This window comes from Allolucifera butyrica (assembly GCF_900476375.1).
GTDB classification, from domain to species: Bacteria; Bacillota; Negativicutes; order Sporomusales; family UPPP01; genus Lucifera; species Lucifera butyrica.
On the sequence record NZ_UPPP01000083.1, the window covers coordinates 173,015 to 230,685 of the forward strand.

Genomic DNA, 57,671 nt, shown 5'->3' on the forward strand with positions numbered 1-57,671 from the left:
GTACCGATAATCCCCATGGTCGGGGCGAATCCGCCGGCTGCTTCAAATATGCCGGCTCCCCGGTGATGCCGCTCCTGCATAAAGGTCAGCTCGGTCTCCATAATACTGCGCACTAACTCTGCATCCGTGCCGTCAATGACCAGCTGCATCCCTTTTTGCAGGAATTTATCTTGAATGCCGGACACGTCTTCTTCCAAGGCCAATAACCCTTCCCGCCGGGCTTTTTCAGCAAAAAGAACTAAAGAATTGATTAAACGCGCGGCATCATATTTCTCATTCGTAAAAGCGATGCGCAATAAGGTAACTACATTTTTCAATTCATCCACGGTAAACCCCATCGCTGTGGCCCCGATTGTACCGCCAAAAACAAGGACAAAGGCCGGTATGCTGATTAAGCTGGTTACACTGCCGCCTTCAATAACTACCGAGACAAGCAACGCCCCGATACCAAACACCAAACCTAAAAACGTGCTCAAATCCATGTCAACACCTCAACTAGCGCAGATTGCGCATTAGTGCCCTACGATAATCCATCACTCTGCGGACGACTTCGTCCATTGACTCTTCCACAATGATCTTTTTGCCGCTGGTCAGACTAATCACCGTATCCGGCGTTTCCTCAATCGTTTCAATCAGATCGGCATTGAGAACAAAATCGTGGTCTCCCGACTTTAAGCGGGTCAGTTTTATCATGTCAACACCTCCTGTTTTTAATGGTGCCGGGGGGAATCCCCCCCCCCCGCACACCTTATGGATTACCTCTTAAGATTGGTCAAATCCTGGAGCATCTCGTCGGATGTCGTAATAATTTTCGAATTAGCCTGGAAGCCTCGCTCCATAATGATCATTTTACTGAATTCATCGGCCAGATTCACGTTAGACATTTCCAGATTACCCGACAGCAGCGCCCCCGTGCCCCCGGAACCGGGCTGGGTGATCTGAGCCTTACCGGAGTTATTCGACGAAGTATACAGACTGTCGCCATTCTTGGTCAGACCCTCGGGATTATTGAACGCAGCCAGGGCAATTTGGCCCAGAGTCTGCTTTTGTCCGTTCGAGAAGGCGCCGGTGATAATGCCGTCGCTGCCGATGGTCTCCGACTTCAGCGTACCCGCCGAATAACCGTCATTCGCGGCAGTGATGCTGCTGCTGGTAGAAGTCGAACTGCTGGTGCTTGTCCCGTATTGGGTCAAAGCGCTAAAATCAAGTGTAAGATTCAGCGGATTCGTTGAACCATTGGTTGTAGTATAAGTCACCGCACTGCCGGATTGGGTATTGAATGAACCGTCACTGTTAAAGGTTATAGTAATCGGTGAACCTGATGCCAGGTCAGAAGAAGAAAAGCTCCAGGTATTGCTAGCCGTTTTTGTGAAAGTGCCGGCAATAGTATGGGCGGCTCCCAGACTGTCGTAGGCCGTCAGATCCGCCGAAACCGTCGCCCCCGTTGCACTGTCCGGCGACAAATTGCCTGTGTAGGTACCGGTGGTCGACGCTTTGGCCGCCATCATGGAATTCATCGGGATTTGCAGCGACTGGACCGCGGCATTCGTATTCACCGTGCCGTTGGTAGCCGGCCAGCCCATCACTTTATAGCCGTTACTGGCAACCAGGTTGCCATTCGCGTCGAAGGTAAAACTGCCGTTACGCGTATAATATTGATCGGAACCATCGGACAGGATATAAAAGCCCGAACCCTGAATAAGAGAATCGGTGCCAGAACCGGTGGATTCGGCGCTGCCCGTGGAAAAATCCGAGTTAACACTGGCAATCCCCATGCCCAAACCGATCTGGACCGGATTGGTGCCGCCGATGCTGCCGTTGCCGCTGGTCGCACTCTCTAAAGTTTGGCTTAATACGTCCTGAAAGGTGGTTGTAGCCGTTTTGTAACCGACTGTATTGACGTTGGCTATGTTATTGCCGATAACGTCCATGCCTGTCTGCATATTGGTTAATCCGGACACACCGGAAAAAAGCGATCTCATCATAATTAAACACCTCCAAATTTATTGAGTTGTATCTGTGGCTGCATCCATCGTTCCGCAGCCCAAGGCTTCCTTAAACCAAGGTCCAGCCTTTAAACAACGACCGCACTGTCAATATTGGTAAACACATTGTCCCGGATACTGGTTCCGTCCATTGCCGTGATAACGGTTTTATTCTTCACGCTGACGATCAGCGCCAGATTGTCCATTAGGACCAAAGATTCCTTAGCCCCTTTTTGCGCCGCTTTTTCAACCGCCCCGCTTAATTTCATCAGTTCCTCCCGGCTGAGTTGAATGTTACGGCTTTCCAAACGCTGCCTGGCATGCTGCGAGAACGTAAGTCCGGAAAGTTTTTCGTCTAAAACCGCATCAAAGGACGCGCTGCCGGAAACTGGCCGACTCTGATTTTTCGGTTGCGGAAACGTCGGCGCATTCCCGGCCGGAATAAATACAGGCTGTTGCGAATAATAGATACGCTGGTCGCTCATGTCGCCGCCAACCTCCCACCAAAAATTTTTCGCCGCAAAATCAGGCCATTATTAATAGCAACCTACCCGTTGGTAGAAGATGAACCGGCTGTGGATGAATTTGTTACCAGTGTGACGGCACTCACATCAAGCGTGGAAGAAGTTCCCGCCGAATTAGTAACAACCAGTTGGGGCGTTCCGTTGCTGATGCTCACCGATGCAACGGTTCCGGCTTGCAGGGTACCGTTGCTGTCGGTCCACGCCACTGTTTTGCCAATCATTGACACCGCCTGACTTACAGTGTCCGTAGAGTTCAAATTCTGCATCTGCTCCAGCGCGGAAAACTGGGCCAATTGCGAAACAAACTGAGTATTATCCATAGGCTGCAAGGGATCCTGATACTTCATCTGGGTTACAAGCAATTCAAGAAATTGATCTTTTCCCAGTTCCGAACCGCTGTTAGTTGACGAAGTACTACTCGTTGAAGATGTATTGGTTGCTCCCGAATTCGCGTTTATGGTCGTCGACATACCGACTCCTCCTTTTCATTAAATACGATAATCTACGCCGGACAGACTATACCCGTTCTGTTTATTATCCGGTACCGGCTCCACACTAATCTGTTCATATTCCTGACTGTTTTTCCTGTTTGGCGTTTTTAAAAACGGCTGCCTGGCGTTTTGCTGCTGACTGTCGGGGGAAAATTGTCCCATTCCGGCATAAACCCCAACATGCTCCACCTTGATGCCTGAATTGGCCATTTCCTGTTTTAACTGCTGCAGCGAGGCTTCGATCACGCCGCGTACTTCCGGATTATTGGAATGGAACGTAGCACTCACGCCGCCGCCATTTTCCACCGCTACTTTTAACGTTAATTCTCCCAAGTGTTCCGGCTTTAGCTGGATCACCATTTCCGAACTCTCCGCCCGGTTGGTCAGGTTGGCTTTGTCAATAATCTGGGCCATAATATTGTTCGGATCCTGTACAGCAGGCTGCTGGGGCACCGTCGCATTGGCTTCGGCAGTCATTGGCGTGCCATGGGTGGTAAATTGATTAAAAATACCGGCAAAACCATTAGCAGCGTTATCTCCCTGCGCAGCATTCGCCGTTTTTGGCAGGTCCGCACCGTGTTGTTCCAGCGATAGAGAAGTTTCTCCCTTTTGCGTGTCGGCAGCGGTGGCAGAAATTTTGCCGGTATCAGGCGCCGTCATCACTGCCGTGGCCTGCGCCTCCGTTTTGGCCTGAGCCGGCCGGGTATCGGCAGCAGAGAGAGCAACCTGAGACTGGGCAGTGCTCTTTTGCTGTTTTTCGGAATCGGTAGTTGCCTGCATAACCGTAGTGACCGGATTGGCGGCAACGTTTCCTTTGCCTTGGGTTATTCCCGTGGACGCAACAAACGGATTTAATCCTATTGCTTCTTTTGGGTTCCCCGTATCGGCTGCAGCCGCCTGAGCCTGCTGGGTTAATGCTGCGTGATTGGCTGCTGTTACCGCAGAGGCCGGTTGTTCTTTAGAATCCATACCATTGAGCAAGATGTTCCCAGTCTGGCCGGACACCGCGGCGGCAGTCTGACCGGATGCGCCGGCTGTAGCCATTCCCGTCAAAGCACCTGTTCCTTGCAACGCAGCCGCCGTTACCGGCGTTGCTCCCGCGATTGCGCCAGCGCCAGACTTGCCGGTGGAATCTTTCGAAGTGGCCGTAATAGACACTGGCATAATTGGCAGGACCAAGGCCGTCAGAGATGGCATCATTCCCGCTGCTTGCTGCTGGGAAGCTGCCGGTTTGTTTTCTTTGTCAGTCTTTGTTGACGACGTTTCTCCGGCCGAATCTTGCCCGGATAACTCTGCTTGCCCCTGTTGGGCGTCACTTTTATCGTCCCGGGCTGCCTTCGGCTGATTCGTTGCCGCCGGCGCCGAACCGGCAGCCGGATTCGCTTCTGCCCCGGTAGTATCATTATCGCTTGCATTCAGCCAGTCCGCAAATTTCTTACCCGGCCGGTCGCTTTGAACCGTCTCACTCTTGTCCGTAGAAACAGACCCCATCGTTGCCCCTCCAAAGGGTAACACCATCGAAGTACTCATTTTCTCACCTCCTTTCTAAATGTATATATATACTTTAGAGGTTAATCGGTTTGCCTCTAAGCATATCCTGGGTAAGCCGCGCCGCCCGTTGACTGTCAAACAGCGCCATGATTTTAGCGACCTGATCGTCTTCCATTTTGCTCAAAATAGCAATCACCGTATCATCGTCCAGCTTATTCAAGATTGCGACGGCTTCTTCCGGCCTCATTTCGCCATAGAGACGGGCCATTTTGGAAATCCGTTTGGCTTCTTCCTGCTGTTTACTGTTAGGATTTAAAACAGGATTGCTGCCGTTGGCAGGAGTCTGCATAGTCCCTCCCGGCAATTGCTGCGCCAGAGGATTCTGATTTGCCGGACTTGCCGGACTTGCCGGATTCACCGGACTGGCTGGATTTACCGGATTTGCCGGATTCACTGTGTTCGGCGGGTTTGCCGGATTCACTTCGCCACCGATGGGAAGTCCCGTTACCGGAGCAGACTTAGTCTGCGGCTGCGTAAAAAAGCGGCCGATTAGTGGGTAACCCGCTAATTTGCTCCCGTCAATAAAATTAAAATAAATTGCCGTAGCAAGTCCTCCGCCTAACAGTGCAGCCAGTAAAAAAAGAATCAGTATCGCCTTAAAAATCCGGCCGGAAGATTTACGCCCGCTTTTCGGCTTTAACTTGGGTAAACTTTGGGGAGAATTATTGGCCATAATTTAATCTCCATTTTATTGATATAGCGATAAAACTTTCGCAACATACGCCCTGGTTTCCGGATAAGGAGGAACCCCGTTATAATCTTTTACGGCTTGCGGCCCCGCATTGTAGGCCGCCACCGCATGGGCTACATTGCCGTTGAAGTTGGTAAGCATCTGCTTGAGATAGCGCACACCGCCGTCGATATTTTCCCGGGAATCATAAATGTCATTTACTCCCAACGACTGCGCCGTAGCGGGCATTAGCTGCATAATACCGACCGCTCCCGCTGTAGACTGTGCCGCCGGTGACAGCCCGGACTCGGTTTGCGCCACCGCAAGCGCCAATTGGGGATCCACGCCGTATTTATTCGCCGCCGCATACAGCATTCGCGTAACCGTATCTTTGTCCTGGCCGCTACCGGCAGCACCCGTACCAGGGTCAGCAATTTTTTGCTGCGCATTGGCCATCACGGCCGAAAACGCTCCCGAACTGGCCGCCGGTCTGGTAAAACGCTGTTCAATCCGGGAAATACGGTTTAAAACCTCGGTCATACCATTCATGCCATTCATGCCATTCATACCATACACCTACACAATATTTTTATGATTAAAAATTTGAATTCCCACTTCATCCAGAATCGTTTGCTCTTCCTGCAGCGTTGCAAGCCGATACTGGGTCAGTCTTTTTTCTTTCAGTTTCTCAACCAGCTTGCATTTTTGCATGGATGCTTCCAGCCGTTTCAAGCAGGAAAAGCGCTCTTGCTCCGCCGTAGTCACTTTCTGATGTTGCAGGATAATGGTCCCATTGACGGCGGCAATATAGTCGGAAAACAAATTCAGCATGGCCACGTTCAATCCTGTTTGCTGTTTTGCCTTCAGGGAAGCAAGGGAGGAATCCATCGTCTCCTGCAGTTGAGCCAGAGTCTCCTTCTCAGCCAGCAGCTTCGCTGTGGCGTCGGACAATTTCATTTGCGCTTGCTCTTTTTCTATTTTTCGTATCTTAAGGAGTGTTTCCAGACGAAAAGAAAATCGTTGCAAGCTTTTTCACCTCACGGGAAAAATTTATAGTTCCAGCATTGCCAGACGGCGTAACGTCTCTTCCGGCGCTGCTGCTTCATATACATCCTGCTGCAAAAACTCTTTAATCAGGCCTATTTTTTTGATCGCCTGGTCAATTGCGGCATTACTGCCGTGAACATATGCGCCTATATTAAGCAAATCTTCCGCCTCGCGGTAAACCGCCAGCAGAGAGCGAAATTTTTGTGCTATTTGCCAATGACTCTTGTCGGCTATATCCAGCATAACCCGGCTGACACTTGCCAGAACATCAATCGCCGGATAATGGTTTTGGGAAGCCAATTGCCGGGATAATACAATATGACCGTCTAAAATACTTCTTACAGCATCGGCGATTGGTTCATTCATATCATCGCCGTCTACCAAAACGGTATATATACCGGTGATCGAACCTTGCTCCCCCGTTCCGGAACGTTCCAGCAACTTGGGTAAAGCGGCAAACACGGAGGGAGTATAGCCGCGGGTTGCCGGCGGTTCCCCAATCGTCAGCCCCACTTCCCGCTGGGCCATTGCGAACCGGGTAACCGAATCCATCATGAGAACTACATCTTGTCCTTGATCCCGGAAATATTCAGCGATCGCCGTAGCGGTCATCGCCCCCTTGATACGGCAGAGAGCCGGTTGGTCCGAAGTAGCGACAATTACCACCGACCGTTTCAGTCCCTCTTCCCCTAAATCTTTTTCAATAAATTCCCGGACTTCCCTGCCCCGTTCGCCAATCAGGGCAATCACGCTGATATCGGCTTCCGTATTCCGGGCAATCATTCCCAGCAGTGTGCTTTTGCCAACTCCGCTGCCGGCCATAATCCCAATCCGCTGCCCCCGCCCCAGAGTTAACAGTCCGTCAATGGCTTTTACACCGACCGATAGTTTGTCTTGTATCCGGCGGCGGGTTAAAGGCGGCGGCGGCAAGGAATGAATCGGATATTCCCGGAAATTTTCCAAAGGGCCTTTCTCATCAATCGGATTTCCCAGACCGTCCAAAATCCGGCCCAGCAGATGAGCGCCCACTCCCACCTTCAAAGGTTTCCGGGCGGCAACTACATCACAGCCGGGTCCGATTCCGTGAATCTCGCCAATCGGCATAAGCAATACCCGGCCTTGGCGGAAACCCACAACTTCTGCAGCAATTGGCTGTTCTTTCGCCCGGGGACAGATGTAGCATAATTCTCCCAGGCTAACACTGGGGCCCTGGGATTCAATTATCAAACCAATAATTTGGGCGATTTTACCAGTCAGATTTATGGTTTCGACCCGGGCGATTGCCTCAAAATATTTAGTAAAATCTAAATTAATCACGGCAACACTTCCTGCAGCGCTTTTTTAACCATTTCAAACTGACTGTCCAATTTCGCATCAACCGTTCCATAGGCAGTATCAATCACACAGCCGCCGGCAACAATGGTCTGATCCGGCATGATTTTCAGCGCCTTTTCCCGGCCGAGCAACATTTCCAAATCCTTTCTGGATTGAACTACCTGTTCAAATTCGTCAGGATTGACTCTAATTTCGATATTTTCCTGATCTTTGACCTTTTCCAGCGCCGCCTTAACAACCGGCAGCACGCTCATTGGGTTTTCTTTGATTTCCTGAATCAAAACCTTGCCGGCCACCGCTAATGCGATTTCTACGATGGTGCGTTCCGCCGCCAGCACGGTTTCCTGCGCTTCTTGCTCCGCAGTCCGGATAATCCTTTCGGCCTTTGCGTTCGCGTCGGCGACGGCCTGTTGCATTTCCCGTCCGGCTTCCTGCCGGCCCTGAGAAACGCCCTCCTGATAGCCGGCGGCATGACCGGTATCGTAAGCCTCGCGTTTCATTTTCTCCGCCTGCTCATCAGCCTGCGCCAAACATTGCTCTGCTTGCTGTCGTGCATCCCGGAGCAGTGTGTCCGCCTTTTGCCCGGCAATTTCCAGCAATTCGCCCGGCATTACTGCCGGTTCAGATTGCGGCGCTTCCACCAGAGCTTCGCTTTCTGCCTGTCGATGAACAAGAACAACCGGTTCACCGCCAACGGACACTAACTTAAAAATTTTAGACAATAATCTCGTCCCCTTTACCACGCGAAATGACAATTTCACCTGATTCTTCAAGGCGGCGGATTCCATTAACAATTTTTTGTTGTGCTTCTTCAACATCCCGGATCCGTACAGGACCCATATATTCAATTTCCTCACGCAACATATCGGAAGCACGTTTGGACATATTCTTGTAAATCTTTTCGGCCACTTCCGTTGAAGACGCCTTTAAGGCCAGCGCCAAATCCTTGGAATCCACTTCGCGCAATACCAATTGCAGGGAACGGTCGTCGAGCATAACGATATCTTCGAAAACAAACATCCGTTTTTTAATTTCTTCCGCCAATTCCGGATTTTGCACTTCCAGATTTTCAATAATTGTCCGCTCCGTTGTGCGGTCCACTTTATTCAAAACGCCGACAATGGAGTCGACCCCGCCGGCAGCGGTAAAGTCCTGGGTGACCAAGGACGACAGTTTACGTTCCAAAATCCGCTCCACATCTTTAATCACGTCCGGTGACGTACGGTCCATCGTCGCAATCCGCCTTGCCACATCCACCTGCCTGTCCGGCGGTAATGCCGATAAGATGGATGCCCCCTGCTCAGGCTGCAAATAAGCCATAATTAAAGCCAGTGTCTGGGGGTGTTCGTTTTGAATAAAATTCAGCAACTGGGCGGGATCGGTTTTGCGGGCAAAATCAAACGGCCGGATTTGAAGACTGGATGTGAGACGGTTGATAATTGAAATCGCCTTTTCCGCTCCCAGGGCCTTCTCCAATACCTCCCGGGCATAGTCAAGTCCGCCGGAAGATATATATTCCTTGGCCAGGCACATTTGATGAAACTCATTCAATACCCTGTCTTTATGTTCCTGCGGCACCTTCCGCTGATTGGCAATTTCCAGGGTAAGCTTTTCAATTTCATCTTCCCGCAGATGTTTGAATACCTGGGCGGAAACATCCGGTCCAAGCGCAATCAGCAATATGGCTGCTTTTTGTTTGCCTGTTAACTCATTTGACTGGTACATAAACCCCACTCCTGTTTCTATTCATCGGCTATCCAGGCTTTAATCAACTGTGCTACATCATCTGGTTGCGACTTAGCCAGTTTTTCAATGGATTCCCTCTGCAGCAGGCGTTGTTTTTCTTGTTCCGATAATTCTTTTTCCTTGGCATGTTCTACCGCCGGTATTTCCACGATCTCCGCAGCGGCGGCAAGTTCATCATCAGCCTGGCGCATGCGGCGCCGGTTAAACAGCCACAAGCCATACATGACCGCGATAACACCCAGGGCAAGCAAGCCATATTTCAGCCACATCGCCTGTCTTTGCCGTTGTTCATAGGCCAATTCCTCCTGGCGCTGCTTATCGGCCTGTTGGTTATTAAAGGAGATACTTTCTACTGAAATCGTGTCACCCCGGGCCGGATTCAGGCCAATGGCGGAAGAAACCGTTCTCAGAATGCTGTTCTGCTGTGCTTGGGTAAGACCGGAATCAACCAGAACAGCAACCGTCAGCCGTTTTATAGAGCCGGGAGTTGCAACCACTTTTTCCTTGGTTTCATTAATTTCATAATTCCGTGTGACTTCTTTCTTTTCATAATTGGATTGATTATTATTGTTTTGGGTAACATAGCCGGGAATATTGGAAGTTGTACCCGGCACCCCGCCGGGAGCGGCCGACGACCCTTTATAGGTCTCATCCGTTTGTTGCGAACTGCGAACAATCCCGCTCGTGTCAACGACCGGCGCAAACGTCTGACTGTTAACCGTGCGCTGGTCAAAATTCAATTCAACATTAACGCGGGAAGCCGCTTTCCCCGCTCCCAGCACTTCATCCAGCAACGATTGAACATTTTTTTGTAAATCTTCCTGAACCTTTTTAGTCATTTCGAGCTGTGTCATGGTTCCGGCCCCGGCCATCAAAGGATCATCGTTCTGTTCATTCAGTATATGGGCGTAATTATCAACTACCGTGATATTTTCCGGTTTTAGCCCCTGAATACTATGGGCGACCAGGTTGACAATTCCTTTTACCTGCCCCCGCGACAATTGCACACCCGGACGCAGCTTAAGCATAATCGAAGCGGTGGCGGGCTTTTCGTTATTCTTGTACAGGCTGTCTTGGGGTAAGACAATATGTACCCGGGCTTTTTCCACTTCCGCCATTTGTTCGATCGTACGAGTCAATTCCCCTTGTAACGCCTGCAAAAGATCGACCTTATTCTGAAAATCGGAGGCGCCGAATTTATTCTGGTCAAAAATCTCAAACCCCTTGTCGCCGCGGGGTAATCCCTGGGCCGCCAAGTCCAGCCGGACCCGGTATACATCGTTTGACGACACCAAAATTGTACCATTAGGGCCTACTTGATTCGTCACTTTCATCTCTTTTAGTTTTTGTACAATCTGACCCGCGTCTTGTGCTTCCAAATTAGTATACAAAGGTACCATATCCGGACGTCCGCCCCACCAAAAGCTCCAGGATAAAATAACGATAAAGACCAATATGGCCGAGCCAAGAATAATGTACCTTTCCCGTGTGCCTAACTTGTGCCACAAGCGCAGAGACTGTTCTTTCCAGTCTGCCATCGTCTCCACCCTTCCCAATTGACGAAAAATGCCAAATTACACTTGCATTCTCATAACTTCCTGATAGGCGTCTACAATTTTATTGCGAACCTGCATTGTCAATTGCAAGGCAATTGTAGCTTTCTCCGCCGCGATTGTAACCTCGGAGACGTCCTGGATTTTGCCGGCGGCCAAATCAACCGAAGCTTTGTCCGCATCCTTCTGCAACTGATTCACATTACCAAGCGCTTCCGCAAAAAGTTGGGAAAAATCCTTTCCTTCTTTTGCAGACGGTTGGGTCGCCAATGTCCCGACAGTTGTTACAGGCGTCAATTTAAGTTGTTCAACGCGCATTTACATCCCCACTTTATTTTCCAATTTCCAGCGCTTTCATCGCCATGCTTTTTGCCGCATTAATCGTCGTTACATTTGCTTCATAGGAGCGTGTCGCCGTCATCATATCCACCATTTCCGAAACGATATTGATGTTTGGCATTTGTACATAGCCGTCTTTATCGGCATCGGGATGATGCGGATCATACACCTTGTGGGTGGGCGAAGGGTCTTCGACAATACCGGCCACCCGTACTCCCTCGCCGCCAGCAGCATCATCAGTCATTTGATTGGATAGAATCTGTCCAAAAGATGCCTGATTTTGCCGGGGTTCAAAAATAACCATCCGGCGCCGATAAGGACCTCCTGCCGCAGTTCGTGTCGTATTCACATTGGCAATGTTATTGGAAATAACGTCCATTCTCAGACGTTCCGCCGATAAACCGGATGCAGCCGTATTAATCGAATCAAACATCCCCATCTTTTACTTGTTCCCTCCATTAATTGCCGATTTCAAATTGGAAAAATACCACCCCAACTGCTGGGCCACGGCATTATAGTAAATATTATTTTTTGCCAGGTTGGCCATTTCGACATCAATATCCACATTATTACCATCTGTTCGCATCGATGTATCGTTCTGTTCAGCGACGGAGATGACCGATCCATTGTCTGTAGATAACGGCAAATGGCGTTTATTGGTTTTAACCAGCGGTAACTTTTTATCGTCAAGTGCTTCCTGCAGCCGGGACTCAAAGGTCACCTCGCTCCGTTTAAACCCCGGCGTGTTAACATTAGCAATATTATTGCTTATTACTTTTTGCCGAAGTGAAGAAGCTTCCAATGCCTGTTGTAAAATGTTGACTTGCGCTGATGACAGCAATGAATCTAGCACCGCATTTCTTCCCTCCCGTTTCGTGGATTAGACGCTTCTAGCATACATCTTTGTGCATAATTCTACATAATTAGCGAAATTCCTTTAGTTATTTCTTCTTTAACGCGATTTTAACAAGAAAAAACCACTAAAAAAACAACCATTCTTACGAATGGTTGTTTTTACTTATTTTTTAAGCTTTTTCATCTCTTCCAGCAAATGTTCGTTCAATACTTTTATGTAAGTTCCTTTCATTCCCAGCGACTTTGATTCAATGACACCGGCGCTTTCGAATTTGCGCAGCGCATTGACAATGACCGAACGGGTAATCCCCACACGGTCGGCAATCTTACTGGCAACAAGTAAGCCTTCATTTCCTTCCAATTCGCTTAAAATGTGAATGACCGCTTCCAGTTCCGAGTAAGACAACGTTCCCAGTGCAACCTGCACGGTGGCTTTCTTACGGGCCTCTTCCTCGATTTTGTCACTGCGGTCGCGCAATATTTCCATCCCGACTACCGTAGCGCCATATTCGGCCAGAATAAGGTCCTCATCGGTAAATTCGTCATGAAACTTAGCAACAATCAAGGTACCGATTCTTTCCCCGCCACCGTGAATCGGTATGACGGTGGTAAATTTATCATTAAACAGACAATTGGTTCCTTCACTGAAAGTGCACATACCACTCTCAAGCCTCAAGTTCGGCGAGGTTTCATTAATTCGAAGCAGCCAGTCAACATAACGTTCCGGAAAATAGCCTTGATGCAAAACTTTGTCACGCATCAGGTCACATTCAAAATCATCCAGCAAGGCATAGCCCAGCACAATTCCGGTTTTGCTGACAATATACACATTCGAACTAATCACATTGCTTAATACATTGGATATCTCGGTGTATTCCACTTTCTCCGACTTCTGCAGCAGCCGATTAATTTTTCGAGTACGTTCTAACATAGATAACACAATAACTTCTCCTACCTTTCACTAGGCTAGATTATAAAATAAAATGACTTAAATCCTGATTTTTTACAATGGGATTCAGTTTTTCTCTGACATAATTCGACGTAATGGTCACTTTTTCCTTTTCCATATCCGGTGCTTCAAAAGCTAAATCTTCTAAAAGTTTTTCTAAAATCGTATGCAATCTGCGAGCGCCGATATTTTCAGTCTGAATATTCACCTGATAGGCAGTTTCTGCCAATTCATCAATAGCATCCTCGGCGAATTCAATTTTTATACCTTCCGTTGCCAGCAAACTGATATATTGCTTAATCAAAGCATTCGCCGGTTCCGTCAATATTTGCCGAAAATCTTCTTTCGATAAATTCGTCAATTCCACCCGGATCGGAAAACGCCCCTGCAATTCGGGAATCAAATCAGACGGCTTCGCCGTATGAAACGCCCCGGCCGCAATAAATAAAATATGGTCGGTCTTAACAGACCCATATTTGGTCACTACCGTCGAACCTTCCACAATCGGCAGAATGTCCCGCTGTACGCCTTCCCGTGAAACATCCGGACCGGAGGCAGGACCGCGCCCCGCAATTTTATCTATCTCATCCAGAAAAATAATACCATAGTTTTCCGCTAAATCAATTGCCGCTGTAATCGCTTCGTCCATATCAATCAATTTCTGCGCTTCTTCCTGAATAAAGATTTTGCGGGCATTCGCAACGGTTACTTTGCGCTTTTTTTGTTTTTTCGGCAACAAATTACCCAGCATATCCTGGATGTTCATTCCCATTTCTTCGATACCGGAGCCGGCAAACATTCCCATAATAGGCTGGTTATTATCTTCTACGGTAATTTCCATGATTTCTTCTTCCAGTTCGCCGTCTGCCAGACGCTTACGCCACCAATCCCGTCCGGCTGTGGACTGCGGTGAAGGGGTTGCCGGAACTTCCGGTTCCCTGCTTTCTCCCGCCCCTCCCCCGGAAAATAAGATTTCGAAAGGATTCTTCACTTTTTCTTGTTTGGGTGACGGATAAAAATATTCTATAATTCTATCATCAGCAAGCTCTTTGGCCTTATCAGATACTTGCAACATTTTTTCCTGCTTTACCATGCGAATGGCTGTTTCCAGCAAATCCCGGACCATGGATTCCACATCGCGGCCCACATAGCCGACTTCGGTAAATTTCGTTGCCTCCACCTTGATAAAAGGAGCATTAACCAGTTTTGCCAGGCGGCGGGCAATTTCCGTTTTGCCGACTCCCGTCGGCCCGATCATCAATATATTTTTAGGAATGATCTCCTCTTTTAAATCAGCAGGCAACTGCTTGCTGCGCCAGCGGTTGCGCAGCGCAACGGCTACAGATTTTTTGGCCTGATGCTGCCCGACAATATATTTATTTAATTCCTTAACGATCTGGCTCGGTGTTAATTCAGTCAACATCATCCCTCCTTTTGTAGTTCCTCTATGGTTATATGGTCATTGGTATAGATGCAAATCGACGAAGCAATCAAAAGAGCTTCCCTCGCTATCTCTGACGCCGAAAGGGTTGTATGATTTACCAAAGCCCGCGCTGCCGCCAACGCGTAGGAACCGCCGGAGCCTATGGCAGTCACATTGTCGTCCGGCTCAATCACTTCCCCGTTGCCGGAAATAATCAGCATATGTTCGCTATCGGCTACGATCAATAATGCTTCCAGCCGCCTCAAAACACGGTCCATACGCCACTCTTTCGCCAGTTCAACAGCAGAGCGCATCAGGTTGCCGTTAAATTCCTCCAGTTTGGTCTCAAATTTGGTAAATAAGGTAAATGCATCGGCTACGGAACCGGCAAATCCGGCTAAAACCTTACCATGGTACAGTCGCCGTACTTTTTTCGCATTGTGTTTCATAACCGTATTGCCGCCAAAGGTTACTTGACCGTCGCCGGCAATGGCTATTTTATCTTCTTGCCGCACAGCAATGATTGTTGTCGCATGAAACATTTTTCTACCTCCTAGGCACGCGGATGATTGTTCTTGTACACTGATTTCAATCTTTCTTTCGTTACGTGAGTATACAGCTGCGTAGTCGAAAGATTTACATGTCCCAACATTTCCTGCACAGACCTTAAATCGGCTCCATTGTTAAGCAAGTGAGTCGCAAAGGTATGCCGGATTGTATGCGGACTAACATGTTTGGTTAAAGCAAGCAAATTTACATATTTTTCCAAAACACGACGGATACTCCTGTCTGTCAGCGGAGCACCAAACTTGTTGACTAATAATGAATTATGGGGACTTCCCTTATATTTCCGGCAAAGGAACGGCCGGGCCCCTCCCAAATACTGTTCGATTATCTGAAGTGCCTTACGCCCGACAGGAACGATTCGCTCTTTAGAACCCTTCCCCATAACTAAAAGATAGCGGCTTAAGAGGTCAACATCGCCGACAGATAGTCCGGCCAACTCGCTAACCCGGATGCCGGTCGCATATAAGAGTTCTAAAATGACTGCATCCCGGCGGCCTAGCGGGCTTACATCCGGCAGAGAAAGCAACCCTTCCATTTCCTTGGGGTCAAGAAACACAGGCAGTCTCTTTTCCAGTTTCGGAGTACGAACATTCGTAAACGGATTCGCGGCAATCGCCTCTTCACGGCACAAATGACGGAAAAACGACCGTAATGCTGCAATACGGCGCGCAATGGTCCGTCTCGCATAGGCTTTTTCCTGCAAATGAGCCAAATACGCCCGGATTAGGATCGGCGTTACACCTGTAAAAAGAGCCTCCCCAACACCTTTTTCTTGGGCAAAAGCAACAAAATACTCAATATCTGCCCGGTAACTCATTAAAGTGTGCTGGGAGGCATTCTTCTCGATCTGTAAGTATAGCAAAAATTGCTGTATTTGTTGCCTTAGATGATCCATAGTATACCACGCTTTTTGCTGAAATTCACCAAGAAATTACGAATTTATACTAGCATAGAGGGAAAAATTATGCAAGGCCATTGTCGCATTTTTCTATAAATTCCCGCAAAATACTCATTGCCCTTGCGGCGATCAGGCTATTCTTCTGTCTTTTATCTCTTATTTTCCGTCCCAGCGGCGGCAATAATCCAAAATTAATATTCATCGGTTGAAAATGTTCGGGATTAGCCTGAGCAACATATTGGCATAACGAACCATGGGCCGTCTCCCGCGGAAAAACTACCGGCCTGCGGCCTGCTGCCAGCCGGGCCGCATTCATTCCGGCAACGAGTCCGCTCGCTGCCGATTCAACATATCCCTCCACACCCGTAATCTGTCCGGCAAAGAAAATTCCCGGATACTCTATCATTTGCAGTGAAGCCTGCAATACTTTCGGCGATTTAATAAAGGTATTCCGGTGCATAACCCCCAGACGGGCGAATTCCGCCTTTTCAAGTCCCGGAATTAACCGGAAGACCCGTTGCTGTTCGGTCCACTTCAGGTGTGTTTGAAAACCTACAATATTATAAAGAGTAGCGGCAAAATTATCCTGGCGTAACTGGACAATCGCATAAGGAATTTCCCCTGTTATGGGATGGCACAGGCCGACGGGCTTTAATGGCCCAAAACGCAATGTATCTATACCCCGGGCAGCCATTTCTTCTACGGGCATACAGCCTTCGAAAAAAACCGCCTTTTCAAATTCTTTTATAGGCGTTGTCCCGGCATGGGTTAGCTCATACCAAAACAATTCATATTGTTCTTTCGTCATCGGACAATTTAGATAATCCTCATCTCCTTTATCATAACGGGAAGCCCTGAATATTTTACTCATATCCAAAGACTCCGCCGTTACGATCGGCGCAGCGGCATCGTAAAAGTAAAAGGATTCCTGCCCGGTCATTTCACCGATTGTTTCCGCCAGCCGGCCGGCGGTTAGGGGACCGCTGGCAATAATAAGCGGGCGATTTTCCGGCAGTTTAGTTACTTCTTGTTGTTTGACCTGAATCCGGGGATGATTCGTCAAAACCTCGGTAATATAGCTGCTAAAAGCGGTCCGGTCCACGGCTAAGGCGCCGCCGGCCGGCACCCTTGTCGAATCGGCGGCCTTCATAATCAGCGAATCCAACCCCCGCATTTCTTCTTTCAAAAGCCCGACGGCATTTTCGACGGCCGCTGCCCGTAAAGAATTGCTGCAAACCAGTTCCGCAAATAAACCGGAATGGTGAGCCGGCGACATAATACCGGGACGCATTTCAAATAATTCAACATCAATACCCGCCTGGGCAACTTGCCACGCCGCTTCGCTGCCGGCTAACCCGGCGCCGATAATAGTTACTGGTGCCACGTCATTTCCTCCGGGAAGCAGTGTTTTTTTTCGCTTTCTGCTTGATTTTTTTCTCCGTCTTTGATTTCACGGGATTCGTTTCATTCTTTTCCTGGGTTGGGCAATTCGGATTGCCGCATTTCAAGGCAAACCGGCCATTTTTATAATTATGCCGCACCATAAACATGCCACACGTTTCGCAGGTATCTTTAGTCGGGGTATCCCACGTTACAAACTGGCATTCAGGATAATTCTTACAGCCGAAAAATACCTTTCCTCTTTTTGTGCGGCGTTCCACAATCGTTCCTTGACAAAGCGGACACAGGACCCCGGCTTCTTTCAAAATGGGTTTTGTGTTTCTGCACTCGGGAAATCCGGGACACGCCAGAAATTTACCATAGCGCCCCTGTTTTACCACCATCAGCCGGCCGCAATGTTCACAGGGAATATCAGACACTTCTACGGGCAATTCAACATGGCCGATTGCCTCATCGGCATGAGTCAGAGTAGCTGAAAACGGTTGATAAAAATCCTGCAATACCTCCTGCCAGGAAGCCTGCCCCTCAGCGATTTCATCCAGCTGATTTTCCATGCTGGCGGTAAATTCCACGTCGACGATATTAGGAAAATACTGTTTTAACAAATCAACCACAACAAATCCCAGCTCAGTAGGCTGAAACCGCTTCTCCACCCGCACCACATAACCCCGGCCAATGATTGTCTCAATAATCGGCGCATAAGTACTCGGACGGCCAATGCCTTTCTCCTCCAGTATTTTTACCAGCAATGCTTCGGAATATCTGGGAGGGGGCTCGGTAAAATGCTGCTTGGGAAGTACTTTAAACAGTTTCAGCGCCTGACCGGGACTCAGTTCGGGCAAGGCCACGTCCTTTTCCTCTTTTTCCTCTTTGCTCTCCGTATAAACGGCCGTAAACCCTGCAAATTTTAATATGGACCCCGTCGCCCGCAAACCAAACCGGCCGGACTGAATAGTAATTGTCAGGGTATCATAAACAGCCGCCGTCATCTGACTGGCAATAAAACGCTCCCAAATCAAATTATATAACCGGTACTGGTCCCGGGAAAGAAACTTTTCCATTTTCTGCGGCACCAGTTCCAGACTGGTTGGCCGAACGGCTTCGTGGGCATCTTGCGATTTTTTATTACTGTATACGGGAGCTTTCTCCGGTGTATAGGCGTCACCGTAGGTTTCCCGTATATAATTGCTGGCGTCATTTTGCGCCGATTCGGCAATTCGGGTAGAATCGGTACGCATATAGGTAATCAACCCGACGGCGCCGGCACTGCCAATATCCAGGCCTTCATATAATTGCTGGGCAATCATCATGGTCTTACGGGAGGTAAACCCCAGTTTGCGGGCCGCGTCCTGCTGCAAGCTGCTGGTAGTAAAAGGCGGTGCCGGATTACGCCGGCGCTCCCGTTTTTTTATATCGTCAACCACGAACTCGCCTTGCTCTAATTCCCGCTTAATCCCCTCAGCCTCGGCCTCATTGTTGATTGGCGTTTTTTTCCCTTCAATAGAAATCAATTCGGCCTCGAATAAAGGCGCCTTCACTTTTTCCCTTAGTTTGGCCGTAACGGTCCAGTATTCTTGCGGTACAAAGGCCAAAACTTCTTTTTCCCGGTCGCAAATCAGCCGGATGGCAACCGATTGAACCCGGCCCGCGCTGAGACCCTTGCGAATTTTCCGCCACAATAGCGGACTCAGCTGATAGCCGACAATCCGGTCCAGTATCCGCCTGGCCTGTTGCGCGTCCACCCGGGAGAGATTGATCGGCCGGGGGTGCTTTACGGCATTTTGAATGGCGGTTTTTGTTATTTCATTAAATTCAATCCGGCAAGCGTCGGCAGAAGAAATATTCAAAATGTGCGCCAGATGCCACGCAATGGCTTCTCCTTCCCGGTCCGGGTCGGAAGCAAGATAAACGGTATCTGCCGCTTTGGCGGCCTCTTTCAGCCCCTTGATCAGGTCTCCTTTGCCCCGTATGTTGATATATTTAGGGGTAAATCCATTCTCGACATCGACCCCAAATTGGCTTTTCGGCAAATCCCGTAAATGACCCATTGAGGCTCTTACAATATAATTTTTCCCCAAAAATTTTTCAATCGTCTTTGCCTTGGCTGGTGATTCCACAACCACTAATGCTTTGCTCACCTGATTCCCTCCCCGGGGCCGGGTCTAAAGCCAGCCCCTGCAATCCAAAAGCTTACGTCTGATTCTAATTGGTCTTTGCCGTACGGATAAATTGCCGCCCCTCACATTCGGCAACTAAACCGCGTAATTGCAGCTGCAATAAAATATATGTGATTACCGGCGCAGATAAATACGATTTGGCAACAATTTCATCTAATTCCACCGGTTTTTCATAGGATAATAGTGAATACACCATAGTTTCTTCCTCATTCAATTTCATTTCAACTTCCGGCAGTGGCTGTTGCTGCCAATTATATTCTTCTAAAATATCTGCCGCGCAGTCAATTAATTTCGCGCCTTGCTTAATTAAGCGGTGTGTGCCCCGGCTCGTCGACGAAAAGACACTGCCCGGAACCGCGAATACGTCCCGGCCTTCTTCCAGAGCAAAATCAGCGGTAATCAGACTGCCGCTTTTGGCTGCCGCTTCCACGACCACAACCCCTTTTGCCAGACCGCTGATAATCCGGTTGCGGGCGGGAAAACGCCCGGGATGGGCCGGCGTATCCGGTAAATATTCGGAAATTACCGCACCGTTTGCGGCGATTTCCGCCAATAGCCGCCGATTTTCCGGCGGATAAACAACATTTACACCGCAGCCTAGAACGGCCAGCGTAGAGCCGGTCCGCATAGCACCCTTATGGGCTGCGCTGTCGATACCGCGGGCGGCCCCGCTAATAATACAAATGCCGGCGGCCGCCAAATCTGCGGCCAGCATATTGGTTACATTTTTGCCATAAGCGGACGCCTTTCTGGCCCCCACCATAGCGATCTTTTTTTCAGTCCTGGGCAGTGTACCTTTATAAAACAGCAGCAACGGTGGATTAAAAGTATCCCGCAAGAGAGACGGATAATCCGGATCCTGCAGAGTGCAAATCTGAATGCCGTTTTTTTGCCACTCTTCGGCTAAGCAGGGTATATCTATCTTTTCCCGGGTCAGAAGTAAATTATTACAAAGCTCCTCTTCCAAACAACCGCAGAAAAACAAATCGCGCCGGTCGGCTTGCCAAATTTGCCGGGCGCTACCGAAAAAAGCCGACAATGCTTTTAAACGGGCGTTGCCAATTCCGGGGACCATTTGCAATGCCGCCAAATAAATCCTATCCATCTTTTCCTCCACTGTCAACTGTTAATTGCGAACTAATTATATATTGTGCGGATAATGTGACCGGCAATCTCGTCGGCGGCCGCCGGACGAGCCAGTTCTTTCACCCGGTTTCGCATTAACTCCAGCTGTTGGCTTTGCTCCTGCAGCAAGGTTAAAACGATATTGCCAAGTTCGTCACAATGATTGGCCCGCACGGCGACTTTCTTATCTAAAAGAAATTGCGCGTTGCCTTCTTCCTGCCCCGGAATGGGCCGGAAGATAATCATCGGCAATCCTATACACAATGCCTCCGCGGAAGTCATTCCGCCGGGTTTCGATATAATGACATCGGCAACAGCCATTAGTTTATGGATCGAATCAACATAACTGAAAACATGCAGAGTGGAACGCAATGAGGTTTTTAAATTGCACAGTTTGCTATACATATGCCGGTTATTGCCGGTTACGACAATGATTTGCAACGGTACGGCAAGACCATCGCAAGTTTTAACCAATTCTTCCATAGGAAAAATCCCTGCCCCGCCGCCCATAATCAATATTGTCTTTTTGGCTTTCTCTAAATTCAAGTCTTGGAGTATAGTAGAGCGGTCCAATCTTACGCTAAATTCTTCGCTTACGGGAATTCCGGTAATCAGACTGCGCTCCGCCGGGATCCCCCGCTCGCTGAAATAAGTCCGCAGTGTTTCGTCGGCTAAAAAGTACCGCTCAACTTCGGGATAAATCCATAGGCGGTGAACAACAAAATCGGTAACCACGGCAAAAACAGGAATGGTTATCCGGCCTCTGCCGCTGAGACCGGCCGCGAGCCCGGCGGGAGCCGCATGAGTACACACAATGGCCGCCGGCTTAAAATTATGAAGATACTGTTCCAACCCGCTTGCCCAATAACGGCTCAGCCAGTTTCGTCCTGCCAGGGCCAGCTCGTTCCGGTTGCCCCACCGGTACATTTGGCCGTAAAGACCGGGAGTCATCTGCAGGATTTTTAAATATATTTTTATAATGCCTTGTCCCAGCAGGGGATTGAGGAAATCAAAAATATCGGCATATTGTACTTCCAGATTGCCTTGACGCTTCAGGGCCGCCCCGACCGCCCGGGCTGCCCGGATGTGGCCGGAGCCGACCGCTGCGCTGAGGATTAATACTCTATCCGGTTTCGTCAACAAGGCTGACTCCTTTCCAATTCACTTTTCCGTAAGGCTTAACCCGGCTTTGGTCGTTAGTCATCCTTAGCAGTTCCCCCGGCCTGCAGCCAAAAAGGACTACTTCATTGCCGGCAATTTCGTTCAGCGGCACTAACACGAAATTTCTCTCGTGCAATCTTGGATGAGGCACGGTAAGTTCTGCCGAACATAGTTGCAAGTGGTGATATAACAAAAGATCGATATCAATGATTCTAGGTCCCCAGCGTATGTCACGCCGGCGGCCTAATTTTTTTTCCACCTCAAGACAACAGGTGAGCAAACTGTCCGGCGGCAAATCGGTTTTTACACTGATCACCGCATTCAGAAAACCAGGCTGTTCAACCAAGCCCCAGGGTTCCGTTTCGTATAAGGAAGAAACATTCTCAATGGCTATTGCCGGCTGCCGGGATAATAATTGAATGGCTCTGGCAATATTTATCTCCCTCTTCCCCAGGTTAGAGCCCAGTCCCAAAAATATCATGATTTTCTTTCCCGGGTGATTTCAACCTGCACAATATTAAAATGACCCGGTATGGGCATAACCTGTTTTCTCACCCGGACGGCAACCTCCTGCACCAGGGAAAACGACAGCACTGTATCGGCAATATGCTGCACCAAAGCCTCTAATAATTTAAATTTAGTATTTTCCAGGACGTTTTTAACCTTATTATAGACAGAAACATAATCCAGCGTATCCTCCAGAGTATCTGTTTCCCCTGCCGTACTAAGATCCAGAGTCATCTCCAAATCGACATAAAAACGTTGCCCTAATTCTCTTTCATACTCATATACCCCATGAAAACCATAAAACTCCATATTATTTAATACGATTTTATCTTTCACCAAACGACTCTCCCTTCATGGCATCGCACATTTTGGCCATTCGCACAATCGGCTTTACATCATGCACCCGGACAATGGAGGTCCCCTGCGCAATCCCCCAGGCTACCGTAGCCCCGGTTCCTTCCACCCGGTCTTCTACGGGGAGTCCTAGCACTTCCCCGATAAACCGTTTGCGCGATGTTCCTAATAGCAGGGGACAGCCCAGGCTTCTCAACTCTCCCAACCGGGACATAACTTCCAGGTTTTGTTCCGGTGTTTTGCCAAAACCAATGCCGGGATCAATAATAAAATGATCAAAAGGAACGCCCGCATCCAGGCCAATCTGAATACTCTGCTGCAAGAACCGGCATATAGAATACATAATGTCTTTTTCATAAAATGTATTTTGCTGATTGTGCATAACAATAACCGGTACTTTATAGTTCGCAATAACACCGGCCATGCCGGGGTCGGACTGCAGCCCCCATACATCATTAATCAAATGGGCTCCCATTTTTATGGCTGCTTCGGCGACACTGGCCTTATAGGTATCAACCGAAACCGGAACGGTAGCTATTTTTAAAACTTTTTCCAGCAAGGGCAGCAGACGGTCTAATTCTTCCCTGGCCGATACAACCTGTGCTCCTCCATAGGGACGCGTTGACTCGGCGCCGATATCAATGATATCGGCGCCCGCCTGAATCATCTCTTCCGCGTGCCGGGCGGCAGCCTCCAATGTATTATAGCAGCCGCCGTCAGAAAATGAATCCGGTGTAACATTTAGAATCCCCATAACCAGGGTTTTACGGGAAGTCAACGTTAACGACCTGCCATCCGGCCAGCGATATTGGCGTTTAACACCGCCACTTGCAAGGGCTTTTTCCAAAGCCCCGGCAATATCCGGCAATCCCCAGGGCTGTAACTTTAGTTGGCTAAGGGCTGCCTTATATTGTTTGAGCGTTGCCATAATAAGAACGTCCGTATACGCAGCACTTAAATCAGCCGTACCTCTGGCAACAGCAACTTCTCCCCCTTTCGCCAAAAAAGTCTGTTTCAGCAAATTAGCCGCCTTAGTGGATATATTCTCCAGTTTAAACACTTTAAAAACCGCTTTATCGGCCATAATTCGAATTCCGGCAGGATCGCAATTCAATTTTGTCAATTCGCGCTGTGCCTGTTCTAAGCTCGTTATGGACATTATTTGAGGGTTTAGATTCATACGTTTTCTCCTATTGTGGTTAAATACATTTTTATTGTACCATACTTAACAGGCAGATTGGAAATAAGTCCCGAAAAATAAAAATTTTTCACGCCGGAAAATCCTGCGTGAAAAATTTGAATACCTATTATTTTATTAGGCCAACGACTTCCGGGCTTCTCTTTTCATCATCAGCAAGCGTTGCAAGACGATGAACAAACATAATAAAAAGGCAACAGCAATCTTGGTCCACCATGAGCTTAACGTTCCCTGGAACATAATCAGGGTCTGAATCACTCCCTGAATCAGCACACCAAAAAGAGTTCCCGTAACAAAGCCGATACCGCCGGTGAGCGGCGTACCGCCAATGACGGCTGAGGCAATGGCATCCATTTCCATGCCAACGGCATGCAATCCGTATCCGGAGAGCATGTAAAAACTAAAAACAATTCCCGCCAGTGCCGAACAAAATCCGTTAAACGTGTACACGAGCACTTTGGTGCGCCCCACAGGCAACCCCATTAACAGGGCCGATTGCTCATTACCGCCGATAGCGTAGGCGGTACGGCCGAATTTAGTATAGTTGGCCAAATATAAAGTAAACAAAAAAAGAACCAGTGCGATGACCACACTAACGGTTATGGTAGTATCAAAAGGCAAATGGATTCGCTGCGTGGCAATCGCCTGATAAACCGGGTCGGTAATCATAATGGTATCAATACTTATCACATAACAAAGCCCCCGGGCAAGAAACATGCCGGCCAGCGTAACAATAAAAGGCTCAATTTTGAAATAATGAATCAAACAACCCTGCCCGAAGCCGAAGAGGGAGCCAACACATAACATTGCCGGCATCACAAGATACGGGCTGATGTGTTTGGTTTCCAGCATATAGGCGGAGAGCATGGCAATTAACGCAATGACCGAACCAATTGAAATGTCGATGCCGCCGATAATCAGCACAAAGGTCATGCCAATCGCCGTAATGATCAGGAAAGAATTGTCAATAAAAAGGTTAAAAAAAACCTGGGCGGAAAAGAAGCCGTCAAATAAGACGGACCCGGCGGCAAATAATGTTAAAAACAAGAAGATGGTAATTAAGAGATTAATATATTTATAATTTAGCTGCAGCTTTTTCATGCCGAATTCCTCCTTGTATCCATCTTCCAAGCATTAATTTACGGAAGTGATCCGACTGCAACAAGCAGATGACAATTACAACCAAAGCTTTTACAACCAGAGTAATTTCCGGTGGAACACCAATCAGGTAAATGGTTGTAGTAATACTTTGAATCACCAAGGCGCCGATCAAGCTTCCCATCAGTGAAAACTTGCCGCCGCTTAAGGAATTGCCGCCCAAAGCAACCGCCAAAATCGCATCCAGCTCAATAAACAGACCGGCATTATTTCCATCCGCCGACTTTACATTGGAACAAATGATCAGTCCGGCTATTCCCGCGCATAACCCGCAAAATGCGTATACCCCAAATATATATTTTCGCACATCGAGTCCCGAAAATCTGCTGGCAACGCTGTTAATGCCGACCGATTCAATAAACATTCCTAGAGCCGTTTTACGAATCAGCCAGTAAGTCAGGATAAAAACCGCGGCTACAATATAAATAGTAAACGGCAAGGCAAAGAGATACCCATTGCCGATATAAAAGAATGGTTTATAATAAACGGTTATAATCTGGCCTTGCGTAATTAATTGAGCAATCCCTCTCCCCGCAGTCAACAGAATTAAAGTTGCAACCACAGGCTGAATACCAATTCTGGCTACTAAAAAACCGTTCCACATTCCCAACCCGGTTGTCACGGCCAGAGCCGCCAATATGGCCAGCGGCATAGGCACCAGGGTCACGAACTTCTGCACCCCGTCAACATACACCAGCTTGCCGCCGATCAGGGACGCAGCAACTGCTCCCGAAATGGCAATCAGGGATCCTACGGAGATATCAATCCCTTTTGTGGCAATAACCAGGGTCATGCCAATAGCCAGCAGCATCAAAGGAGCGGCCCGGTTCAATACGTCAATAACAGAACCGTAGAGATGCCCCTCCTTCATTGCGAGAGAAAAGAAATCTTTGGTAAATAATAAGTTGAACAGTAGAACCAGGGCCAGGGCAAAGAGAGGCCAAAACAACTGGGATTTGAAAAACCTATGCCAATTTACCATATTATTGCACCTCAGCGATTGTCTGCATGACAAACTTTTCTTCAATTTCCTTCCCGGTCAATTCCGCGATTTTCTTTCGGTCCCGTAAAACGGCCATTCGTTGGCAACAACGAATCGATTCATCCAGTTCGGAAGATATGAACACCACGGACATCCCGTCATTGGCTAAGGACAAAATCAATTTTTGAATTTCCACCTTGGTTCCCACATCAATTCCCCGCGTAGGTTCATCCAGAATCAAAAGCTCCGGCTCCGTCAGCAGCCACCGGGCTAAGATCACTTTTTGCTGGTTACCGCCGCTTAATGTTCTCACGACCTGATCCGGTCCAAATGTCTTAATGTTAAGCAATTCAATATATTTGGCAGCGATTTCTTCCTGCTTTTTCCGGGGAATGTATTTCATCCATCCTAATTTTACCTGTAAAGCGAGAATCATATTTTCCCGCACCGTTAACGTTTCAATAATTCCTTCGGTCTTTCTATTTTCCGGACAAAAACCGATCCCGCAGCGAATTGCAGCGGCGGGGGAATTCACTTTAACTTTCTGTCCCTTAACGAATATTTCTCCGGTATCGGCCTGATCGATACCAAAAATCATTCTGGCCATTTCCGTTCTTCCTGACCCTAACAAACCAACAAGCCCCAGGACTTCCCCCTTATTAATATTCATATCGAAAGGTTGGATGGAGCCTTGCCGGCCGAGGCCTTTTACCGTTAAATAGGCATTGCCGTCATTTTTTTGCATCGCTTTACCGGCCATATTTGTTCCCTCTGCCGATCCATCAAACTCTTTACCGATCATTTTCGCAATTAATTGCACTTTGGGCAATAATGCCGTTTCATAAACTCCGACTAATTCCCCGTTACGCAAGACGGTAATCCGGTCGGATATGGCGTAAACTTGTTCTATAAAATGAGTTACGAAGATAATTCCCAATCCTTCCTGTTTCAATTGCTGCATGACTTTAAAAAGCATTTCCACTTCTTGGGCGTCTAAGCTGGACGTGGGCTCATCCAGGATTAATACTTTAGCGGAGATATCCAGAGCCCTGGCAATGGCCACCATCTGCTGCACAGCCACTGAATATCGTTCCAACGGTTGCGTGACATCAATATGAAGGTTCAATTTCGCCAGCAGCTCCGCCGATCTGCGGTTAATTCTCTGCCAATGAATACTGCCGAAACGGATTGGTTCTCTGCCGATAAAAATATTTTCCGCCACCGAAAGATTAGGGCATAGATTCACTTCTTGATAAACTGTGCTAATTCCCAGTTCTTGCGCCTGTTGCGGCGACTTGGGGCTGATGCGCCTGCCGGTGAGGAAAACTTCTCCCGCATCCGGCTGTTCGACTCCGGTTAGGACTTTAATTAAGGTAGACTTGCCAGCGCCGTTTTCTCCCATCAAACAATGAATTTCTCCCGGATTTAATTGAAAATCTACGGCCGAGAGTGCCGTAACACCGGGAAATCGCTTGATGATTCCGGTGGCTTTCAATAATGCATCGTTTTCTGTCATTGCAGTTAAAATTCACCTCCATAAAAATCAGCATTTCCGAGTATAAACCCCCATTTCGCACCCTGAACTTATAGCGACAATATTTCTCCCAATTGATAGGCACAAAGTAAATAATGAGTTTATATTTCGTTTAAAATTCTCTCAGTTTATCTTTTCCAGGAGAATTATTATCGAATGACAGAGGACTGCGAAAAGTGGGATAAAAGGAAACTTCCACTCCGTCAGGGGTCATCTTGACCAAAGATAACCCCTGTCTTCTCTTTCGGAATAGGGAGTGGCAATTCATACGACCGAAACTTTTTTAATATTTGCGGTTGGGAAGTTCTTTGGCAGCAACTTCCGCCGGGAAGACGCCTTCCTTCGTAAGAATTCTTTTCGGCAGTTGTTTACCAGTCATCAAGTCTTTTGCCGCTTCCATTAACTGAGGTCCCAATAATGGGCTGCACTCGACGGTGCAATTGAGTTTGCCGGCGATCATCGCTTCAAAAGCGCCTTTAACTCCGTCAATGGATACAATCACAATATCTTTGCCGGGTTTTAGACCGGCCTCCTCAATGGCCTGGATGGCACCGATCGCCATATCATCATTATGAGCAAATAGAACGTCAATTTTCTGTCCTTCCGCCTGAGCCGACTTTAAGAAAGCTTCCATAACTTCCTTACCTTTAGCCCGGGTAAAATCACCGGTCTGGGATTTAATGATCTTATAATTGGGATGGTCTTTTAATACTTCCTCAAACCCTTTTTTACGGTCAATAGCCGGGGCGGAGCCTACCGTGCCTTGCAATTCCACAACATTTACGGGTTCGTTATCCTTTTTCATATAGTCAACCAGCCATTTTGCGGCCCGTTTTCCCTCTTCCACAAAGTCGGAACCCATGAATGTTACATAGTAATCCTCTGCGTTGCCACTGCTCATTTTGATTGCCCGGTCGGTCAGGATAACGGGTATTTTAGCAGCTTTGGCCTCTTTCAAAACATCATCCCATCCGGTTTCGACGACCGGCGAGAAGGCAATCACATCGACTTTTTGTTGAATAAAAGAACGGATTGCTTTAATCTGGTTTTCCTGTTTTTGCTGTGCATCGGAAAATTTAAGCTCAATTCCCGCCTCTTTCGCCGCCGCTTTTATCGATTCCGTATTCGCGGTTCGCCATTCACTTTCCGCTCCAACCTGGGAAAAGCCCAAAACAATCTTTTTGTCCGCTTTCGGAGCGTCCGATTTCGCCGCTTCCTTTTTCGTGCCGCTGCCGCATGCCGCCACGACGAAAAGCATCGCCAGCATGGCAACCGCCGCAACCACTTTTGTCCACTTCTTCACCATACAGTCCCTCCTTATATTTATTGGGTTCATTCTGATTATAGTAAAATAACGCTTGGGAATATTTAGAATAATCCGTCAATATTTGCAAAATTCCATACTAATTCCAGTTAAATAAGAAAAACCGCTAACACGGTCTTTCGGTCCATGGCGCAGGGCTCAGGGCGAAAAAAAGACACCTTAATTAAAAAGTGTCTTTTGAAATCAGCGTTTAATATTTTCTATAAGGTAATTCTTTCCGGGCCACTTCCTGGGAAAAAACCTCTTCGGACGTAATAATGCGAACCGGCAACTGTCTGCCGGCAACAAGCGTCTTCACTGCCTTCATTAATTGCGGCCCCAACAGGGGATTGCATTCCACCGTACAGTTCAGTTTACCGGCAAGCATCGCATTAAAAGCATTCTTGGTCGCGTCAATCGACACAATAACAATATCTTTGCCGGGCTTTAGACCAGACTCTTCAATGGCTTCGATGGCGCCTAACGCCATGTCGTCATTGTGGGCAAAAACAGCCTGTATATCCGTTCCGTTCCGTCTTAAACAGTCTTCCATTACCTTTTTACCTTCGTCACGGGTGAAGTCACCCGTTTCGGAATCAACGATTTTAAATTGCGGATGTTCCCGGAGAATTTCTTCAAAGCCCTTTTTACGGTCAATGGCCGGTGTCGACCCCACAGTGCCCTGCAGCTCAACAATATTTACGTTTGTTCTTCCCTGCATATTCTGTACCAGCCACCGGGCCGCCCGCCTGCCTTCTTCCTCAAAATCAGCCCCGATAAACGTTGTATACATTGAATCATCAAGATTGACCGTCCGGTCGGAAATAATAACAGGAATCCCCGCCGTTTTGGCCTCTTGCAGAACTTCTTCCCAGCCATCTTCAACGACCGGCGCAAACGCGATAACGTCTACCTTTTGTTTAATAAAATCCCGGATTGACTGAATTTGAAGCTCCTGTTTCTGGTCGGCCTCCGTAAATAGCAGTTCAATCCCTTCATCTTTTGCCGCTTGCTTAATTGACGCAGAATTGGCCAGACGCCACTGGCTTTCCCTTCCTAATTGCGAAAAGCCTAAAACGATTTTGTGCTTGGCTTTAACATTGGGGACCGGTTCATTCTGGCGGTCGGTATACAAAGCAACATTATCCCGGGTAATTTTATTGCTCCGCAAAATAATTTTTTTCGGAATTCCTTTTTCATGATTTAAAATATCGATAGCATATTGAACCGCTTCCTTGCCACCGGTAGGACAGGTGAAGGTGCCTTGCAATATCCCGTCCTTAACTAACTGCAAACCGCCATTTGCGCCCGGCAATCCATCGATTCCCACAAAGCTTACCCCCTGCAGCCCGAGCTCCCGGGTCGCTTTATAGGCCCCCAGCGCCATGGGATCGTTGTGAGCAAAAACGATATCCACATCGGGATATTTCTTAAGTATTTTCTTCATCTCGTCCTCGGCTTTATCCCTCTGCCAGTCGGCTGCAACCCGGTCCAATATTTTTATATTGCCGTATTTATCAATAACCTCCTGGAACCCTTCGCTTCTGTCCCGCACCGGCGGTGAACCGTTTAAGCCCTGGATTTCAATAATATTACCGCCTCTGCTGCCCAATAAATCAGCGACAAACTTACCGGCCTGTTTCCCTATGGAATGATTGTCGGGACCGATAAATAATGTATAATCATATCCTTCTACGGCCCGGTCCAGGACAATAACCGGTATCTTTTTATAGGCTTTGGCAACAACCGGCGTTAAAACGGAGGCGTCATTAGGGGATATAATCAATAAATCAATCCCCTGCTGCAGCAATTTTTCCACATCATTTATCTGTTTTTGACTGCTTTGCGCCGCATCCGTAAAAACAACCCGCAGATGTTTATGTTTTCCTGCTTCCTCTTTTATTTCCCGGGTCATTACCACCCGCCACGGTTCTATTAAATTAGCCTGTGACACGCCAATTAAAAACTGGATTTGATTCCTTTCCTCCGCCCGCTCCTGTTCGGTTGCACAGCCACTAAAAAAAAGTGTCACAAGGCAAACGATTAAAAAAAATATAATTTTATCAGCCTTTGTCACGGCATTCAACGGTCCAACCTCGCTTCCTGTATTCTTGCGGTGAAATACCTAATGCCTTTTTAAAAGCCGTACTGAAATAGTGCTGGCTGCTATACCCCACCCGTTCGGCAATTTCATATAACTTTATCATGGGGTCATTCATAAGCTGAATGGCCTTTTTTACCCTTACATGGGTTAAATAATCGACAAAGGATATCCCTGTTTCTTGTTTTAACAGCCGGCTCAAGTAAGTAGGACTAATCTGCAGGGTCTTAGCCACCTCCTGCAAAGACAGTTCTTCTTTAAAATAATTCATTTCAATATGCTGCCGGCAAAGCAATACCACAGGTGTGCAATTTTCCTGAACAGCAACGGCCGCAACCAGTTCTTTATAAACTTCCGGTACATCGGTATCGATATCTTCAATTTGTTTCTGTCCGGTAATAATAATATGCTTTAACCTATTTTCCACGGTCTGCTGAAAAATTGAACCCAAATCAAGCCAGGCAGGGTAATTATGTATCGGGGCCAGAATCACAAAATTATCAGCATTATCCTTAAAAATTTCACTGGGCTGCCAGTCAGAGAGTAAATCGGCAATCACATTTTGTACGGCAAACAGTAAAAGCGGTCCGTCCCATTCCTTAATCAGCTCACTGCGATTTAATTTGGGAATTACTTTTATTAGAATCATACCGGTAACCGAAGAGAATTGAACGCCCAAATACCGTAATTGTTCCAGTGCTTCCGCTGCCGGTAAGCCTGTTATCCATTGCTTAAAGACTGACTCTTTAAGAACGCCGCCATTTTGTTTCATTTGCCGGTCCGCCCAATTTATGTAGCGGCTTTTGGAATGGAGCAAGGCCAATTCGCTGTGTGCCTTGGTTAATACCGCCATTAGTTGTTCTTTAGCAACCGGCTTTAGAAGATAATCGAAAACTTTCAATTTAACAGCTTGCTGGGCATAAGCAAATTCGTCGTAGCCGGTAATTACGATAATCATGCAATTTTCCAGGCTGCTGCGCAATTGTTCAACGAGCTGCAGCCCATTTAGAAAGGGCATGCAAATATCAAGCAGTAAGATATCCGGTTTCAGTTGGTTAGCCATATCGAAAGCCATTTCACCGTCGGCAGCTTCCCCCACAACCTCCATATCCAGGTCCTGCCAGTTAAGACTGCCTTTAAGGCCCCGCCGGATTTTGGGTTCATCATCGGCAATCAGAACTTTCCACATTGCCCCACTCACCTTACCTTTCCACAAGAGGATGCCAAATTTCGACTGTAGTACCTTCTCCATATATACTCGTAAATTGTATACCGAACTCGTTGCCGAAAGACAAGCGGATTCGCTCATGGACGTTAAAGGTTCCATATCCCGGATTATCCGGATTTATTTCTTTATTCTCAAGCATCGCCCGGATTTGCTGCATTTTTTCCGGCGTAATGCCGATTCCGTTGTCCTTAATAACGAAATGTAACTTTCCTTCTGTTTTTTGCGCATTAATCAGGATGGCTCCCCCACCGCGTTTCGCATTAATCCCGTGATAGATCGCATTCTCCACCAGGGGCTGTAAAATTAATTTTATGACATAAAAATTCATTATTTCTTCCTCAAAATTGATTTCGTAGGACAGCCGGTCTTCATATCTCGCTTTCTGGATGATGAGATAGCTTTTGATGTGCTCCAGCTCTTCGCCGACTTTGATCATTTCCTTTCCTTTGCTGATGCCGATCCGGAATAAATTGGCCAGGGCGCTGATAATTTCGACGATATCGTCCGCACCGTGTCCCTGAGCCATCCATTTTATTGTATCCAGTGTATTATATAAGAAATGTGGTTTGATCTGGGCTTGCAGCGTTTTTAATTCCGCTTCCCGCTTACTCTTTTGCTCCTTATAGACCAGGTCAATTAGTTTTCTGATTTCCTCAATCATATTATTAAAACTATTGCCTAACTGCCCGATTTCATCATTATATTTACTGTTAAAATGTACGTTTAAATCTCCTTCCTCGGCCATTTTCATCAGACTTCTCAGCTTGCTTAACGGCTTGGCAATGGCAGAGGTAAAGAAAAAAGCCGCAATCACCGCCAGCAGTAATGTAAAGGCCCCAATCAGCAATGAATAATAGCGAATGTTCGTTACTTCCGTCAACGTTTCATTTAAGGGAAAAACGCCAATCGTTTTCCATTTCGTATAGTTGGACTCTTTATAAATAATTTGATAAAGGCTTCCTTTAACCATCTTCACGATACTGTCCGATTGTCCAGTCAGCCAGTCCGGGTTTACGCGGTACACAATTGCGTTAACCGGTGCATAGACGATGCCGCCATTGGGATCAATAATAAACAAAAAACCGTTTTTTCCCAATTTAATATCTTCGATTACTTTCTTAATAATATCCAGTTTCATATCAATTAAAATAACACCGAGCGTTTCTTTTGAATCGGGGTCAATAACCGCTTTCGCTATGGCGACTACATCGTCGGCGCTATATTTTAATCTGGTAGTAATATTTCTGCCAATTGGCTTGCTGAATAATTGGATCTTCCCGGGAAAAGCCGCGGCCTGCCTGTACCACGTTTCCATCGTCAGCGGGTCTCGGGCAATGCGATACATTTCATTGCTGATAAACAAATCGTTCTTATTTACAATTAATATACCGGCAATTTCCGGGTGAACATCGGTGAAGGTTGTTAACGTTCTTCTAACTTCCTTTTCCAAGGGAGCATTGCTATTTTTTTCTTTAGTACGCAAAAATTCAATAACCTGCGGTTCCTGAGCAATATAATGTGTAATATTTTCCATATCATGAATGTAGAATTCTACATTTCTGGTAACTTGTTGAATCATTTGCACGGTGTGAACATTAGTCTGTTCCTCAATCGAACGGGTATAAATAACATTTCCTAATAACCCCAAAGTAACAATAGGAAATAGAATTAAGGATAAAAAATAAAACAGCAGTTTAAAGCGAATACTTTGGCCGCGAAAAACAAATGAAATAAAGCCTAAATAGTTCCGCCATCTCTCTCGCATACAATAAAATTCCTTTTAAATTTTTTAAAAAGATTTAATATTTACTCTTCTCTTAATTATCCAGCAAATCCTTTTAACATAAGGAAAAAAATGCAAAAAGCACCAGCTTTTCCGGAAATTAACTCCTATTTTTCTAAAAAGAATACCCTTTACCGAAGTAAAGGGTGCACGGAATATCTGCCGGCAATATTAATAAAGATTTGGAAAATATCGGTCAGAGCCAACACTCACAAAATATTAATCCTTCTGAAGAAAAGTAATTGTGCTACTCTTTGCGAAGTTGACCGCATAACTATATATAGATTCATTCGCTCCAAGCACGGGGTACTCGGTAATTTAGCAGCAAAATGCTTATCCTAGGGCCGTACGGTTTCGACCTTCACTTTTTGCCCGATACAAGGCCTTGTCGGCTTTTTCCAGCAAACCGGCAGGGGTCATTCCCTGTTCCGGAATAATGGCAGCAGCCCCAATGCTTACTGTCACATACTCAGATACTGTAGACATTGGGTGAGATATTTGCAATGACTCAATATCTTTCCGCATCTTTTCCGCTACAATAAAAGCATTTTCCGCCGGTGTTGAGGACAAAATAGCCACGAATTCTTCTCCCCCATACCGTGCTACAAAGTCGCCGCCCCGGATCGTTGAATTTTTCAAAGCTTGCCCTACCTGCCTAAGACAGTCATCCCCTCTTAGATGCCCGTAATAATCGTTGTATTTCTTGAAGTAATCTATGTCCAGCATTAGAACGGATAGACTATCCCGGTTTCGCAGGGCCCGTCGCCATTCTTTATCGAAAGCCTCATCAAAATACCGCCTGTTAGCTATACCTGTCAACCCATCCAACAAGGAAAGTTTTTCCAAAAGATCCCTGTATTTCTTCAACTCCAGGTGATTTCTCACTCGCGCCTTAACGATCGACTGATTAAATGGCCTGATTATATAGTCAATCGCGCCAATATCCAATCCTTTCGTGATATCTTCGGTATCACTCAGCGCCGAAATAAAAATGACTGGAATATTCCGGGTTTGAGGATTCTTCTTTAGGCTTGTACATACTTCATACCCATCCATTTCCGGCATGATTACGTCAAGTAAAATCAGATCCACATTTTCTGAAGTAGCAATGCTCAATGCCTGCTCTCCAGAGGTTGCACAAAAAATTTCGTATTGATCCGCTAACATGTCGCGCAAAATTTGAACATTCAGGCGGGAATCATCTACGATTAAAATGGTTTGTCTTGCAGATTCCATATAACCTCCTAAACAAGAATCATTGATTTATCACGTCCGACAGCAGGCTGTGAACACAATAAAAAATGCCAGGTGTAATTGATAAACTCAATTGCAACCTGGCAATCATAGGCTCCCGCCCTTAGACCCATAGTTTTGCGCCCCTACCTTTAGGAAGGTTAGCCTGATTATAGCATTTTCTGCATTATTCGATAAATATATTTAAATTCCTTCATAATTAGGACTTATCTCTCTCAAATTATACGGTAAATTCCCCACACAACCGGACTGCTCATCTGCTTAATCAGTATCCTGTATTCATTATATCTTCGTTATCTTAAACATATATCTATTATGTGGAGGTATTGAAATGATAGGGATCAAGGTCATGAAATTCAGTCGGCACAAAGTATATTTGGCCATGATTTCATTTTTAATATTTGGTCTTATAATGGGCAAAATAGGATTTACCCTTTGGGACGAACTGGAACTATCGTCTATTCCTAACCAGCCAACAGCAGCGCCAAGAGGCAAATTATCTATTGTTATAAAAACTTCCTCCCGTATTTTGGAACTTTACAATGATGGCCAGTTATATAAACAATATCGAATTGCGGTGGGTAAAAGCGATACGCCAACACCAATTGGCGATTGGATCGTTATTTGGAAATCCTATAGGTCCGGTGATATTTTTGGTACGCGCTATCTTGCGCTCGATGTGCCGTGGGGCGGTTATGGTATTCATGGCACGAATCAACCGTGGAGTATTGGCCGCTTTGCCAGTCATGGTTGTATTCGTCTGCGTAATAAGGACATAGAAGAATTATATGACTGGGTACCAGTGGGAACGCCGGTACGGATTGAAGGAGAAAAAATTAATATTAGGCGGGAACTCCGGTATGAATTGTTTGGTACAGACGTAGTCCAATTACAGGTAAAATTAAAAGCTTTAGGGTATCTTGAGGGAAGAGCCGATGGCTTCTTTAATAGGGACACGGAACAAGCCGTAAAGCGGTACCAGCATGACCACGGCCTTGCAGTAACAGGAATAGCTGATTTTAAGACACTCACTATGTTAGGATTGTAAATATGATAATAAAATATGCTCAAAAAAAGCATACTAGTTAGTAAACATATAAGGGAGGCATATGTAATGGCTATAGCTAAAGTCTCAGAATTAGTAGGCAGTTCCAGGCTGAATTGGACTGATGCCGTAAACAACGCAGTCATGGAGGCATCGGAACAGGATGGCATATTTGGCGTTGAAGTAACTAATTTTACTGCTAACATCAAAGACGGACAGATCAAAGAATATAGGGCTAATATTAAAATAGTTTCTCATTAAAGTTAAAGAAAAAGACCCCCACGTTTTGATAACGTGGGGGTCTTTTTCTTTAATAAGCTCGGCTGCTGAAGCTAACAGGTAAGATTCTACTTTTTCTCTACAAACCACCGGCCTTCATCACAAAACAAATATACCTGTTTGCCACAGATCCGGCAAGTGTACCGCATACCGCAGCCGCCGCCTTTTAATGATGCCGCCTGCCGAGCATCTAACACCCGCTCAATCTCGAACACCCGCCCGTCTTCCCATTTTAGGGATAATGGCCGGATCTTTCCGTCTGTTCCATGTTCCGCTATGACTTGTACAAATACTTTTCCCATATGTATCACCTAAAAAATGAGATTGGATGGATAACATGGTCGTCCCTGGGATTTAATCCGGTTAACTTTCGATCCTGTAACATTCCGCAGCGCTGAATACTGTATTGACCAAAACGGGTACGAATACTGTCAACGGCCTGCTCCACACTCTCCCATTCGATCTTATTGTCTTCGAATAAATCAACCTGAATATTACCGTCCGCAGTTACTAAATCCGCCCCACGAACGCCTAAGCTGCGGATTGGTCTCTCCCAACGGTAATTAGCAGCAAAAAGTTCTATGGCTTTCCGCGCAATTTCTCCGGATACGAAGGTCGGTTCGGATAAATTCTCCTGTTTTTCAAAAGAAAAAAGTTCCGCATTCCGCACGCTGATTGCTACAGTCTTGCATTTTAACCCATGCATTCTTAGTCGCGCAGCAACACTTTCAGCCAGTACATAAATGATTAATTTTACATCCTCATTATTAACCAGGTCTCTGACTGCAGTAGTGCTGTTACCTACAGATTTAATAACGCTTTCCTCGCCTAGTTTACGCACCGGCGCCAAATCAAGACCATTGGCAAAGCTCCAGAGAGTTTCGCCCCAAATCCCGAGCATTAACCGCAAATTCTTAACATCACATTTTGCAAGATCTCCAATCGTAAAGATTGTCCGGTTATTCAGTTTCCGCCTGGTTGACCGGCCAACATACAGCAATTCGCCAACCGGCAACGTCCATACCTTTTCTTGAAAATTTGCTTCCGTTATTACGGTGGTTGCATCCGGCTTTCTCATGTCGCTGCCGAGTTTGGCAAATATTTTATTCCACGATACCCCCACGGATCCGGTAAGTCCGAGCTCATCTTTAAATCGCTGACGAATCGTATTGGCAATTGTTTCGCCATCACCAAAGAGATGGATTGATCCTGTCACATCCAACCATGATTCATCAATTCCAAACGGTTCAATCTGGTCGGTATAGTCTGCATAAATTTTTCTGGCCAGTCTGGAAAATCGCAGATATTTCCGGAAGTCTGACGGCACAACAACCAAGTCCGGACACTTTTGCTTTGCTTCCCAAATCACCTCTCCTGTTTTGATTCCGAGTTTTTTTGCTGGATAGTTTTTTGCAAGTACAATCCCATGACGCGCTTCAACGTCCCCACTGACAACAACCGGCTTATCTCCGATTTCTGGTCGATACAGGCACTCTACACTGGCATAGAAATTGTTCAAATCAACATGAAGGATCGTACGCTTCATATATCTCCTTTCCGAGACCAGAACATGTGTTTGTACTTTTAATTATAGAGTCCTAAAAGCAGGAAATCAAGGCATGCTGCATAGGTATATACTGGTAAATGAAATATACAGGCCCCTATAGGTTAATCACATTCTGTAAAGTAGGTCATAGAATGTACTAAGACCCATAAAATAGCAAGAGGTGACATACAGAATGTATTATGAAGAAAGTGAATGCTGCGATCCTAAAGCGATTGATTACGCTCTTTGCCTTATCCTTGAAGCTCTGGGCGATGAAGCCAGTGACCGGGCTTTTTATCAGTGCTTGCTAGAAATTGCGCCAGACTGCGAGCAGCAAAATATCATTAAGTCGATTCGAAACGATGAAATTAAGCATTTTAAAATGTTTTGCATGATTTATCAGGAGTTAACCTGTGAGGAACCTATGCCGCACCAGAAACAGGAATTTGAGGAGCCGGAAAACTACTGCGCAGCTATTCAAAAAGCTATTTTTGGCGAACTGAGTGCCGTGGAACTTTATAGAAAAATAATGTTTGGACTCTGTTCTCAAAGGCATAAAGACATGTTGTTCGAGATCATAACCGACGAACTCAAACATTCTGGCAAGTGGAATTTCCTTTATACAAAAAATTGCTGTAGCTGCGACTGTAAATAATGGTATAGACTTTATTGTACAGGCAGTTACATGGCATCGTTTCGATGGCCGCCTATTTAGGCGGCTTTATTTATTTCTCGCCTTTAATTATAGATTCATATTTTCCTGCCTTCTTGGACACTTCCACTTGGCCTGATCATATAAAAGTAAAGGCCCTCGCCGTGAGAGGGCCTAATAGGGAGGCAATTAACCTTATCTTAACAAATGCTGCTTGAACTTGATGAGAAACTATTGTCGTCGAAGCAGAAAAATAGTAACAAAATGATTATGATAATTATAATCCACCAGCTACCGCGACCGAAACCCATAAGAATTCCCCCTTCAAAGAAATAATTAACCCTATATATCTTATGTCAAAAGATAAACGTTGGTTACTATTCCCCCCACCATGATATATTGACCGCTCTAAAAGTGCCCACATAAATAAAACGCCCATAACCTACTAAAAATGTAAGTTACGGGCGTTCATAATGATGGAAGTATCCTGCTAAATATAGTACCGTATTTTTAGCCTATGTATTATGCAATAAAAAGTCCAAGACTTCGGCGTTTAATTTATTGTGAAAGCTTTCGCGATCAAAGCCGCATGGATCCTGCGAGGGCGGAAACATTACTTTAGTCATAAATTCCGGAAATGGGCTTAGAAAGGAGAAATGCCCAGCATTTTTAATAACTCTATGCTGAATTTTCGTCTTGTCAGGAACCCCTTCTAAAATAATCCGGGCATGAAAACTTGGCGTATATTCGTCTTTTTCGCCAGTAAGCATCAAAATGGGAATGTTAACCCCACTCAACGCTCCTTGGGCCATAAACCAGACCGACGCTGGTGCCAGCAGAACCAATGCTCTGACCCGACAATCAGGTATTACACTAATCAAATGAGGCTGATGGTCTGACGACTCATTAGGACGCGAAATTGGTACACCTCCTACCAATGCCAGCGCAGTGTAACCACCCATAGAATGACCTATTATTGCAACAGAGTCAGGCTTCACAAATCTCGCGAATTTCCTACTATCGTAAAACCAATTAATAGCTGTCCGGATGTGCCTTGGTCTATTGGTCAGATTTTCAACCGTGTTAACCAACGTGTTATTGCTTCGATTGTTAAACGGGTGCTCAGGCATGCCAACAATAAAACCATTGCGAGCAAGGTGATGAGCAAGGGTCCGATACAGTAAATGCGACCCGCCGCTGCCGTGAGATATTAATATCAAAGGAAATACGCCCTCTTTTGGCTCGGCATCTTTCGCAATATCCACACTGTATGGCCCGAGTCTTTCTGTTTTTCCAGGCGTGAATGTCGGAAAAAAGACAGTCATCGGAAACAGCACACCACTCTGCTCATCGGCAAGCTCAACCGAACAGTAACCAACAAAAGTATCCATATTTCCTCCCAAGTATCTTACTTTGCAATTATAAACGACCTAGTAACTTAGTATTTCACGATGTACATTGAGTGGTGCACTGGACCATATTCTGAAGGAGTTAAAGAGAAGAAACTGGTGTTACGTAGTCCAGAAAGCAATCCTATAGAAATAATTCTGGTTCAGATCTTTTGGTTAGTTCTTCTTCCAGCTCATGCTGATGGTATAAGTACTCCGCATCTTCGTAGTATTTAGCGTTGACAGGGCATTTTTTGATACAAGCTCCACATTTAATACAAGTGCCGGTAATCTCATTTACATTTTTATAATTGATAGATCCCATAGGACAGACATCGGCACATATTTTGCAATCGTTACAGTCTGCGCTTGTCAAAGGTTTTACTTTACGAATATCAACCGGATTTCCTTCGCGGTCTCGGGGCCTATAATATCCTCTGTATGGATTGGGAACTCCCTTTACATGAATTGGAGGAAAAATAGAAAAATCGACGGCTTCCAGCTTTTCGGCTATTTTCACAGCAAAGGTTTGTGCAACTAATATATCGGCTTCATCCGGTCTATCCTTGGCAAGAATTTTGGAAAATGAATGTTCACCAATGAATGCACCGGCCGCGATTGTGTGAAATCCAGCTTTCTCCAAAATATCTCTTAATTCGATTAAAGCATCATCATAGTTCCGGTTGCCATACAATACGACCGGAACAGCAACAGCACCATTACCTTCTATAGTTTCCAAGAATTTCAGTAAGACATTGGGTACACGCCCTGCATATACCGGTGTGCCGAAGATTACTAAATCACCGGCAGTAAATCCTAAAATACCATTTCTCGCATCAGGCAAGGTGAAATCAAAATTATCTCGTTCAACACCTATATTTTCCCCAATTTTATTTGCAATTTCAGTCACAATCTTCTGAGTGGTTCCTGTTGCACTGAAATAAGCAGCCCAGACTTTCTTAATATTCATAACGCATTTCCCCCTGCTCTATTCTTAAGAAAAGTACCTATTAGCCGAAGCAATTAATAACACCTGCAGTAAACCGGGTAATATCAAAACTCAGCTTTTGGTATGGGTTATTAGTTGTTCTTCCATTCTGGAACATTTGTGATTTAGAGAGTGATTGGATTAATGACCTACTTCATTATCCGTTCGTAAAATATTGGATAAATAGTTATAGAATCCTTCCAAAAGATTGTCAGCAGTATACCTATTTGAGGATAAAATAGCAGATATTTGAAATAGTCATCGAATGTATCGAGTTAATCTTTCCGAAAGTGAACCCGTATGTAATTCAAAAAGATGATTGTCAAAATCATAAAAATACAATGACTGTCCTTCACCTTCAATTCTTGGCCGAGAAGGCCTAATTTCCATGCCTAGAGCTTGTATTCCAGCTTTGTAATCCTCGAAGTTCTCATCGCGGATCTTAAATGCAACATGATTATAGGTACGCTCAGATAATGGATCCCCTTCCATTATGCAAATCCACAGGCCATTAATTAGAAAATACTTTTCTCTGCTTAAAGAAAAAGTCTTATCTCCACTTGAATAGATTTCTTCGGCATCGAAAATAGCTGTAAAGAATTCTGATGCCCGCTCGAGATCTTTTACAATAAAAGTTAAGTGGCTTATACCCTCAATCACTTTTACTCACACCTTTAAATCAATTTTCAACCGGCCTTGATAACTTTTCCAATTGAAGTAGTTCTTCTAATAGCTCAGCGGAATTTCTAACATATTTTTCACAATGAGATTTTGCCATTTCTTTATTTCTAAACTGCTCTTGCCCTTCAGAAGTATTTAGATCACAACCGAGTAACTGTCCGCAGTTTAATGAACCATTAATGCTCCTAAACTTTTCAGCAAATTTCTGAATAAGTAAATAAGTCTCTTCTTTAACTTGCTTATCGGCACCCGGCGACTTGATACCGATTACCATAAAGGCGCCAGTTACCGCTCCGCAAGTTTCAGAAAGACGAGCCATTCCACCTCCAAACCCCCGTGCAATCCGAATGGCGTCATCTTGGTTGATACCAAAAAGCGGACCATAGGTTGACAGAATAGCTTGTGAACATGACAAACCATTTTTAAAGCTTGAGACTGCTTGATCAATTCGATCGCTTTTCATCAGTAAATCCTCCCTAAGATCTTCAGATTCGCCCCAAGATTAGCTCTTAAAAATTTAATTAATTCTACAACTTCCATATTTATCCTGCAAAAAAGACCGCTTTAATGTGGTCAAGAGCTCGTAAAAAAAATAATTTTCAGTACTCTAAAGTTAAAATTTAACCGGCTTAAAACTGATAGTACGATAGTACCCGAAAAAAAAGGTCAGCGGATTTTCATCCGTTGACCTTTTTTGTTTCCTGTAGCCTTATTTACCCTTAATCTTTTTCAATACGTCATCTGTTATATCCTCTCCACCATAAACAACTTGACTCTTATCCAAGACGATGGTTAAGCCCTTAGCGTCAGCTACTTCTTTTACAGCAGCGTTTATTTTATCATGAATAGCTCCGAAAATTTCCTCTTGTTTTTGTTGTAGACCTTGTTGAAGCTGTTGATAATAGGATTGTTTTTCCTGGTCATTCATTTTAGCTGATTTGGCGTTAAAGTCGTCTTGCGCTTGTTTTGCCGCTGCTTTATACTTTTCCTGGGCTTGCGCCATGTCAGGATGCTGTTGGACCAGAAGTTGGTAGTTTACCACACCGATGGGAGTCATTGCGGCGGCATAGGTTGTACTAGGCTGGGCAATGATTACTATACTGAATAGAAAAAATAGGGTGACGAAGATATTTCTTACTTGGTTGATGTTAATCTTAAGCATTGGTCATTCCTCTTTTCATTAAGATAATAGTTATACGATTTTTTAAGAAAGAACGCTTTTAAGCGCTTCTTTCAATAAAAATTCCCCCCTCTCATTATCTAAATGAATCCGTTATCTCGTTTGGCTTTTATTTTACACCTAAAATGTAACAACATTATTACAGCTATAGCAAAAATTAAAGAATTACAGACCAGACAACCGGACAAAGAGGATTTAATAGATTATGAAAAAAACCAAAATCAGAACGTTAAAGAAGGCATTATATAAAAAACACGGCTTAATGCCGTGTTTTATTATTTCGGGTCGGATTAACGTATTGAAAAAACAAGCGTGTTAACACAAACGTTATTTGACCAGCTCCTTTCCGCATTACCTTAATCCTATAGAAATTTGCCCAAGTACCTCTCCGACATTGGCCTGAATTAAAAGATTAGCTCTCTCATCAGTAGGTGTTGGAGCTCGGTTAATTATAATCAAGTTATTGCCGCGATAATAATCAATCAGTCCGGCCGCAGGATAAACTACTAAAGAAGTTCCTGCAACAATAAGTACGTCGGCTTTTGATATAAATGATCTAGCCTGCTGCATTGTACCGTTATCCAACCCCTCTTCATACAGAACCACATCCGGTTTTACGGTTCCGCCACAAGAACAAGTTGGTATTCCCGAACTTTTTATAATAAACTCTTCATCAAAAAAAGCTCCGCAGCGTTCGCAAAAATTCCCCTTTACTGAACCATGAAGTTCTAACACTGTCTTACTTCCCGCCATTTGATGCATTCCATCTATATTTTGCGTTATTACTGCTTTCAATTTACCGGCCTTTTCAATTTCGGCCAGCTTATAATGCGCCTTATTCGGTTTGGCATTAGGAAAAATCAACTTATCTTTGTAAAAATCAAAGAATTCGGCTGTGTGCTCAACGTAAAATGTATGGCTTAACATCATTTCCGGCGGATAATGATATTGTTGATTGTACAGCCCATCAACACTTCGGAAATCAGGTATTCCACTTTCAGTTGATACTCCCGCCCCACCGAAAAATACAATATTATCACTGTTTGAAATAATTTTTTGTAATTGTTCAATTTGCTTCATCTTAATCCTTCTTTCCAATAAACGATGCAAATCATACGAATATACCACAACCGTCTGCAATAATCAGTACGGGATTGATCTAGGAATTTCTTATACGTTCTAACAAATTCCAGCAATAAATGGGGTATACTACCCCCTCCATTGCAAACTCTTACCTCAACGTCATTACCGACACCACGGTCAGTCCCTTGCCACTACTAGACTCTTCCCTCTGCCTGGCCCAGGCGGTTGTCAAAATGTATTTACAGATTAGAAGCAGTCAGCAACTCTAGATCTACAGTCTCTTGCCCCAAAATCGTTTTGCCCTATCATTTCTTATCTGAAAAAGATTCTTAGCTCTTCCGTATCCTACTGCTATTGACTGCTCCACGGCCCTATAATTGGTGGTTCTCCTGCTCCACCACCAGCCCCTATAGTATTCTTTATTGTCGTTTCACTATAGGTAAGCGTATACGATCCATGTAAGGTTATATCCTTTTGTGCATAAATAGCGCCTGAATTAAGCGTTCCACTGCCATACCAATCTATACTTCCATAGGAAACAAAAACCGCCCCGCCCAAATTAACGCTTCCATTCATTGTAATGTCACCATTTGCTACCAAATAACAGTTATTATTAAAGTTAATTCCCCCGCCTTGTAAATCAATTGTTCCATCTGCATAAATTGATGTATTAGAAAAATTTGTATTGGCCGCTATTGTTACATCACCATTTACAACAATTGTTTGATTATTATAATTGCCTGATAAAGTATAATTACCCTTCTTATCCGGGTTCACAGTCGTCTTCGGACGGTCCGAATCAATGGTTGACGTCAAAACAGGAAAATCAGATAACCAGCTGATATCATTTTGATTAGGTAAAAGCGTTGAATTATTATCAGGTGCAAGGCTACCATTCGTATCGATACTACCTTTAGCAGCTATGTTACCATGTTGTGTATATGACCCTGACAAGCTTATATTTCCACCACTGTACATCAAATAGTTTGTTATCCCACCGGCGCCACCACCGCCAGTAGTAACGTTCACCGTAACCAATACAGTCTTTTTCGCTTTTCCCACTGTTCCAACCGACTGAATAACGTAAGTATTATTCGCATTGAAAACCGGTGTAACCGGAGTTTTAGATGCATCCGCAGATTTATAAATAATTACATTGTACTTTTTTTGATTAGTTGGAAAATCGGTATCAAACTGCTGATCTTTATTAAGCCAAGTCCAATCTGTTCCTGTTTGATTAAACTCAACAATGGCCCTCTTTGCCCCACCTTCGGCTGCATATTCCGCTTCTATCACATCCCGATTATTGACTGCTGCACTAACAGTAGTATTTATCATCGGGCCTAGTCCAGCAATAATGATTGAAGCAAATAACATAACTATTATTGCAAGAACTGCTGTAAATCCGTTTTCATTTCTTAGCAAGTAAACCACATCCTACATGTCATTAAGAGTTACAACAGTATCAGATAATTGGACTAAAGGAAGATTGCTATTTTGCTGATTTTGCATAGTTAGAGTTATCTTAATTTCTTTCTTATTATTGCTGGTAAGTATCGGATCAAAATTAAATTCCTTTACCCGATCCACGCCCAATTCTTTAGTTATAGTATTATTTACAGCATAAATAATTGTATGGGCATTATTACCCGATCCAAGATAAATTTTACGATTTTCTGTCGTACCATTAACAGAAGTTGTATAATCAACTTCTGTATTGGTTAAATTCGTAATACTGGCAGCATTGCGTAATTCATTAGTTATTAAGTTTAAAATGTTTTGAGCATCCTGGGCATTACTCCCTTGCTCATACGAATATTGATAAGACTTAACGATTGAGGCGAATAGGCTAATAATCCCAACGCTTATTAATACTGCCATTGCCGACCAAACAATAAATTCAACTAAAGTAAATCCCTTATTATTCATATAACACCTACGGTTGATAATAATATCCAACAATTTCTATTTGCCTTTGAGAATTCGCTTCATTCCAAGTAACCTTTACTTTTATTGCTGCTAATTTTGAATTTATATCCGTTTCGACCGGCTGATAAACTGTAAAGGTCGTATCGTTATTATTAAATTTATTCTGGTGAGTTGGATAGTTAGCAAGAGGTATTGCACTTTTGCCATCATATTGTTTCATATCTTCAAGTAGTGATTTAGCTAAATAGACTGCCTGGTTATAATTTTTTGCTGCCGCCGCCTCCTTTACATATTGGGCATAGGCATATGACATAGCCATAATGGCAGAGCCCAAAATAACCATCGCGATTAACACATCTATCAGCAAAAAGCCTTTTTGCGATTTTACCATACTCCTTTTTGCTTCCTCTCTAAATACAGCTCATATACTCGAATTCCGTTCTGGATGCATTCAATACCGCAAAAATTCATTTTATTTCGCTTATTTCTGCTGAAGAATAAAAATTCCCTGCCTTCTTGCAAAAAGTTATTTGATAATTAACAAATAGATAACATGGGTATTTTTTGGCAAAAAAATGTCCCTCACCGAAGCGAGGGGTAAGCGTAAGGAGATGATGTGTAAAACTAAGGAATAATATATATAAACACTCGGCTAGTGACGAGCGGATCTTTATTTTAGCTGAAAGCAAAATGCCCTCTACCGAAGTAAAGGGTATTCTGCATAAGGTTACATGACAGGATTTAAGCTCAATATAGCAAATACTGGAAGGGATATCCTCTTGCTATATTGATTGTTTAAATTATATCAATAAATTATGAAGATAGTATGAATAATTTATAAGAAAAACGTAAAAATTGCTGATCTGGTGCTCAGTTTACTAACCAGTCGACCGCAAAGTCATAAAAGCACTAGCCGCATTCAGTAGCATGACAAGCGCGACCAAGCGTAATTTCCATTTACCGTAAGCCACACCGAGATAAAAGCTCCTACCTTATGGCAGGAGCTGGATAAGAGGCTGACAAAAATAGCCTATTTAATTCCACTTTTTATCTTCGTAAAAGTTATTCTCTTTTCAGCAATTTCATTCAGGGCTATGGTAACTGGCTTCGTTGACTCACTGTCTACTAATGATTCACTTCCTTCCTCTATTTCTCTTGCACGTTTAGCACCTAAAATGGCAAGAGTATATTTATTGTCAATTTCATGTAACAGTATTTCTAATGGTGGTAGGTTCATTATCCTTGCCTCTTTTCATTATTTATCTTCTCAGCCAATTTCGCCTCCACTTTACTATTAAATTCATCACAGTAATATTATACCATATTTTCCCTGTTCCATGCGGCTGAAGACAAATAAAAAGCCCGGCAGCCGAAACGTACGCTATTTTGCCACAGGATTGCCACAAACTAAGTGTAATATGAAATCAAAGTGCGTAATGCCCTTCGCCGGGTTTCTTTGAGAAAATTTTAGAGGAGGTTTAGTTGTGAAAAAATCCGTTGTCTTTCTATTGATTCTTTTGTCCATTCTCTATCTTCCAGCAACTGCTCTTATGGCATGGGCACCTAATTATGAGGGCGAACCTGATATACTCAATCCCAACCATATTAGTGGCGCATTTGTTTGGCATGACTATAATGGTTTTCATTTACGCACTACAACAGTTGGTGATAAACATACTTTTACTGGGACAATACATACTAATGGGCATTTCCAAAATGTTGATGACCGCTTCTTTAGAGATAAGGATTATTATCACTTAAGTGACCGGGATACTGTTGATTTTCAGTTTACTACAACGGGTAGGACTGTAGGTATCGATTTTGATATAGCTGATGGGGATTATCTATCTCTGGAAATCTATATGGACGGACACAAAATTAGTCCGATGGATATTTACGTTGGTAAAGATGGATGGCATCCAGGTAAATATAAATTCACGCTAAACCGTTTGCCATACTATTATGATGAGCGAGTTGTAATTGTTCATCCTAGATGGCATGGTTATTGGGGATGGGGATATCACCATCGGTAAATATAACATGTACAATGGTAATCAAAAGAGGCGATCGAAAACTGAAGGCTTTCGGCATTATAAAAAACACGGCTTAGCGCCGTGTTTTGTTATTTCAAATTTAATCCTTCGGCTATTCTACTGCCAAGCTCATTATCTGTGCATATAAAGTGATGATTGCTGGTCAGACAACGTTTGGTCATATTCTTCACCTTCAAATTATAAATTCTGGTGTGATTATATTCAATTTATAATTATTTTAGAATTTAGAATGAAAGCTAAAATACATGGTCCCATCTCCGCTAAACTTTATTTTAACTCACTTTGATGGTATCATTGATTGTGGTCAGTACATGGGTTTCCGTATGCATTGCTTAACCATATCATGCAAAAGGCCACACAAATTTTGTCATAACTATGGTTATGAATTTAAATAAACATACTAGGAGCCAGGAGATTTTCCCGGCTTTTATTTTAATAGTATAAGCGATAATTCCTATGTTATCGGGCTGGATGACCGGCACCACGAACGAGAAGAAGAAGAAGCGGAAGATTTTTTGAGGAAAAATAAGCAAAGTTCTTAAATAAAATTTAATTCCATATGCAAGATAGGATAAGGTTTTCCTGCCCCATCAATTTCAGAACGATTTATGACATGAAATCCCATATGCTTATAAAAGCCAACAGCCTGAACATTCTGCTCATTAATATCTACTCTCTTTATTCAAAATGTTGTATATACAGTGTACTTTCTTGGGTCAAGTATGGCTAGCTACGGGAAGAGTAAATTTACATTAGCTTTTACAAAATCCGGCACTATGCCGGATTTTCTATAATTTCATTAACTTAACTCAGCCCGATCCGCAAACAATGTAAGTTACGGGCGATTTTCTCCATAAAGATGGAAGTATACTGCTAATTTTGTATGCTATTTGAAAATAATTGGAATTATGGTAGAACCGTTTATCCGCTCAACTGATTTTTTCTAATCAGTAGCTCAAAATTGAACCTCTAAGATTGGCTTTGATGTATCCAACAAAACAAAGCGTTTTGGCTAGTAAATTCTATTTTATCTTTGGCAAAAGAAACGGAGTACGTCTTTTGTATTCAATATATTCAGCACCGAATCTAAGTTCTAATTCTTTTTCTTCTATTACTTTATGATAGGTTGTGCCCACAATAAAGCCCAATATAAAACATACAATTCCGTCAGTTAACGATACAAAATAAGTGCCGATTCCTAAGTAATAAATTATGGCACCTAATTGAATCGGATTTCGACAGTATTTATAGGGTCCTTTTACTATGAGTTTTTGGGTAGGTGCATTAGGGGCTGGCGTACCGTTTCCTAACAACCACTGCGTCAACGTTGTCCATATTAAAAAGAAAAGTCCAATCGGAATACAGAATATAGGAATTATTTTAGTTAAGAAAGGATTCCAAATCAAATTCAAATAACGGTCAGCAAAAAACCCAATAAAAATAAATATTCCTGGAAAAATTATCAAAAATACTGTTGCTCCTATTATTAGTGAGACCACTCTTTTCTTAAGCGGACTTGGTCTTCCTGAATTAAATCTTAAAATATAATTTACAATAGAATCCGTATTAATCATAAAGTCCCTCCTACCGTCCGGAGGTATAATCCGGACAGTGATCCGTAATCCGTATACCGCCCGACCATTTACAGCTATTTTGTCTATCAAGTCATAATTTTTAAAACAATAATACCTATAGCCTACTAAAATGTAAGTTATGGGCGTTTTCTCCATAATGACGGAAGTATCCTGCTAAATTTTGTATGTTATTTAAAAATGTTGGCTGTTAATTTAAACTATAAGACGTTTTTGATAGACATTAAACATTGCAAAAATCAGCGACTATTTTTGCGGAAATCAAGATACGAATATACAACTGGAAGTAGAGTCACAGCCACAAGCATTAATAAGAAAGATGCCCATCCATTCGGCTGTCCCTGTAAGTTCCAATGGATGGGTACCCTTGCCGGTAGATGGGGATAAACACACAACGATACAGCCAAATCGAGGACCAATAAAGCCCAGACAGGCCAATCTTGCAGTAACAATTTCTTATTATTGTCCATCTTTCCTCTCCTCTAAGAATGCATTGCTTTGAAATATTTTGTTAGCTAATGTTTCAAAAACAACTTTCCTATCACTTCATAAATTCCCACATTCTTCCTTCACCTGAAATAAATGGGATTAAAGTCTCTAAAATACGTTAATTCTATAGGACTAAAATTCTATATATGGAAATTTTTTCTTTTAAAAGTCTATAACAAATTTGTGACAAAAAGGTGACAAATAAAAAAGCTCCCTACCGTAGGAGCTGGATAAGCGGCTGACAAAAATAAGCCTACTTAATTCCACTTTTTATCTTCATAAAAGTTATTCTCTTTTCGGCAATTTCATTCAGGGCTATGGTAACTGACTTCGTTGACTCATTGTCTACTAGCGGTTCACTTCCTTGCTCTATTTCTCTTGCACGTTTAGCACCTAAAATGGCAAGAGTATATTTATTGTCAATTTCATTTAACAATATTTCTAATGCTGGTAGGTTCATTATCTTTGCCTCTTTTCATTATTATCTTCTCTGCCAATTTCGCCTTCCACTTTACTATTAAATTCGCCGCAGTAATATTATACCATATTTTTCCTGTTCCATGCGACTGAAGACAGATAAAAATTCACGCCCTCACAGAACATATGTTTGTATCTCGATTATAAGAGCTGCGCGGATAGGAGATCAAGTGTAGCATAGGTATATGTTGGGAAATAAAAAAGCCCACCCTGAAGGATGAGCAGTTTATGCTATTTCCGAGACTTATCCATTAATATCAAGGTTAAAATGTTTATCCGATACGTGAAGATGGAATTCATGTTCATTGTCTTCGTGCCAACGATACCAATCATGCCATTCTTTCGCGTGTACTTCTCGCCAGTGCCTGTCGCCACTATGCTCTCTCCATTCCCGGTCATGATCGCGCCATTCCCGTTCATGATCTTTCCACATTTTTTCATGATATGCTCGATCATGACGATGATGATCATAGTCATTATCATGGGCATATGCGGCTAAGGGGAAAATGCTAACGGCAACGAAAACCGTCAGTAAAATAAAAGCCTTTTCATTTAGAAACACCGCCTTTATGATTTGCCTTAATTATAAAAAGTGTTTGTGGCAAATATGTGACAAAATAAAAAAAGTCTCCCCAGCCGTAGCCAGGGGAAATCTTAATTCTTATTGAGCAATCGGTACTACCTTAAAGCTGATTATTTTTTCAAAAGCCAGATATTCTTTGCTGCCATTAATAATATCATCAAAGGTATAACAAGTATTGCCAGTGCCAACTGTACGATTATACCATTGAACAAAATTATTAATTTCAGTCGTAGTTAATTTATATTCCCGCTCGCTGGAATCACTCATCGTAACCCGTAACAAAGCCCTGCTTGCAGCTACTGGGGTTGCAGATGCTTCATTTGAGTTATCGCTTTCAATACCGTTTTCTATTACTGCCGTGACCACATAGTAATATGTCGTTCCGTTTACAACGTCAGTATCAACGTAGCTCGTGCCGATAACTCCGCTTGCAATCGTTGTGTATGGACCACCTGCAGTGGTTGAACGTTTAACGTTGTAGCTGACTGCATCGGTTACTGCGTCCCAGGAAAGAGTTACCTTAGAATCGCCTGCAGTTGCAGATAAATTAGTTGGTGCAGAAGGCGCAAAATTAGATGTCCACCGAGCTATATTCGATATGCGAAATTCATCAAGATAAGCTTCAATTGCACCAATACTTGTTCTGGTATAGCTATCTCCACCTAAATATATAGGAAAGGACTTATTAATGCCAGCATTCAAATCTCCTGATGCTACAATTTCTCCATTAACAAAAATATATCCAGTTCCTGTGTTACGTACACAAGTAATATGTATCCACTCATTAGGTTTTAAAGCTCCGGCAGACGATGTCAAAACTTTGTCCTCTATAGAAAAAGCCAACTTATAGTTAGAATCCAGTGTGATATAGATAGGCTGTTCACTATTAGCACTTTCTCGGCTATCTAATAACAATACTACATTTCCAAAGGATGCTTCATAGTTCCCTTGTATGTAATAAAGCCAAAAATCAATAGTAAAGTCTCCAGTATCAAAAACAAATTTACTTGCAGCATCTGTGTACATACCACCTATGGCATTAAAATAGGCGCTACCATCGCCATCCTTTACTTGAGCTTGGCTAATACTTACCCCATTATTTTGAATAATCCAGTCATTTCCACATTCATCCTTTACTCCATCTTCAAAATGTAATAATGCAAGTGTGTTTTGGTCTACCTGATACATAATATTACCTCCATTTTTTATTAGCCGACAATAGCCAAGGAACTCTTTAATTGATGTGTATTTTCTGTATATCGGCTTTCACTTATATACATTCATTCCATTGTCTTATTTAAACGGGTAAACCCTCAAAATTTTAATGAGTTCTGCAAAATTAAAGTCTCACCTAATCCATAAATTCGAAAACGATGTAATTCTCTATTCTATATCCGTACAGAAAGAAGAAAAAACAGATAAGTGAAAAATAAAAAACCGCCCACCCCGAAGGATGAGCGGCTTAAAAGTATACGTTAAAAATAAAATGACTCATTCAGATTTTAAAGTATTCTCTTGTTCCTTATGAGCAGCAGCCTTTTTCTCGGCAATTTTTCTCAGTTGTTTTTTCTTATTCTTAGGGCTTTTATCTCCCATTTAGTAAACATCTCCTTTTGTTTAAACCTATAATCATTATACTACCTTTTAACAAATGAGTATTCCAATTCCTCTGCCCGTTGGCTTGTATCATGTCAAAATGAAGCTCTAGTATCTAAGGTATTCATAGGTTCCATTAATTTCTCCTAAATCAGTCTATTTCCTCGTTTTTTCAAGACAACTTGTTCGCAAAAACAAATTAACTACATAATAACCGCCTCAGTCCAAAAACCAGAACGGCAGTAATTAAAATCTATACTGTAACCCGACAGCATTTCTGCAATTCCCTCAATTAACGCGATTTCGTGCGTAATTAAAAGATCCTGCTGATCTTTACCAGAACATTTGTTCGTTTTGTGCATTGCATAGCACCCCGCTAATCCCTTAAAATGGATTACGAGACAGTATCTCCTACGATCCGCGGCCGCGGTCCTTCTACTGTCTCTCGTCCGGGGGGGGCCGGCCTGAGCCGGATGTTAGCGCATCCGGCTCTTTAGTTTTTAGTGGCTTTTAATTTGTTATACTCATCCTTAAGAATACCCATATAAATGGTATCTGTATAATGACCATTAATGTAAAAGGATTGTCGGGAACGCCCTTCCTCTACAAAACCACACTTCAAATAACATTTATTTTCCTTTTTAAATAATTTAGAATCCAACATATTGTTAATTAAATCTCTAAATTGGCTTAGTTGTTCTGGAGTGAAGTTTTTCCTCAAAAAGAAATGCCCACTACTGCATCCGCCGGAGCAGTTTTCATTACGAGACGACTTATCATGTAATTTGAATGTTCAATGCTTTGTTTTAGTTCCCGGTAATATTGTAAATAGTTCTCCGCTTCATTACATGCGATTAGGGCGGTTTGGCCGCCCCTTTTTAAGTCTCTAAAATAGAATTTCTTCTTGCGGAAGTCCCGGTTCCAGGTTCTTATTCACCTGTTCTCGCACGATCTTCCACGCATGCTGGTATGCGTCATCAATCTTGGCTATATCGTTAACTTCAACCTCAAATTCCGCATTTGCCCGGACGTTATTGAATCCCGGCAGGCTTTTGGTTTAGCCATATGATACTTTGAGTTTCATACTCTGTCCTCCTGATGTATAAATTCAACCAGTTTTGCCATACTATGGTTGGGAGCCGAACCAGAGTCATTGATGAATTGACATGTCGCCCATATTATCGGTTCCCATCAAAGTGATTTCTCCTCTCCCATACCCGGTTAATCCCGGGTCTTTTTATTCCTGAACTGTTTCAATTTCCATAATCCTTTCATTTTTTCGTGCCATCGGCTTAATCTGACGAAAAGTTTTTCCTTGCATAGAACATGTATATCGACTAAACTAACAAAGAAAGGGGGGTTGCCTTTATGCCAACCTACCACATCATCATTAATGGTCAACCAACCGAGGATTTAGTCACCGGGGATACTTACATCGACGCGTATTTTTCCGCCTCAGAAAAAGTGCCTAATGATTACAAGAAAGATTTTAAATTAGTAAAAGTTGAAGAAGAATCAGAAGACTAATTATATCCAGACATATAACTCTGATCGACCGACACTAGACAAGGAACACGTTTAGTCTTTTGCTTCGGTGTGTCTGAAATTATTGTTATTTGGACAATCACAGTAAAGTTCTATTCAAGTCAGGTGATGCAATGGCAGATCCTGACTTTTTATTATGACTATGATAGCGAAGGATACAAGCCATCATGAATTTATTTTTACGAGACATTCATCTACGTCGTTTCAATTCGTTTCACACCGATCGCTATAAGTGATGCCCACGGCTGGAGGATTGTTAACACTTTCATCATAAGACCTCCTTTTTCTCATAAAATACATTAAGAAAAACAAGATATATCTACTTATGAATTCAAAGGATGATAAAGATGGAGAATATATTATTTGGAAATTTAACTCCAGAAGATATTGTTGTATTGGTTTCCGTTTTCGGTATCAGCGTTGGAAATTCATTAAGCGATGAGGAACTTCTTGTCCTTGGCAATTTTATGGTTTCAGCAGGTGTCGCACTATTAATCGTCGTGACTCAACGCGCATTACTAAAAACTCAACAGGAAATCACAATGCCAAATACGCAAACACAAATCGATGCATTGCGGAAAGAAATTCAGCAAATTAAGGATGTATTGAATAAACGACTTGACCATGATTATTCGTACTTTTATTAAGCTGCTCCTACCACTATTTCCAGTTGTATTCTTTGACGGCCAGGCGCTCCATCATCCGGGCAAGTTTAGATCCATAGCTTTGGGCCAAGCCGTATTGTTTTTGCAATCCCGTCTCCCCTTATTTAAGTTGTTTTGGCGCTTACATGGGACAGCCTTTCCGAGGATACGCGCCGCAGAAATCCGCACTTGAAAGCTGAATCATAACTCTGTCATCCGGGCCCAGGCTAATGATATCTGCATCCGGCTGCGCCTCCAGGTAAACTGCGGATGATTCCTTTCGAAAGCGCACATACCTTCTCGTTTATCACTTGGTCATTTTCCCTCCGAAGATACGATTCATACACCCTGAAAAAATGCGCCCGTTCTACGCCAATGGCCTCACTACCGCAAAGATCTTTGTAGCCAATTGTTTTCACGGCCTGTTCACCAAACAATGGCTCCAGGTAGGTTTTCTATATGGGTCAATCTTACACATAACCTCATCCCAAGCCTCTTCCGCGCTGGGTAAGAAATTCGCCTTCTGCATAAGGCTTTCGGCTGCTTCTCGAATTTCGGCCACTGTGGGAAAAATTTTCGACTGCATAATAACCTTGGCAACAGCTTGCTCCAAGACACTGTACGGAAAATCGGCAAGCATCTTCTGCCAGAGAGCAACGGTAACCTGCAAGTTAATTTGCCGGTCTTGCAACGTCGGCATATTCGCGTTACATTCCAGCACCTGCATAATTCTCCATAGCCATCATGAGAAAACCGCAGAAAGCAGCATTGTCAACTTGCAGGGAAATATCCACTTCTTGTTTCATCTGCATAATTTGTTCTCGATAAGCCTGATAAAATTCAAAGGTTGGGTTGGAGTTATATTTAATTCCTATTAATTCAAAATACTCGATTATCCCTTTCGCTGTGGTAGGTTTGATAAAAACTTCCACACTAGGCCGATAATATATAGGATAGACTGTTAGCAACGGCCATTTCGCCAGTTTATACTCCTGAAGCAGACCTGTCATCAGCCTAAAGCCAAACGCTTGATCACCATGTAAAAACTCCTTCAACCCATGGGATAAATGCTCTTTTTCATTTTCATTCATAACTTTTACTAAATCCCGAAATTTTGGTTTTTCAAAAATAGAAATCAAAGAGGATTGGCTGACGACCTTGTCCATAAAATCTACAATGTTAATAGCACTTTCAAACTGTCCAATCGAGAAACTGTCTTGCGCCAAGTTTTTCATTTTCTCTACTTTGTGCTTTTTTGCCAATTCGACCATCCGAGGATTAGAAAAGCCACCGGGATATCGCATAATAAATCTTTCTTCGGCTTCTTTGAGCTTTGCCTTGTTCATAACCTCATCTCCTCAGAATATTAATAATATAAATGCCCATAACCTACAAAAATGTAAGTTATGGGCGTTTTCTCCATAAAGATGGAAGTATCCTGCTAAATTTTGTATGTTATTTAAAAATGCTGGGTAGTTTTATTTTACAATAGAAAAGCTTTCCCTTGCTCTTCCGTCAGGCTAACAATCATGTATCAACTATTATATCCTGGACAATACTCTGAAGGTTCCCTTGCCAAACCTGAAATCCTGATACCATTCTTCCCTCTGCGATTCTGGATAAATTTCCAGAATCTCAATAACCTTTAGGGCAAACTCGACCGAGCCTGAACCTGCCGCTGTTATAATTGTTCCGTCACGAACCGCGAAGACTTCGACATAGTCGGACTTGCCGGCATAATCCGGTACAAATTGTTCAAGGAAGCCCGGTCCGTTGCTAGTATGTTTTACCCCTTTTAACAAACCGGCCCGGGCCATAGTTATTGTGCTACCACAAAGCGACCCGATCGGCACTCCTTTTCGATGAAACTCTATCAGCAAATTCTCAAGCGACTGAATACCATCAAAATATTTTTTATATATCGGATTTTTCTTCTGCCACATTTCGCCGCCAGGCAAGATCACCAACATTGCTTTTTCCGGGTTAAGCTCATCTAACGTGATGTCAGGCAATACTTTCAGCCCCCCCATGGTCGTAATCGGTTCATTAGAGAAACCGACGGTAACGACCGGAAGATTCGCTCGCCTTCTTATCTCACAAAGGGCAATTGCCGGCTCCCAATCAGCCATACCGTCGAAGACAAGCACATAAACACTTTTCCCTGTTGCGATATTTTCCATCGGATCCCTCTCCTCGCATATTTTGTAAGTTCTGAGCGTTTTTCTTCATAAGGATGCTAAAATTCGTAATATCATTTCGTAATAATTGGAATTAATGTAGAACCACCTATTCGCCGATTTTTTCCAACCGGTGGCTCAAAATTAAACCGGCTGAAAACGGCTTTTATACAAAAGACTGTTTTTCCATAAAAAATCCGTGTCTGCATTTCTTTGTCGTCAAGCAAATACATACGATGTCATAGACAAGCTGCCCATAATGCAATCCTGATTGTACACTCGAATTTCGTCTGTCTCTTCCGCAGCACCTAATACATACAACAGAGGATAGAAATGGTCAGGTATCGGCACAGCCAACTCTGCAACCTGACCGAATGCCTTATAGCCGACCACACCTTTTTTATCATTGTTGCTCACGCATTCTGCAATATAGTTGTCAAACTCATATGCCCAATCATAACCACCATTTCTAGAGAATTGGATCATTCCTAAATTATGTACTACATTGCCACTGCCAAAAATCATTACTCCTTGTGAACGAAGA

General features: G+C 44.0%; 64 protein-coding genes and 1 riboswitch (2 of these 65 running past the window's edge). Of the genes, 6 read left to right on the forward strand and 58 right to left on the reverse strand.

Annotated elements, in window-relative coordinates:
- The 36 genes from LUCIF_RS16555 to LUCIF_RS27040 all read right to left on the reverse strand — a co-directional run.
- Window positions 1-482, reverse strand: the 5' portion of a protein-coding gene (locus LUCIF_RS16555; protein WP_122628997.1) for a flagellar motor protein. The gene continues 298 nt to the left of window position 1, outside the view; the window shows 482 of its 780 coding nt (coding positions 1-482); its start codon is at window positions 480-482; its stop codon lies beyond the left edge, outside the window.
- A 13-nt stretch (window positions 483-495) separates the two neighbouring features.
- Window positions 496-693: a flagellar FlbD family protein gene (locus LUCIF_RS16560; RefSeq protein WP_122628998.1), complete on the reverse strand. Its 198-nt coding sequence runs from the start codon at window positions 691-693 to the stop codon at window positions 496-498.
- A 62-nt stretch (window positions 694-755) separates the two neighbouring features.
- Window positions 756-1,985, reverse strand: coding sequence for a flagellar hook protein FlgE (locus LUCIF_RS16565; protein WP_122628999.1), 1,230 nt, complete (start codon window positions 1,983-1,985; stop codon window positions 756-758).
- An 89-nt stretch (window positions 1,986-2,074) separates the two neighbouring features.
- Window positions 2,075-2,470, reverse strand: coding sequence for a TIGR02530 family flagellar biosynthesis protein (locus LUCIF_RS16570; protein WP_122629000.1), 396 nt, complete (start codon window positions 2,468-2,470; stop codon window positions 2,075-2,077).
- Between the two features lie 62 nt (window positions 2,471-2,532).
- Window positions 2,533-2,979: a flagellar hook capping FlgD N-terminal domain-containing protein gene (locus LUCIF_RS16575; RefSeq protein WP_122629001.1), complete on the reverse strand. Its 447-nt coding sequence runs from the start codon at window positions 2,977-2,979 to the stop codon at window positions 2,533-2,535.
- An 18-nt stretch (window positions 2,980-2,997) separates the two neighbouring features.
- Complete coding sequence (locus tag LUCIF_RS16580) at window positions 2,998-4,530, reverse strand: flagellar hook-length control protein FliK (protein ID WP_122629002.1); 1,533 nt, start codon at window positions 4,528-4,530, stop codon at window positions 2,998-3,000.
- A 34-nt stretch (window positions 4,531-4,564) separates the two neighbouring features.
- Window positions 4,565-5,224 carry a MotE family protein gene (locus LUCIF_RS16585; RefSeq protein ID WP_122629003.1) on the reverse strand — a complete coding sequence of 220 codons (660 nt, stop codon included), beginning with the start codon at window positions 5,222-5,224 and terminating at the stop codon, window positions 4,565-4,567.
- Between the two features lie 15 nt (window positions 5,225-5,239).
- A complete protein-coding gene (locus LUCIF_RS16590; protein WP_207857883.1) occupies window positions 5,240-5,788 on the reverse strand; it encodes a lytic transglycosylase domain-containing protein in 549 nt (182 codons plus the stop codon).
- 9 nt (window positions 5,789-5,797) lie between these two features.
- Window positions 5,798-6,247, reverse strand: a complete 450-nt coding sequence (fliJ, locus tag LUCIF_RS16595; RefSeq protein WP_122629004.1) for a flagellar export protein FliJ — start codon at window positions 6,245-6,247, stop codon at window positions 5,798-5,800.
- Between the two features lie 24 nt (window positions 6,248-6,271).
- The gene (gene fliI, locus LUCIF_RS16600; RefSeq protein ID WP_122629005.1) at window positions 6,272-7,585 is read right to left on the reverse strand and encodes a flagellar protein export ATPase FliI; all 1,314 of its coding nucleotides are present in this window, start codon (window positions 7,583-7,585) and stop codon (window positions 6,272-6,274) included.
- A complete protein-coding gene (locus tag LUCIF_RS16605) occupies window positions 7,582-8,325 on the reverse strand; it encodes a FliH/SctL family protein (RefSeq protein ID WP_165866026.1) in 744 nt (247 codons plus the stop codon). Before LUCIF_RS16605 ends, fliI begins: the two co-directional genes overlap by 4 nt.
- Window positions 8,318-9,328, reverse strand: a complete 1,011-nt coding sequence (gene fliG, locus LUCIF_RS16610; RefSeq protein ID WP_122629007.1) for a flagellar motor switch protein FliG — start codon at window positions 9,326-9,328, stop codon at window positions 8,318-8,320. Before fliG ends, LUCIF_RS16605 begins: the two co-directional genes overlap by 8 nt.
- Window positions 9,329-9,345: 17 nt before the next feature.
- Window positions 9,346-10,887 (reverse strand): flagellar basal-body MS-ring/collar protein FliF, encoded by a 1,542-nt coding sequence (gene fliF / locus LUCIF_RS16615; protein WP_122629008.1) that lies wholly within the window; start codon window positions 10,885-10,887, stop codon window positions 9,346-9,348.
- Between the two features lie 36 nt (window positions 10,888-10,923).
- Window positions 10,924-11,220: a flagellar hook-basal body complex protein FliE gene (gene fliE / locus LUCIF_RS16620; RefSeq protein ID WP_122629009.1), complete on the reverse strand. Its 297-nt coding sequence runs from the start codon at window positions 11,218-11,220 to the stop codon at window positions 10,924-10,926.
- Window positions 11,221-11,233: 13 nt separating this feature from the next.
- Window positions 11,234-11,680 (reverse strand): flagellar basal body rod protein FlgC, encoded by a 447-nt coding sequence (flgC, locus tag LUCIF_RS16625; RefSeq protein ID WP_122629010.1) that lies wholly within the window; start codon window positions 11,678-11,680, stop codon window positions 11,234-11,236.
- Window positions 11,681-11,683: 3 nt separating this feature from the next.
- The gene (gene flgB, locus LUCIF_RS16630; RefSeq protein ID WP_122629011.1) at window positions 11,684-12,094 is read right to left on the reverse strand and encodes a flagellar basal body rod protein FlgB; all 411 of its coding nucleotides are present in this window, start codon (window positions 12,092-12,094) and stop codon (window positions 11,684-11,686) included.
- A 165-nt stretch (window positions 12,095-12,259) separates the two neighbouring features.
- Window positions 12,260-13,027, reverse strand: coding sequence for a GTP-sensing pleiotropic transcriptional regulator CodY (gene codY, locus LUCIF_RS16635; protein WP_207857950.1), 768 nt, complete (start codon window positions 13,025-13,027; stop codon window positions 12,260-12,262).
- 40 nt (window positions 13,028-13,067) lie between these two features.
- Window positions 13,068-14,471 carry an ATP-dependent protease ATPase subunit HslU gene (hslU, locus tag LUCIF_RS16640; protein WP_165866027.1) on the reverse strand — a complete coding sequence of 468 codons (1,404 nt, stop codon included), beginning with the start codon at window positions 14,469-14,471 and terminating at the stop codon, window positions 13,068-13,070.
- Window positions 14,468-15,010 (reverse strand): ATP-dependent protease subunit HslV, encoded by a 543-nt coding sequence (gene hslV, locus LUCIF_RS16645; RefSeq protein WP_122629013.1) that lies wholly within the window; start codon window positions 15,008-15,010, stop codon window positions 14,468-14,470. Before hslV ends, hslU begins: the two co-directional genes overlap by 4 nt.
- Window positions 15,011-15,021: 11 nt before the next feature.
- Window positions 15,022-15,930 carry a tyrosine recombinase XerC gene (gene xerC / locus LUCIF_RS16650; protein WP_122629014.1) on the reverse strand — a complete coding sequence of 303 codons (909 nt, stop codon included), beginning with the start codon at window positions 15,928-15,930 and terminating at the stop codon, window positions 15,022-15,024.
- Between the two features lie 67 nt (window positions 15,931-15,997).
- On the reverse strand, window positions 15,998-17,317 hold the full coding sequence (gene trmFO, locus LUCIF_RS16655; RefSeq protein WP_122629015.1) for a methylenetetrahydrofolate--tRNA-(uracil(54)-C(5))-methyltransferase (FADH(2)-oxidizing) TrmFO: 1,320 nt from the start codon (window positions 17,315-17,317) through the stop codon (window positions 15,998-16,000).
- A gap of 1 nt (window position 17,318) precedes the next feature.
- Window positions 17,319-19,472 (reverse strand): type I DNA topoisomerase, encoded by a 2,154-nt coding sequence (gene topA, locus LUCIF_RS16660; protein WP_122629016.1) that lies wholly within the window; start codon window positions 19,470-19,472, stop codon window positions 17,319-17,321.
- A gap of 64 nt (window positions 19,473-19,536) precedes the next feature.
- Window positions 19,537-20,616 (reverse strand): DNA-processing protein DprA, encoded by a 1,080-nt coding sequence (gene dprA, locus LUCIF_RS16665; RefSeq protein WP_122629017.1) that lies wholly within the window; start codon window positions 20,614-20,616, stop codon window positions 19,537-19,539.
- Between the two features lie 32 nt (window positions 20,617-20,648).
- Entirely contained in the window at window positions 20,649-21,776 is a 1,128-nt protein-coding gene (locus LUCIF_RS16670) for an MGDG synthase family glycosyltransferase (protein WP_126720605.1), read from the reverse strand.
- A complete protein-coding gene (gene folK / locus LUCIF_RS16675) occupies window positions 21,760-22,278 on the reverse strand; it encodes a 2-amino-4-hydroxy-6-hydroxymethyldihydropteridine diphosphokinase (RefSeq protein WP_122629019.1) in 519 nt (172 codons plus the stop codon). The genes LUCIF_RS16670 and folK overlap by 17 nt, the downstream gene beginning before the upstream one ends.
- On the reverse strand, window positions 22,275-22,640 hold the full coding sequence (folB, locus tag LUCIF_RS16680; RefSeq protein WP_207857884.1) for a dihydroneopterin aldolase: 366 nt from the start codon (window positions 22,638-22,640) through the stop codon (window positions 22,275-22,277). Before folB ends, folK begins: the two co-directional genes overlap by 4 nt.
- Window positions 22,630-23,838: a dihydropteroate synthase gene (gene folP, locus LUCIF_RS16685; protein WP_122629021.1), complete on the reverse strand. Its 1,209-nt coding sequence runs from the start codon at window positions 23,836-23,838 to the stop codon at window positions 22,630-22,632. Before folP ends, folB begins: the two co-directional genes overlap by 11 nt.
- Before the next feature lie 135 nt (window positions 23,839-23,973).
- Window positions 23,974-24,957, reverse strand: coding sequence for a galactofuranose ABC transporter, permease protein YjfF (yjfF, locus tag LUCIF_RS16690; protein ID WP_122629022.1), 984 nt, complete (start codon window positions 24,955-24,957; stop codon window positions 23,974-23,976).
- Window positions 24,932-25,996, reverse strand: coding sequence for an ABC transporter permease (locus tag LUCIF_RS16695; RefSeq protein WP_122629023.1), 1,065 nt, complete (start codon window positions 25,994-25,996; stop codon window positions 24,932-24,934). The genes yjfF and LUCIF_RS16695 overlap by 26 nt, the downstream gene beginning before the upstream one ends.
- A gap of 1 nt (window position 25,997) precedes the next feature.
- Window positions 25,998-27,512 (reverse strand): sugar ABC transporter ATP-binding protein, encoded by a 1,515-nt coding sequence (locus tag LUCIF_RS16700; protein ID WP_122629024.1) that lies wholly within the window; start codon window positions 27,510-27,512, stop codon window positions 25,998-26,000.
- Window positions 27,513-27,813: 301 nt separating this feature from the next.
- Window positions 27,814-28,836: an ABC transporter substrate-binding protein gene (locus tag LUCIF_RS16705; RefSeq protein WP_207857885.1), complete on the reverse strand. Its 1,023-nt coding sequence runs from the start codon at window positions 28,834-28,836 to the stop codon at window positions 27,814-27,816.
- Between the two features lie 208 nt (window positions 28,837-29,044).
- A complete protein-coding gene (locus LUCIF_RS16710; RefSeq protein WP_207857886.1) occupies window positions 29,045-30,865 on the reverse strand; it encodes a substrate-binding domain-containing protein in 1,821 nt (606 codons plus the stop codon).
- Window positions 30,866-30,896: 31 nt separating this feature from the next.
- A complete protein-coding gene (locus LUCIF_RS16715) occupies window positions 30,897-32,123 on the reverse strand; it encodes a response regulator transcription factor (protein WP_122629025.1) in 1,227 nt (408 codons plus the stop codon).
- Window positions 32,124-32,136: 13 nt separating this feature from the next.
- Window positions 32,137-33,927, reverse strand: a complete 1,791-nt coding sequence (locus LUCIF_RS16720; protein WP_122629026.1) for a sensor histidine kinase — start codon at window positions 33,925-33,927, stop codon at window positions 32,137-32,139.
- A 351-nt stretch (window positions 33,928-34,278) separates the two neighbouring features.
- Window positions 34,279-35,181: a diguanylate cyclase gene (locus LUCIF_RS16725; protein ID WP_122629027.1), complete on the reverse strand. Its 903-nt coding sequence runs from the start codon at window positions 35,179-35,181 to the stop codon at window positions 34,279-34,281.
- 8 nt (window positions 35,182-35,189) lie between these two features.
- Window positions 35,190-35,312, reverse strand: coding sequence for a hypothetical protein (locus LUCIF_RS27040; protein ID WP_279386966.1), 123 nt, complete (start codon window positions 35,310-35,312; stop codon window positions 35,190-35,192).
- Window positions 35,271-35,355: riboswitch (cyclic di-GMP riboswitch) on the reverse strand. Its footprint overlaps the gene before it by 42 nt.
- A 175-nt stretch (window positions 35,356-35,530) precedes the next feature.
- Between LUCIF_RS27040 and LUCIF_RS16730 the strand changes: the two genes are divergently transcribed.
- The gene (locus tag LUCIF_RS16730) at window positions 35,531-36,247 is read left to right on the forward strand and encodes a L,D-transpeptidase family protein (protein ID WP_122629028.1); all 717 of its coding nucleotides are present in this window, start codon (window positions 35,531-35,533) and stop codon (window positions 36,245-36,247) included.
- Window positions 36,248-36,313: 66 nt separating this feature from the next.
- Window positions 36,314-36,505 (forward strand): dodecin family protein, encoded by a 192-nt coding sequence (locus LUCIF_RS16735; protein WP_122629029.1) that lies wholly within the window; start codon window positions 36,314-36,316, stop codon window positions 36,503-36,505.
- Between the two features lie 86 nt (window positions 36,506-36,591).
- Here the strand turns inward: LUCIF_RS16735 and LUCIF_RS16740 are convergent, their stop codons facing one another.
- Both LUCIF_RS16740 and dinB read right to left on the reverse strand, forming a co-directional pair.
- Window positions 36,592-36,825, reverse strand: a complete 234-nt coding sequence (locus tag LUCIF_RS16740) for a hypothetical protein (RefSeq protein WP_165866028.1) — start codon at window positions 36,823-36,825, stop codon at window positions 36,592-36,594.
- A 5-nt stretch (window positions 36,826-36,830) separates the two neighbouring features.
- Window positions 36,831-38,069, reverse strand: coding sequence for a DNA polymerase IV (gene dinB, locus LUCIF_RS16745; RefSeq protein ID WP_122629030.1), 1,239 nt, complete (start codon window positions 38,067-38,069; stop codon window positions 36,831-36,833).
- Window positions 38,070-38,262: 193 nt separating this feature from the next.
- Between dinB and LUCIF_RS16750 the strand changes: the two genes are divergently transcribed.
- On the forward strand, window positions 38,263-38,724 hold the full coding sequence (locus LUCIF_RS16750; RefSeq protein WP_122629031.1) for a ferritin-like domain-containing protein: 462 nt from the start codon (window positions 38,263-38,265) through the stop codon (window positions 38,722-38,724).
- A 512-nt stretch (window positions 38,725-39,236) separates the two neighbouring features.
- Here the strand turns inward: LUCIF_RS16750 and LUCIF_RS16755 are convergent.
- From LUCIF_RS16755 to rpoZ (LUCIF_RS16800), 10 genes are all read right to left on the reverse strand, one after another.
- Complete coding sequence (locus tag LUCIF_RS16755) at window positions 39,237-40,112, reverse strand: alpha/beta hydrolase family protein (RefSeq protein WP_207857887.1); 876 nt, start codon at window positions 40,110-40,112, stop codon at window positions 39,237-39,239.
- 142 nt (window positions 40,113-40,254) lie between these two features.
- Complete coding sequence (locus tag LUCIF_RS16760; protein WP_122629032.1) at window positions 40,255-41,079, reverse strand: EFR1 family ferrodoxin; 825 nt, start codon at window positions 41,077-41,079, stop codon at window positions 40,255-40,257.
- 276 nt (window positions 41,080-41,355) lie between these two features.
- On the reverse strand, window positions 41,356-41,757 hold the full coding sequence (gene fosX / locus LUCIF_RS16765) for a FosX/FosE/FosI family fosfomycin resistance hydrolase (protein ID WP_122629033.1): 402 nt from the start codon (window positions 41,755-41,757) through the stop codon (window positions 41,356-41,358).
- 19 nt (window positions 41,758-41,776) lie between these two features.
- Window positions 41,777-42,241 (reverse strand): C-GCAxxG-C-C family protein, encoded by a 465-nt coding sequence (locus LUCIF_RS16770; protein ID WP_122629034.1) that lies wholly within the window; start codon window positions 42,239-42,241, stop codon window positions 41,777-41,779.
- 246 nt (window positions 42,242-42,487) lie between these two features.
- Complete coding sequence (locus tag LUCIF_RS16775; protein ID WP_122629035.1) at window positions 42,488-42,940, reverse strand: OmpH/Skp family outer membrane protein; 453 nt, start codon at window positions 42,938-42,940, stop codon at window positions 42,488-42,490.
- Window positions 42,941-43,309: 369 nt separating this feature from the next.
- Entirely contained in the window at window positions 43,310-44,038 is a 729-nt protein-coding gene (locus LUCIF_RS16780) for an NAD-dependent protein deacylase (protein WP_122629036.1), read from the reverse strand.
- A 354-nt stretch (window positions 44,039-44,392) separates the two neighbouring features.
- Window positions 44,393-45,466: a hypothetical protein gene (locus tag LUCIF_RS16785; RefSeq protein WP_122629037.1), complete on the reverse strand. Its 1,074-nt coding sequence runs from the start codon at window positions 45,464-45,466 to the stop codon at window positions 44,393-44,395.
- A 12-nt stretch (window positions 45,467-45,478) separates the two neighbouring features.
- Window positions 45,479-45,970, reverse strand: a complete 492-nt coding sequence (locus LUCIF_RS16790; RefSeq protein ID WP_122629038.1) for a PilW family protein — start codon at window positions 45,968-45,970, stop codon at window positions 45,479-45,481.
- Window positions 45,971-45,977: 7 nt separating this feature from the next.
- On the reverse strand, window positions 45,978-46,361 hold the full coding sequence (locus LUCIF_RS16795; protein ID WP_122629039.1) for a type IV pilus modification PilV family protein: 384 nt from the start codon (window positions 46,359-46,361) through the stop codon (window positions 45,978-45,980).
- A gap of 639 nt (window positions 46,362-47,000) precedes the next feature.
- A complete protein-coding gene (gene rpoZ / locus LUCIF_RS16800) occupies window positions 47,001-47,207 on the reverse strand; it encodes a DNA-directed RNA polymerase subunit omega (RefSeq protein ID WP_122629040.1) in 207 nt (68 codons plus the stop codon).
- Window positions 47,208-47,454: 247 nt separating this feature from the next.
- Here rpoZ (LUCIF_RS16800) and LUCIF_RS16805 point away from each other — a divergent pair, with 247 nt between their 5' ends.
- Window positions 47,455-48,003 (forward strand): hypothetical protein, encoded by a 549-nt coding sequence (locus tag LUCIF_RS16805; protein ID WP_122629041.1) that lies wholly within the window; start codon window positions 47,455-47,457, stop codon window positions 48,001-48,003.
- Window positions 48,004-49,046: 1,043 nt separating this feature from the next.
- Here the strand turns inward: LUCIF_RS16805 and LUCIF_RS16815 are convergent.
- The 6 genes from LUCIF_RS16815 to LUCIF_RS26155 form a co-directional block, all read right to left on the reverse strand.
- Window positions 49,047-49,598, reverse strand: coding sequence for a methyltransferase family protein (locus LUCIF_RS16815; protein ID WP_165866029.1), 552 nt, complete (start codon window positions 49,596-49,598; stop codon window positions 49,047-49,049).
- 257 nt (window positions 49,599-49,855) lie between these two features.
- Window positions 49,856-50,086, reverse strand: coding sequence for a DUF1648 domain-containing protein (locus tag LUCIF_RS27340; RefSeq protein WP_122629043.1), 231 nt, complete (start codon window positions 50,084-50,086; stop codon window positions 49,856-49,858).
- A 272-nt stretch (window positions 50,087-50,358) separates the two neighbouring features.
- Complete coding sequence (gene rpoZ / locus LUCIF_RS16825; RefSeq protein ID WP_122629044.1) at window positions 50,359-50,565, reverse strand: DNA-directed RNA polymerase subunit omega; 207 nt, start codon at window positions 50,563-50,565, stop codon at window positions 50,359-50,361.
- A 261-nt stretch (window positions 50,566-50,826) separates the two neighbouring features.
- On the reverse strand, window positions 50,827-51,144 hold the full coding sequence (locus tag LUCIF_RS16830; RefSeq protein WP_126720606.1) for a hypothetical protein: 318 nt from the start codon (window positions 51,142-51,144) through the stop codon (window positions 50,827-50,829).
- A gap of 99 nt (window positions 51,145-51,243) precedes the next feature.
- Window positions 51,244-52,353, reverse strand: a complete 1,110-nt coding sequence (locus LUCIF_RS16835) for a LamG-like jellyroll fold domain-containing protein (protein ID WP_122629046.1) — start codon at window positions 52,351-52,353, stop codon at window positions 51,244-51,246.
- Between the two features lie 611 nt (window positions 52,354-52,964).
- Window positions 52,965-53,123: a hypothetical protein gene (locus LUCIF_RS26155; RefSeq protein ID WP_165866030.1), complete on the reverse strand. Its 159-nt coding sequence runs from the start codon at window positions 53,121-53,123 to the stop codon at window positions 52,965-52,967.
- A gap of 1,006 nt (window positions 53,124-54,129) precedes the next feature.
- Between LUCIF_RS26155 and LUCIF_RS26160 the strand changes: the two genes are divergently transcribed.
- Both LUCIF_RS26160 and LUCIF_RS16845 read left to right on the forward strand, forming a co-directional pair.
- Window positions 54,130-54,288, forward strand: a complete 159-nt coding sequence (locus LUCIF_RS26160; RefSeq protein WP_165866031.1) for a hypothetical protein — start codon at window positions 54,130-54,132, stop codon at window positions 54,286-54,288.
- 365 nt (window positions 54,289-54,653) lie between these two features.
- Window positions 54,654-54,953 carry a hypothetical protein gene (locus LUCIF_RS16845; RefSeq protein ID WP_122629048.1) on the forward strand — a complete coding sequence of 100 codons (300 nt, stop codon included), beginning with the start codon at window positions 54,654-54,656 and terminating at the stop codon, window positions 54,951-54,953.
- A gap of 412 nt (window positions 54,954-55,365) precedes the next feature.
- Here LUCIF_RS16845 and LUCIF_RS16850 read toward each other — a convergent pair whose 3' ends face one another.
- The 4 genes from LUCIF_RS16850 to ygiD form a co-directional block, all read right to left on the reverse strand.
- Window positions 55,366-55,671: a replicative helicase loader/inhibitor gene (locus LUCIF_RS16850; protein WP_165866032.1), complete on the reverse strand. Its 306-nt coding sequence runs from the start codon at window positions 55,669-55,671 to the stop codon at window positions 55,366-55,368.
- A complete protein-coding gene (locus tag LUCIF_RS16855) occupies window positions 55,658-56,296 on the reverse strand; it encodes a hypothetical protein (protein ID WP_122629050.1) in 639 nt (212 codons plus the stop codon). Before LUCIF_RS16855 ends, LUCIF_RS16850 begins: the two co-directional genes overlap by 14 nt.
- Before the next feature lie 195 nt (window positions 56,297-56,491).
- Entirely contained in the window at window positions 56,492-57,130 is a 639-nt protein-coding gene (locus LUCIF_RS16860) for a DJ-1/PfpI family protein (RefSeq protein ID WP_122629051.1), read from the reverse strand.
- 216 nt (window positions 57,131-57,346) lie between these two features.
- Window positions 57,347-57,671: the 3' end of a 4,5-DOPA-extradiol-dioxygenase gene (gene ygiD, locus LUCIF_RS16865; RefSeq protein WP_122629052.1), read on the reverse strand. The gene runs 443 nt beyond the window's last position; the window shows 325 of its 768 coding nt (coding positions 444-768); its start codon lies off the right edge, out of view — the gene reads right to left on this strand; its stop codon occupies window positions 57,347-57,349.

Coding starts and splice junctions, on each gene's coding strand:
- LUCIF_RS16560 (WP_122628998.1), bottom strand. CDS start 693: ATGATAAAACTGACCCGCTTAAAGTCGGGAGACCACGATTTTGTTCTC.
- LUCIF_RS16565 (WP_122628999.1), bottom strand. CDS start 1,985: ATGATGAGATCGCTTTTTTCCGGTGTGTCCGGATTAACCAATATGCAG.
- LUCIF_RS16570 (WP_122629000.1), bottom strand. CDS start 2,470: ATGAGCGACCAGCGTATCTATTATTCGCAACAGCCTGTATTTATTCCG.
- LUCIF_RS16575 (WP_122629001.1), bottom strand. CDS start 2,979: ATGTCGACGACCATAAACGCGAATTCGGGAGCAACCAATACATCTTCA.
- LUCIF_RS16580 (WP_122629002.1), bottom strand. CDS start 4,530: ATGAGTACTTCGATGGTGTTACCCTTTGGAGGGGCAACGATGGGGTCT.
- LUCIF_RS16585 (WP_122629003.1), bottom strand. CDS start 5,224: ATGGCCAATAATTCTCCCCAAAGTTTACCCAAGTTAAAGCCGAAAAGC.
- LUCIF_RS16590 (WP_207857883.1), bottom strand. CDS start 5,788: ATGAATGGCATGAATGGCATGAATGGTATGACCGAGGTTTTAAACCGT.
- fliG (WP_122629007.1), bottom strand. CDS start 9,328: ATGTACCAGTCAAATGAGTTAACAGGCAAACAAAAAGCAGCCATATTG.
- fliF (WP_122629008.1), bottom strand. CDS start 10,887: ATGGCAGACTGGAAAGAACAGTCTCTGCGCTTGTGGCACAAGTTAGGC.
- fliE (WP_122629009.1), bottom strand. CDS start 11,220: ATGCGCGTTGAACAACTTAAATTGACGCCTGTAACAACTGTCGGGACA.
- flgC (WP_122629010.1), bottom strand. CDS start 11,680: ATGGGGATGTTTGATTCGATTAATACGGCTGCATCCGGTTTATCGGCG.
- codY (WP_207857950.1), bottom strand. CDS start 13,027: ATGTTAGAACGTACTCGAAAAATTAATCGGCTGCTGCAGAAGTCGGAG.
- hslU (WP_165866027.1), bottom strand. CDS start 14,471: ATGATGTTGACTGAATTAACACCGAGCCAGATCGTTAAGGAATTAAAT.
- hslV (WP_122629013.1), bottom strand. CDS start 15,010: ATGTTTCATGCGACAACAATCATTGCTGTGCGGCAAGAAGATAAAATA.
- xerC (WP_122629014.1), bottom strand. CDS start 15,930: ATGGATCATCTAAGGCAACAAATACAGCAATTTTTGCTATACTTACAG.
- dprA (WP_122629017.1), bottom strand. CDS start 20,616: ATGGATAGGATTTATTTGGCGGCATTGCAAATGGTCCCCGGAATTGGC.
- folK (WP_122629019.1), bottom strand. CDS start 22,278: ATGATATTTTTGGGACTGGGCTCTAACCTGGGGAAGAGGGAGATAAAT.
- folP (WP_122629021.1), bottom strand. CDS start 23,838: ATGAATCTAAACCCTCAAATAATGTCCATAACGAGCTTAGAACAGGCA.
- yjfF (WP_122629022.1), bottom strand. CDS start 24,957: ATGAAAAAGCTGCAGCTAAATTATAAATATATTAATCTCTTAATTACC.
- LUCIF_RS16695 (WP_122629023.1), bottom strand. CDS start 25,996: ATGGTAAATTGGCATAGGTTTTTCAAATCCCAGTTGTTTTGGCCTCTC.
- LUCIF_RS16700 (WP_122629024.1), bottom strand. CDS start 27,512: ATGACAGAAAACGATGCATTATTGAAAGCCACCGGAATCATCAAGCGA.
- LUCIF_RS16705 (WP_207857885.1), bottom strand. CDS start 28,836: ATGGTGAAGAAGTGGACAAAAGTGGTTGCGGCGGTTGCCATGCTGGCG.
- LUCIF_RS16715 (WP_122629025.1), bottom strand. CDS start 32,123: ATGTGGAAAGTTCTGATTGCCGATGATGAACCCAAAATCCGGCGGGGC.
- LUCIF_RS16720 (WP_122629026.1), bottom strand. CDS start 33,927: ATGCGAGAGAGATGGCGGAACTATTTAGGCTTTATTTCATTTGTTTTT.
- LUCIF_RS16725 (WP_122629027.1), bottom strand. CDS start 35,181: ATGGAATCTGCAAGACAAACCATTTTAATCGTAGATGATTCCCGCCTG.
- LUCIF_RS27040 (WP_279386966.1), bottom strand. CDS start 35,312: ATGGGTCTAAGGGCGGGAGCCTATGATTGCCAGGTTGCAATTGAGTTT.
- LUCIF_RS16730 (WP_122629028.1), top strand. CDS start 35,531: ATGATAGGGATCAAGGTCATGAAATTCAGTCGGCACAAAGTATATTTG.
- LUCIF_RS16735 (WP_122629029.1), top strand. CDS start 36,314: ATGGCTATAGCTAAAGTCTCAGAATTAGTAGGCAGTTCCAGGCTGAAT.
- LUCIF_RS16740 (WP_165866028.1), bottom strand. CDS start 36,825: ATGGGAAAAGTATTTGTACAAGTCATAGCGGAACATGGAACAGACGGA.
- dinB (WP_122629030.1), bottom strand. CDS start 38,069: ATGAAGCGTACGATCCTTCATGTTGATTTGAACAATTTCTATGCCAGT.
- LUCIF_RS16750 (WP_122629031.1), top strand. CDS start 38,263: ATGTATTATGAAGAAAGTGAATGCTGCGATCCTAAAGCGATTGATTAC.
- LUCIF_RS16755 (WP_207857887.1), bottom strand. CDS start 40,112: ATGGATACTTTTGTTGGTTACTGTTCGGTTGAGCTTGCCGATGAGCAG.
- LUCIF_RS16760 (WP_122629032.1), bottom strand. CDS start 41,079: ATGAATATTAAGAAAGTCTGGGCTGCTTATTTCAGTGCAACAGGAACC.
- LUCIF_RS16770 (WP_122629034.1), bottom strand. CDS start 42,241: ATGAAAAGCGATCGAATTGATCAAGCAGTCTCAAGCTTTAAAAATGGT.
- LUCIF_RS16775 (WP_122629035.1), bottom strand. CDS start 42,940: ATGCTTAAGATTAACATCAACCAAGTAAGAAATATCTTCGTCACCCTA.
- LUCIF_RS16780 (WP_122629036.1), bottom strand. CDS start 44,038: ATGAAGCAAATTGAACAATTACAAAAAATTATTTCAAACAGTGATAAT.
- LUCIF_RS16790 (WP_122629038.1), bottom strand. CDS start 45,970: ATGAATAATAAGGGATTTACTTTAGTTGAATTTATTGTTTGGTCGGCA.
- LUCIF_RS16795 (WP_122629039.1), bottom strand. CDS start 46,361: ATGGTAAAATCGCAAAAAGGCTTTTTGCTGATAGATGTGTTAATCGCG.
- rpoZ (WP_122629040.1), bottom strand. CDS start 47,207: ATGAACCTACCACCATTAGAAATACTGTTACATGAAATTGACAATAAA.
- LUCIF_RS16815 (WP_165866029.1), bottom strand. CDS start 49,598: ATGATTAATACGGATTCTATTGTAAATTATATTTTAAGATTTAATTCA.
- LUCIF_RS27340 (WP_122629043.1), bottom strand. CDS start 50,086: ATGGACAATAATAAGAAATTGTTACTGCAAGATTGGCCTGTCTGGGCT.
- rpoZ (WP_122629044.1), bottom strand. CDS start 50,565: ATGAACCTACCAGCATTAGAAATATTGTTAAATGAAATTGACAATAAA.
- LUCIF_RS16835 (WP_122629046.1), bottom strand. CDS start 52,353: ATGTATCAGGTAGACCAAAACACACTTGCATTATTACATTTTGAAGAT.
- LUCIF_RS26155 (WP_165866030.1), bottom strand. CDS start 53,123: ATGCACAAAACGAACAAATGTTCTGGTAAAGATCAGCAGGATCTTTTA.
- LUCIF_RS26160 (WP_165866031.1), top strand. CDS start 54,130: ATGCCAACCTACCACATCATCATTAATGGTCAACCAACCGAGGATTTA.
- LUCIF_RS16845 (WP_122629048.1), top strand. CDS start 54,654: ATGGAGAATATATTATTTGGAAATTTAACTCCAGAAGATATTGTTGTA.
- LUCIF_RS16855 (WP_122629050.1), bottom strand. CDS start 56,296: ATGAACAAGGCAAAGCTCAAAGAAGCCGAAGAAAGATTTATTATGCGA.
- LUCIF_RS16860 (WP_122629051.1), bottom strand. CDS start 57,130: ATGGAAAATATCGCAACAGGGAAAAGTGTTTATGTGCTTGTCTTCGAC.